Below are 57,671 nucleotides of genomic sequence, written 5' to 3' on the forward strand. Positions count from 1 at the left end.
CTCTGATAAACGTGTATTTCATGTATTACTGACGGAAAAAGGAAAGCAATTGTTTGACGACATTTTTCCTAAACACACAGATGTCATTTCACAAAACCTATCCTTTATTGAAAAAGAAGAAAAAGAACAGCTCATTGAATTATTAAAAAAAGTCGGTTTAGGTGCAAAACAACTTCACGAAAAGGGGAAACAAGATGACTCTCAGCTTTGATACATTGGTACGTGAAAGACGATCCGCATCAAATTTTTTGCCAAATATCTCGATATCGAGAGAAGAGCTTAACAGCATTTTTGAAGAGGTCAAAATGGCACCATCTGCTTTTAACTTACAGCACACACAATATGTCGTCGTCCAAACAGAAGGTCTCAAAGAACAAGTAAGAGAAGCCGCATTTGGACAATATAAAGTGCATTCCGCCTCAGCAGCGATCATTGTACTGGGAGACCCAAAGGCTTATCAGCAAGCGGCGAACATTTATGAAGGTCTGAAAATGCTTGGCATTTTAAACACGCAGCAATACGAAGAAATGGTCAGAGAGACGATGAGCTTTTATGAACAGAGAGGAGCGGATTTTCAGAAAGAAGAGGCAATCCGCAATGCTTCATTATCTGCGATGCTATTTATGCTCGCCGCCAAAAACAAGGGCTGGGACACGTGCCCAATGATCGGCTTTGACCCTGAAGCAATGAAAAAGGTGCTCAACATCGATTCGGATTTGGTTCCTGTGTTAATGATCACACTAGGAAAAGAAAAAGTAGAGAGCAGACAACCGAGAGGCTACCGAAAGCCTGTCTCTGAATTTGTGACATATTTATAAGATAGGGGGTTCCACTCATGGAACTAGGAATTAGTACATTTGTAGAAACAACACCTGATTTTCAAACAGGAAAAACAGTCAGTCACGCACAGCGTATTCGAGAAGTAGTCGAAGAAATTATTTTAGCAGATCAAGTCGGTCTCGATGTATTTGGCGTAGGTGAGCATCATCGACAAGATTTCGCTGCATCGAATCCCGCTGTTGTCTTAGCGGCTGCAGCAACACAGACAAAGAATATCCGCCTGACAAGTGCAGTGACAGTCCTTTCATCAGCAGATCCTGTTCGTGTCTTTCAGGATTTTGCAACGCTAGATGGACTATCAAACGGGCGTGCAGAAATTATGGCAGGCCGTGGTTCATTTATTGAATCATTCCCGCTCTTTGGCTATGACCTTGATGACTATGAAGAATTATTTGAAGAAAAGCTTGATTTGTTGCTCAAATTACAGCAGTCTGAGCGTGTCACATGGAGCGGAAAGCATCGCCCAGCTATTCAGGATGTTGGGGTGTACCCAAGACCTGTTCAAGATCCGCTTCCAATCTGGATCGGCAGTGGAGGAAACCGTGAATCTGTCGTACGTGCTGGATTATTGGGACTGCCTTTAGTACTTGCCATCATTGGCGGAAGTCCTAGACAGTTCGCACCGCTCGTTCAGCTGTACAAGCAAGCGGCAGTGCACGCTGGACATGACCCTGAGAAATTAACCGTGGCTTCACATTCGCATGGATTTGTTGCTGAAGAAACAGAACTGGCAGCAGACCAATTCTTCCCTTCCACACAGCATGTGATGAATACGTTAGCAAGAGAGCGAGGCTGGGGACCTTATACTCGTTCTACATTTGATGCAGCGAGAACGTTAGAAGGCGCGCTGTATGTAGGAGATTCAGATGCAGTGGCAGAGAAAGTGATTCACCTAAGAAAAAATGTAGGAATCACACGTTTTATGCTTCATGTACCAGTTGGTTCAATGCCGCATGATCAAGTATTAAAAGCCATTGAGCTATTTGGAAAAGAAGTCGCTCCTAAAGTAAGAGAAGAGGTTGCCCGCTGGGAAGCAGAGCAAGCATAACGAAAAAGGTCGATCAAGTGAATAGGCTTGATCGACCTTTTTGATGCTTAAGGATCAATGACACAAGGTTTCACTGTAGGGCATGAAGCAGCAGAAGCAAGTGGTGTGGTCGTCAAGGTGAAGAGAAAAACAAGTTGAAAACAGATGAGCCATTTTTTCATGAAATCACCTCCGTTCACAATTGTTTGACGGAATGAGATGAGGATAAAAGCACAGAAGTATAAAACACTCTCTATCCAACATAAGACAATCATATCATAATTTTCAAAAAAATGAAAAAATATCTTATATAAGTACTGAATTATGGTATGGTTATTATGTTCTACAAAAAAAGGGAGGGATTTTTTTATGAAAAAGGTCATGTCTTCTGTTTTAGTTGGAGCAATTGTCTTAACGGGTGCTGGGGTCACAACTGCTCCAGTGGAAGCAAAGGAGCAAACAAACAGTGAAATAACGGCTCAGGCCAGTCGAACTGTTTCAGTAACAAGAACATATACGACATCAAATATCCCAGAAAGTATTGTATATGCAGAGGATGGCTGGGTCGGTATTTTAAAACAAACCTCTATTAAAGAATTGGGATTAGGAAAATATAGTGTCACATTTACTGGAACAGTGGTACGCGATCCAGGATTTAATTAAATAAAATGCAAAGCTGACAGGTGGACAAGCCTGTCAGCTTTTTTCATGAGGATAATAAAGAATCATTTGCAGCCGGACCATTTGTTCTCCGGTTTGTTTATATGCATGCGTACGGTCCGCTTTAAAACGAATGGAGTCGCCGGCGTTTAAGCTGTATTGCTCATCTCCAATGGATATATCAAGCGCTCCCTCAAAAACGGTAATCAATTCCTCTGTCCCACCAATGTGTTCATTTGCATGCAGCGACCCGCCAGGATCAATTTCTACTCGGTACACTTCAAATTTCCCCCGGTTATCAAAAGGAAAAGTCGTATATACGCGATATCGCCCATCATCTTCCGTTAAAATCTGTGCATCTTCATTGCGTACTACTTTGATTTCAGGCTGTGGTGCGTGAATGAGCTCACTAAAAGATACCTTTAATCCGTTGGCGATTTTCCATAAAGTCGTGATGGTAGGGGTTGATTCTCCTCTTTCAATTTGTCCAATCATGGTTTTGCTGACACCTGTTAATTCTGCCATCTTTTCGAGGCTTAATTTCTTTTGGTCTCTAAGAAGCCTCACATTTTTAGAAATAATCGATTGTACATCTTCCATGAAAAAAACTCCTTTCTCTATTTACTTTATAAAGACCGAACGTTACAATAAAACGTAACATACGCAATAAAGTAATTAAAGTCTTAATAACGTACAAGGGAGGCGGCAACTATGATTCTTTCTATGTTGATCTATGCTTTTGTGAGCAGCTTTACCCCAGGGCCAAACAACATCATGGCCATGGTCTTTACGAATAAATATGGGGTCAAGCAAACATTTCGATTTTGTTTAGGTGTGGGTATCGGATTTCTCGTTATTTTGTGTTTGAGTTGCTTCTTTAATATCATTCTTTATCAAGTGATGCCGAAAATAGGCTGGGTCATGGCGTTCATCGGAGCTGCATACATGATTTATTTAGCGGTCAAAATCATGAAAAGTAAAGGCGGGGATGACGAAACACTTGATCGTTACAATCATTTTGTCCCTGGTATGATGCTGCAATTTATCAACCCAAAAGCGATCTTGTATGGATTGACTGTGATTTCAACATTTGTTTTGCCATATGGACAATCGAATATGCAGTATGTCATATGGACGCTGATTCTCGCACTTATTGGATTTCTCGGTACATTTAGCTGGAGCCTATTTGGCTCTTTGTATAAGCGCTTTTTGACTGCTTATGAAAGACCGTTCCAGTATGTCATGGGGCTGCTTCTAATATACAGTGCGATTTCAATGGTATGGGGTTATGTGATGTAAGTAGTCAGAAGCTTGGCCGCTGCCTGCCCATCACAACAGTATTGTAATAAAGTCCATCTGCCAGACGTTTATCATTTTTTAATACCCCTTCAATCAGAAAGCCATGGTGCTCATATAACCGAATGGCTTTTTGGTTCGTTTCTAGCACTTGAAGTGACATCTTCTGGATGCCTTGCTGATCAGCCCAGCCAATAGAAGCGGCTAAAAGCTCTTTGCCAATGTGATAGCCCCAAGCATCCTTTTGAATGGCAACGCCAAAAGTCACTTTGTGAGCAAAGCGCTTGAGTGAATGTCCCTCACATCTTGAGAAACCAACAATGTCTCCTTCAATATCAGCGACCAAAAATAAATGCCTGCTTTGTTTGGTATCCTCTTGAATCAACACCTCAAAATCTTTTTCATGAAGAAAGGCTTCGCCTGGTTCACGGTCTAAATATTCTGTTTCACCATCAATTTTCAGCCTGAGCGCTGATAACTGCTTGGCATCGCCAATTGCAGCAGACCGAATCCGATAGGTCAAGTCACGAACGGTGAATATGTTTTCAGAGATCATCATAGAACACCAACCTTTCTTTCTATTATGTCTATCATACCTGAAACGTGTACATAGCAGGTGAAAGCTTTTAAGTCTGTTTTATAGATCATTATTTTTTAATCCAGCTGACGCTGGCTGGATTTTCATGATTTAGACTGAGAACTTAAATAGGCTTCTCTCACAACTGTTAAAAAGTGGTCAGCGACGGTTGATGTTTCATCTTGTCTCCATGAAACATATAAATTTACTTTTGGTGTAGTTTCTTGGATTTTTCTATAAACAACCCCTGAGCGTTTTACGCTTTCTACTGAGGATGGAACCACAGAGATTCCCATTCCTGCAGCAACTAAATTCACAATCGTATGCATTTGAATAGCTTCCTGAACTACGTTTAAACTTATGCTATTTTCCCAAAAGTAGCTGATAATTAAATCATAAAATGCTGCACCTAGATGACGTGGAAACATGATAAATGGTTCATTGGCTAATAAATGAATTGGAACTTTGGGAAATGAAGCTAAAGGATGATTTTCTGGCAAAACCAAGCTTAATGATTCCTCACAACAAATTTCTGAGGTAAGTATCTTATTATTTTGGTTAGAACGAATAAATCCTATTTGAATTTCTTTCTTATATAGTGCTTTTAACTGCTGTTCTGTAGCCATTTCACATAAGACAAGATGGATGTTAGGGAAACTTTCTCGAAACCTTTTAATAATATCAATCACAATATCAGTAGAATCAACGAAACCGATCGTTAAATGACCTATTCTTCCGTCATCTGCAAGCTGTGTTGCTTTAATCGTTCTATCTACTTGAAGAAGCGTACGGCGGGCTTCTTCTAAAAATACTCTCCCCGAATCTGAAAGTTCAACCTGTCTTCTCGTTCTATGAAAAAGCGTAACACCTAACTCTTCTTCTAATTTGCGAATTTCCTGACTTAATGGAGGCTGTGCCATTTTAAGACGTTCAGCTGCCCGGCTAAAATTTAGTTCTTCAGCAACCATGATAAAATAACGTATTTGTCTCAGATCCATTTTTTATGCCCCCCTATACATTTCAACATTGCTTATTGTGTTTTTTAATGGAAATATTTTTAGTTATATAAAATATATATATATTTATCTGAATATATATATTATACATATTAACGGCCTCTTTTTATAATGAAAGTATTCTTTCAAAAGGAGGGCATTATTATGGAGTATAGTAAACTTGGAAATAGTGGATTAACAATTAGTAAACTTGCATACGGAAACTGGATTAATCATGGTGGTAAGATAAATGAAGAAACTGCCCATGATTGTGTGAAAGCTGCTCTTGATGTTGGTATTACGACGTTTGATACTGCTGATGTTTATTCAGACACCAAGGCTGAAGAGATACTAGGCAGGTCTTTAAAAGGGATCCGGCGAGAGAGCATTGAACTATGTACAAAAGTATGTCATCCAACCGGTACCGGGAAAAACGATAGAGGATTATCACGCAAGCATATTTTGGAAAACTGTCATGCCTCTTTGCGACGTTTACAAACGGATTATATTGATATTTACTATGCACATAGGTTTGATCCAACTACACCTCTGGAAGAAACGATGTTAGCTTTCGCAGATCTAGTAAGACAGGGTAAAGTGAACTATATTGGTGTAAGTGAGTGGACAGCAGAACAAATTACTCGAGGGGCAGCGCTTGCACGAGAGCTAAATGTCCCCCTTATCGCCAGCCAACCTCAATACTCCTTGTTATGGAGAATCATTGAAAGTGATGTAATACCGACTTGCCAGCGTGAAGGACTTGGCCAGGTAGTATGGTCGCCTTTGGCCCGGGGATCCTTACTGGAAAGTATCTTCCAGGAAAAACACTTCCGACTAATTCGCGTGCTAACTCATCTGCTGGAAAACCTTTTTTTAAAAACCTTGCTCAACGCTGGATGAATAATAACACCTTAGAGGCGATCCAAAAGCTTAAGCCCATCGCACAAGAGGTTGATCTTACTCTTGCTCAGCTTGCGATAGCATGGGTACTGCAAAACCAGAACGTTTCTGCAGCAATTATCGGTGCTTCTAGTCCAGAACAGGTGAGGGAGAATGCTTTAGCATCTGAGGTGAAAATTGAAACTGAGATGATGAATCAGATTGACGAAATTCTAGGTGATCTGGTTGAGTACGATCAGAGTAAAACAGGTTAAAGCTTTTAAGTCTATCTTATAGATCATTATTTTTTAATCCAGCCGACCTTGGCTGGATTTTCTTGTTGCTGTAGTTTCTTGGATCGCACACTCAGATGTTTTGTATCTGTGAAAAAGGCTAAATGAATAGTATCAAACGTGGAGGTGGAACAAATGAGTGAAGAAAAAGGACATATGGATAAAGCGAAAGGAAAAACAAATCAAGCCAAAGGTCAATTGAAAGAGAAACTTGGCGAAGCAACAGATCATCAAAACCTGAAAGCAGAAGGGAAAAAGGATCAAGCCAAAGGAAAGCTTCAAGATAAAAAAGGGGATTTGAAAAATCACCTGAACCAGTAAATCCGAAAACATGGCACTGCTTCATGTCTCCATCATGACATGTCTTTCATCAATAAAATGAATAGATGTGTGAAAAGAATTGATTATACGCGCTCGCTATCATCATGTAGACTTGAGACAGAAGACATGATCAAGGGAGATGGTTGAGATGAAGCAAGTGTGGGAGAAAGTTGACGAGTATATCACAGACAAGTTGATTCCTAAAGATGATGTTTTGGAGCAAGCTCTTACTCATAATAAGCAAGCAGGCCTGCCAGAAATTGATGTGTCACCAGCTCAAGGGAAAATGCTTTATTTATTAGCAAAAACCAAGAATGCAAAGCGCATTTTAGAGATCGGGACACTTGGTGGATACAGTACCATTTGGTTGGCGCGTGCTCTTGAAGAGGATGGAGAACTCATCACATTAGAGGCTGTCAGCCACCATGTACAGATTGCTCAGCAAAACATTAGTAGAGCGGGCTTATCGGAACGGGTGAGCATTTTGCAAGGAAAGGCATTGGATACGCTAGCCCAGTTAAAAGAGAGGGATGTGCTTCCGTTCGATTTGATTTTCATTGATGCAGATAAACCGAACAACCCGAAATATCTAAAGTGGGCGTTACACTTCTCAAAAAAGGGAACAGTCATTATTGCAGACAATGTCGTGAGAAATGGAGCAGTCCTTCATGACTCTAATGGGGATGAGCGAGTTCAAGGAACTCGTGAATTTTTCAATTTACTCAAACAAGAGTCAAGAATAGAGGCTACAGCCATTCAAACTGTTGGTGAAAAGGGTTACGATGGATTTGTATACGGAATCGTAAAATGAAACAAAGCTTAACCGCATGCGGTTAAGCTTTTTCTTTTAAAAAAACCATCTGGCAGTCCCCATCAGCATGACGCCTACAAGAACAGTAAGTGATAAGCTCTTTGTCCAAACAGCGATCACGACGGTCGGAACCAAGACAGCAAGGTACATCCAGTGAATGGTGACACCTGTTGTGGTATGAATGAACAAATGCTCTGCAATTAAAGCCGTAAAGATACAAATGGGAATAAACGATAACCACTTGAGCACCACTTCAGGCAGCTCGATACTTCGTACAAATATAAAGGGAACGACCCTTGGAATCACAGTGACAATCATACAGCCGAGAATGAGCCACATCATAAAACTGCTGATCATTTATCTGTCACCACCCCAATGGTTGCGACAATTATGGTGGCTAATAGAACAGCCACGTGTGATGGAACAAAATGAAGCAGGACAAACATCGCAACGACCATATACAAAACAAGTGACAGGCGATGGGTTAATTTACTTTTAGGCACAGTTTGCAAAGAAAGAACCAGCAGTGCAGCAAACATAGCGGAAAGAGCAAAATCAAGACCAAGTGCTTCAGGATTTGAGATCCAGTGTCCAAAAATGCCGCCAAGTATACAGGCAGCAATCCAGCACAAATAAGCCGTTATGTTCAGCCCGTGCATCCACCGGTTATTCAGCTTTCCATGCTGAGCTAATTTATTCATGGCTACGCCAAAGGATTCATCAGTCAGCAATAGACCGAATCCAATATTTTGTTTTAAAGAGTAGCGTGTAAAATGAGGAGCCAGCGTCAGGCTTAGTAATAAATGACGCAGATTCACAATAAATGTAGTGAGAATAATAGCGGAAAGGGGGCTTCCCGTGACAAGCAGTGCACAGATAATAAACTGTGAAGCACCTGCGTAAATAAAGATTGCTAGAAGCGCAATGTCCCATAGGCTCAACTGTGCGCTAATTCCAACAATTCCAAAGGCAAACCCGATACTCATATAACCAAGCAGGGTTGGCACACAATCTTTTATTCCCTCGAGAAATGGTTCATGTTCCGTGCTGGGAATATGTTTTCTAGCCTCAATATCCAACGACCTCTACTCCTTTTCTGCGTGACGACCTATAGTTTTACTTACTATATGAAAACGAATTTAGCATGTCAATATCCCCTTATCTTCTATTATATAAAGAAAAAAGGTGCAAAAAGGATTGAAGTCATCCAGAATATGTTATAAAGTATCAGAAAATAAAAAAATTGGAGTGACGACAATGCTGTGCAAACCTTTGTTTGAACATGATGTTCCAAATGCCCTCCGTCCATAACGGAGAGTGATCTCCGTTTGTGGATATGGTATTCAAAATATCCAATAACGGAGGGAAAATGATGAATGAAAAATATATAGGCGCCCTTTACCTAGCAATCGCAGCAAGTATTTGGGGCGGCATGTACGTTGTTGTCAAAGTAACAGTAGCGGTTGTTCCGCCACTTGAGCTCGTCTGGATGAGATATGCTGTAGCAGGAGTCGTGTTGGTGATCACCATTTGGCGCTTAGGCTATTCCTTTAGATTAGATAAAAAAGATATCCCCCTTATGGTGTTGATTGGGCTGATCGGAAATTTCCTTTCAATCGTGACCCAAGAAATTGGGACGATGTATACCTCTGCACAAATGGGGGCTGTTATTACATCTGCAACTCCTGCGTTTATGGTGCTGTTTGCCTTCTTTCTATTAAAAGAAGCCATGACTGTTCGAAAGTGCGCATCCATCCTGCTTGCTACAGCAGGTGTATGGCTCATGATTGGACCAGTTGCAGTACAGACAGATGAATTTGTCGGTGGTCTTTCATTGGTCTTCGCTGCTTTAACATGGGCGCTGATGTCTGTTTTGCTCAAACGTGTTCCAGGAAAGTATCCTCAGGTGGTGACAACCACATATGCGATCATCATTGCATTCATTGTTTTAACACCGCCTGTATTATTTCGTTTACCTCACCTAGATGTGGAACAGATGGCAAGGCCGGAGATTTGGGGCGGTATTCTTTATCTAGGCATCATCTCAACAGCTCTAGCATTCTTTTTATGGAATAGAGGGCTTCAATTAATGGATGCCTCAAGCGGCGGTTTGTTCTTTTTCTTTCAACCGATCGTAGGTGCCGTTCTTGGCTGGCTGCTTTTGGGAGAAGAAATGGGATTACGCTCATTCATTGGCATTCTATGTATCTTTGCAGGTGTCTATACTGTGCTGCGTCAAAAGGAATAAAAGAAGATGTCCCTTGTAATAGGGGCATCTTCTTTATAAATGAGAGATTGAGAGAGGATGGAGGGAAATAGGATGATACAATTTCCACAATTACAAAAAGGACAAACAATTGGCGTCACAGCACCTTCCTCAGGTGTACAGCCGTCTTTGCATGACATGTTTCAGCTCTCATGCGAGCGAATGAAAAAAAGAGGCTATGATGTCATATGTGGAGATACGGTATGGCACCAGGAAAAGGCAAAATCAGCTCCTGCCGTAGAACGAGCAAAGGAGCTTCAGTACATGATGACCTGTGATGAGATTGATCACATCATCCCGCCATGGGGAGGGCAGCTTCTGATGGAGGTGTTAGAGCACCTTGATTTCTCATCGATGCAAAAAAAGTGGATTCTTGGTTACTCGGATACGAGTGCGCTTCTGCTGGCGTTAACTTTAAAAACAGGCATTTCCACTGCGCATGGACCGAACCTAGTAGATCTTCAGGGAGAAGAGCTTGATCAAACGACTGTCATGTGGGAAGAAGTACTTTCAACAAAAGGGGAAATGGACATCAGCCAATATTCTTCATCAATGTATCAAAAGGAATGGCAGTATGACAATCCGATTGAACATGTTTTTCATTTAACAGAACCGACCGCATGGCATACGGTTGATCGACAAGAAAAGATGGTAAAGGGGAGGCTAATGGGCGGCTGTATTGATGTCATACGCCACTTAGCTGGGACGCCTTTTGGAGATGTCAAAGCTTTTCAAAAAACATTCTTAAAAGATGAACCAATTCTCTGGTACTTTGAAAACTGTGAATTAAACGCTGCAAGTATGAAGAGATCGCTTGTTCAATTGAAACTAGCAGGATGGTTTGACCATTGTTCAGGTATTATGTTTGGGCGAAGTGCAGTAGATGTGCCTGTGGAAGGGTATCAGTATCATGATGTATATGAAGAATTACAAAAGGAATTACAAATCCCCATTTTTTACGATATAGATTGTGGGCATGTCCCACCGCAAATGACGCTGATTAATGGCGCATATGCAGAAGTGCAGCTGCAACCTCAAGGCAAAGCGGTCCTAAAGCAAGCATTTTTATCATAAGAAAAGGAAAGGGGAAGCCCTTTCCTTTTGTTTTCTTTTCAGCGTGATAGAAAACCTTTGAAGTCTAGGAAGGACGAGTACCGGAGCGGAGCGAATTTGACATTCGTGAGCACCGGAGCGCAGGACTGACAACGAATGCGAGGGTTTGTCTACACGCTGAAGGAAAGGGGAAGCCCTTTCCTTCATATAACACTACATTCCTTTTGTTTCTTCACCTGCTTTTGGAACTTCCCAAGCAGACTCGCGGAATACTTTCTCCCATTTCGATACGACAATACATGCAACGGCATGACCTGGAACATTCACACCTGTTCGTGCCATATCCATAATTCGATCGACACCGGCGATAATGGCGACGCCTTCTGCTGGAAGACCTACTGCATGGGCGGTTGCCAAAAGTACGACGAGTGAACCGGATGGCACCGCTGCAATCCCTTTACTCGTTAACACAAGAACAAGCATCATCAAAAGCTGCTGTGACAAACTCATGTCGACACCAAACGCTTGTGCAAGAAACACACAGGAAACCGATAAATATAAACTGGACCCATCACAATTGAGAGAAAGACCAGATGGGATGACAAAGGAGACAATTCTTTTCGGACAGCCGTATTTCTCCATTCGTGACATAAGCTGAGGAAGGACGGTTTCTGTACTTGTAGTAGAGAAGGCAACCAAGAACAAATCCCAAATCATTTTTAAAACTTCGAAGTAGTTAAAACGGAAGATCAGTGCGACCAGAGGGAACAAAGCAAAGAGAATAATGAATAAACCTAAAAATACAGTCCCAACAAGCTTCATCATTGGAATTAATAACACAATGCCATATTGACCAACGGAAGCAGCCATTAATGCAAGCACTCCAATAGGTGCTGTCACCATGACCATCTGCGTTAGCTTAAACATAATTTGTGCCACTGATTCAAAGAAGTTGAGAACAGGAGCGGATGCCTTACCGATACCGCTTGCCGCTACACCAAATAATATGGCGAAGAAAATGACAGCTAGTAAATCATTTTGAGCCATGACATCGACGATATTCGTTGGAATGATATCGAGTACCATTTGTTTAAAGTCGACGACTTTCTGTGTATAGCCGTCTAATTCACCAATATCTTTCTTAGCTAATTTAGAGAAATCAAGGCCAACGCCAGGCTTTAGAACATTAGCCAGCAATAGACCAATTCCTAGAACGATGGTTGTGATGACCTCAAACCAAATGATCGTCTTTAATCCTAGGCTTCCCATTTTCTTCATACCACCACTGCCGGCTGCACCAATAACAATGGTAGAGAAAACGATAGGAACAACGATCATTTTAATCAATCTGATGAATCCATCTCCAATTGGCCTGAGAGCCATCCCGAAGTCAGGAAAGAAATGGCCGATAAGAGCTCCTATCACCAAAGCGATCATGATTTGAAAAGCGACGAACTTTTTCATCATCTCCTACCCCCTTTAAATGCTTGGAAAATTTTAAGAATTTTCCAATAAATAAAAATTCTATGTGACCATGTTTTGTCCTCCTTTGGATTTAGAAAGATTTTATTTAAGAATCATTGGAATTATGAAGAAAGGGAAGAAAATAGGGCTATTGCATTTCTATTTATCTAAGAAAAAACCACTTCTTAAAAAACATGAAACTTTTTTAGAAAAATGTATTGACCCTTTTATGTGATCCATGGTATATTTTTATTCGTCGCTGATGACGTATTTGAAACAAAGACATTCAAACACATGCGACAAACAAATCTTAAAAAGATGTTGACTTGATAAAAACGATATGTTAAGATAATTAAGTCGCCTGATTAAGCGCCCGTAGCTCAATTGGATAGAGCGTTTGACTACGGATCAAAAGGTTAGGGGTTCGACTCCTCTCGGGCGCGCCAATACAAACCACGCGGGTGTAGTTTAGTGGTAAAACCTCAGCCTTCCAAGCTGATGTCGTGAGTTCGATTCTCATCACCCGCTCCATTTTTTGAAATATGATCTTTGAAAACTAAACAAGACAAAACGTACCTGTTAATTCGAGTTTTTATAAAAAAATCCTATGTTATATCATAGGTAGTCAGTCAAACACTGACGAAAAACAAAACTTCGGTTTTGTACTTTTTCGGAGAGTTTGATCCTGGCTCAGGACGAACGCTGGCGGCGTGCCTAATACATGCAAGTCGAGCGGACAGAAGGGAGCTTGCTCCCGGATGTTAGCGGCGGACGGGTGAGTAACACGTGGGTAACCTGCCTGTAAGACTGGGATAACTCCGGGAAACCGGAGCTAATACCGGATAGTTCCTTGAACCGCATGGTTCAAGGATGAAAGACGGTTTCGGCTGTCACTTACAGATGGACCCGCGGCGCATTAGCTAGTTGGTGGGGTAATGGCTCACCAAGGCGACGATGCGTAGCCGACCTGAGAGGGTGATCGGCCACACTGGGACTGAGACACGGCCCAGACTCCTACGGGAGGCAGCAGTAGGGAATCTTCCGCAATGGACGAAAGTCTGACGGAGCAACGCCGCGTGAGTGATGAAGGTTTTCGGATCGTAAAGCTCTGTTGTTAGGGAAGAACAAGTGCGAGAGTAACTGCTCGCACCTTGACGGTACCTAACCAGAAAGCCACGGCTAACTACGTGCCAGCAGCCGCGGTAATACGTAGGTGGCAAGCGTTGTCCGGAATTATTGGGCGTAAAGGGCTCGCAGGCGGTTTCTTAAGTCTGATGTGAAAGCCCCCGGCTCAACCGGGGAGGGTCATTGGAAACTGGGAAACTTGAGTGCAGAAGAGGAGAGTGGAATTCCACGTGTAGCGGTGAAATGCGTAGAGATGTGGAGGAACACCAGTGGCGAAGGCGACTCTCTGGTCTGTAACTGACGCTGAGGAGCGAAAGCGTGGGGAGCGAACAGGATTAGATACCCTGGTAGTCCACGCCGTAAACGATGAGTGCTAAGTGTTAGGGGGTTTCCGCCCCTTAGTGCTGCAGCTAACGCATTAAGCACTCCGCCTGGGGAGTACGGTCGCAAGACTGAAACTCAAAGGAATTGACGGGGGCCCGCACAAGCGGTGGAGCATGTGGTTTAATTCGAAGCAACGCGAAGAACCTTACCAGGTCTTGACATCCTCTGACAACCCTAGAGATAGGGCTTTCCCTTCGGGGACAGAGTGACAGGTGGTGCATGGTTGTCGTCAGCTCGTGTCGTGAGATGTTGGGTTAAGTCCCGCAACGAGCGCAACCCTTGATCTTAGTTGCCAGCATTTAGTTGGGCACTCTAAGGTGACTGCCGGTGACAAACCGGAGGAAGGTGGGGATGACGTCAAATCATCATGCCCCTTATGACCTGGGCTACACACGTGCTACAATGGACAGAACAAAGGGCTGCGAGACCGCAAGGTTTAGCCAATCCCATAAATCTGTTCTCAGTTCGGATCGCAGTCTGCAACTCGACTGCGTGAAGCTGGAATCGCTAGTAATCGCGGATCAGCATGCCGCGGTGAATACGTTCCCGGGCCTTGTACACACCGCCCGTCACACCACGAGAGTTTGCAACACCCGAAGTCGGTGAGGTAACCTTTATGGAGCCAGCCGCCGAAGGTGGGGCAGATGATTGGGGTGAAGTCGTAACAAGGTAGCCGTATCGGAAGGTGCGGCTGGATCACCTCCTTTCTAAGGATATATGGAGCAGCGTGCGTTTTCGTCTTGTTTAGTTTTGAAGGATCATTCCTTCAAGACATGTCTCTAGCGAGACAGGATTGTTCTTTGAAAACTAGATAACAATAAGTAATACATTCACATTGAATGCAATGCAAAGTTCATCACACATAGTGATTCTTTCTAAAGTAAGAAATGGTTAAGTTAGAAAGGGCGCACGGTGGATGCCTTGGCACTAGGAGCCGATGAAGGACGGGACGAACACCGATATGCTTCGGGGAGCTGTAAGCAAGCTTTGATCCGGAGATTTCCGAATGGGGAAACCCACTGCTCGTAATGGAGTAGTATCCATACTTGAATACATAGAGTATGAGAAGGCATACCCGGGGAACTGAAACATCTAAGTACCCGGAGGAAGAGAAAGCAAATGCGATTCCCTGAGTAGCGGCGAGCGAAACGGGAACAGCCCAAACCAAGAGGCTTGCCTCTTGGGGTTGTAGGACACTCTATACGGAGTTACAAAGGAACGATATAAGCGAAGAGGTCTGGAAAGGCCCGCCAAAGAAGGTAACAGCCCTGTAACTGAAATGTTGTTCTCTCCAGAGTGGATCCTGAGTACGGCGGAACACGTGAAATTCCGTCGGAATCCGGGAGGACCATCTCCCAAGGCTAAATACTCCCTAGTGACCGATAGTGAACCAGTACCGTGAGGGAAAGGTGAAAAGCACCCCGGAAGGGGAGTGAAATAGATCCTGAAACCGTGTGCCTACAAGTAGTCAGAGCCCGTTAAAGGGTGATGGCGTGCCTTTTGTAGAATGAACCGGCGAGTTACGATCCCGTGCAAGGTTAAGCAGAAGATGCGGAGCCGCAGCGAAAGCGAGTCTGAATAGGGCGCATGAGTACGTGGTCGTAGACCCGAAACCAGGTGATCTACCCATGTCCAGGGTGAAGTTCAGGTAACACTGAATGGAGGCCCGAACCCACGCACGTTGAAAAGTGCGGGGATGAGGTGTGGGTAGGGGTGAAATGCCAATCGAACCTGGAGATAGCTGGTTCTCTCCGAAATAGCTTTAGGGCTAGCCTCAAGGTAAGAGTCTCGGAGGTAGAGCACTGATTGGACTAGGGGCCCCTACCGGGTTACCGAATTCAGTCAAACTCCGAATGCCGATGACTTATCCTTGGGAGTCAGACTGCGAGTGATAAGATCCGTAGTCGAAAGGGAAACAGCCCAGACCGCCAGCTAAGGTCCCAAAGTATACGTTAAGTGGAAAAGGATGTGGAGTTGCTTAGACAACCAGGATGTTGGCTTAGAAGCAGCCACCATTTAAAGAGTGCGTAATAGCTCACTGGTCGAGTGACTCTGCGCCGAAAATGTACCGGGGCTAAACGTATCACCGAAGCTGCGGACTGTTCTTACGAACAGTGGTAGGAGAGCGTTCTAAGTGCTGTGAAGTCAGACCGGAAGGACTGGTGGAGCGCTTAGAAGTGAGAATGCCGGTATGAGTAGCGAAAGACGGGTGAGAATCCCGTCCACCGAATGCCTAAGGTTTCCTGAGGAAGGCTCGTCCGCTCAGGGTTAGTCGGGACCTAAGCCGAGGCCGAAAGGCGTAGGCGATGGACAACAGGTTGATATTCCTGTACCACCTCCTCACCATTTGAGCAATGGGGGGACGCAGGAGGATAGGGTAAGCGCGGTATTGGATATCCGCGTCCAAGCAGTTAGGCTGGGAAATAGGCAAATCCGTTTCCCGTGAAGGCTGAGCTGTGATGGCGAGCGAAATTTAGTAGCGAAGTTCCTGATTCCACACTGCCAAGAAAAGCCTCTAGCGAGGTGAGAGGTGCCCGTACCGCAAACCGACACAGGTAGGCGAGGAGAGAATCCTAAGGTGATCGAGAGAACTCTCGTTAAGGAACTCGGCAAAATGACCCCGTAACTTCGGGAGAAGGGGTGCTTCTTAGGGTGTTAAAGCCCCGAGAAGCCGCAGTGAATAGGCCCAGGCGACTGTTTAGCAAAAACACAGGTCTCTGCGAAGCCGTAAGGCGAAGTATAGGGGCTGACGCCTGCCCGGTGCTGGAAGGTTAAGAGGAGCGCTTAGCGTAAGCGAAGGTGCGAATTGAAGCCCCAGTAAACGGCGGCCGTAACTATAACGGTCCTAAGGTAGCGAAATTCCTTGTCGGGTAAGTTCCGACCCGCACGAAAGGCGCAACGATCTGGGCACTGTCTCAACGAGAGACTCGGTGAAATTATAGTACCTGTGAAGATGCAGGTTACCCGCGACAGGACGGAAAGACCCCGTGGAGCTTTACTGCAGCCTGATATTGAATGTTGGTACAGCTTGTACAGGATAGGTAGGAGCCTTGGAAACCGGAGCGCTAGCTTCGGTGGAGGCATCGGTGGGATACTACCCTGGCTGTATTGACCTTCTAACCCGCTGCCCTTATCGGGCAGGGAGACAGTGTCAGGTGGGCAGTTTGACTGGGGCGGTCGCCTCCTAAAATGTAACGGAGGCGCCCAAAGGTTCCCTCAGAATGGTTGGAAATCATTCGCAGAGTGTAAAGGCACAAGGGAGCTTGACTGCGAGACCTACAAGTCGAGCAGGGACGAAAGTCGGGCTTAGTGATCCGGTGGTTCCGCATGGAAGGGCCATCGCTCAACGGATAAAAGCTACCCCGGGGATAACAGGCTTATCTCCCCCAAGAGTCCACATCGACGGGGAGGTTTGGCACCTCGATGTCGGCTCATCGCATCCTGGGGCTGTAGTCGGTCCCAAGGGTTGGGCTGTTCGCCCATTAAAGCGGTACGCGAGCTGGGTTCAGAACGTCGTGAGACAGTTCGGTCCCTATCCGTCGCGGGCGCAGGAAATTTGAGAGGAGCTGTCCTTAGTACGAGAGGACCGGGATGGACGCACCGCTGGTGTACCAGTTGTTCTGCCAAGGGCATCGCTGGGTAGCTATGTGCGGACGGGATAAGTGCTGAAAGCATCTAAGCATGAAGCCCCCCTCAAGATGAGATTTCCCATTCCGCAAGGAAGTAAGATCCCTGAAAGATGATCAGGTTGATAGGTCTGAGGTGGAAGCGTGGTGACACGTGGAGCTGACAGATACTAATAGATCGAGGACTTAACCTATATTCTAATGTGAAGCTTGAACATTGTTATCTAGTTTTGAGAGAACATTCTCTCCATCAGGTTTGGTGGCGATAGCGAAGAGGTCACACCCGTTCCCATACCGAACACGGAAGTTAAGCTCTTCAGCGCCGATGGTAGTTGGGGGTCTCCCCCTGTGAGAGTAGGACGCCGCCAAGCTTGTTATATTTATATCGTCGCGGGGTGGAGCAGTTCGGTAGCTCGTCGGGCTCATAACCCGAAGGTCGCAGGTTCAAATCCTGCCCCCGCAACCAAATTATTTTATATACCAATGGGTAGTGCTCAGTGAGTGCAACCAAAATGGTCCGGTAGTTCAGTTGGTTAGAATGCCTGCCTGTCACGCAGGAGGTCGCGGGTTCGAGTCCCGTCCGGACCGCCATTTTTATGACTTGTAAACGAAAACGTATAGTTTCGTTTTTTTTTATGTCTTTTTCTTTTTATATGTATCCAAGATATATTGAATTGTTTGTGTTTGGCTACATGTTATGTAAAAAGAAAAGATAGATCACTTCAACCCAGCCTGGTTTTTTCATACCAGGCTTTCTTTATATCATTTTTAATTGAAACTGAAACTCATATTGGCTTACACTAATACTAATTATGTCTGACATCGTGTCTACTCAATCAATTGATTGCATGAAGGGGCTGTCTTTTTATGGATGAATTTGATCTTATTCGCCGAATTACACCAAAAGAAACACATCAGCGTTCTTTGGTTATGGGCATCGGTGATGATGCAAGTGTTTATCAACCTCATTCACATTGTGAAGAGGTCGTTTGTGTTGATACAATGGTGGAGCATGTTCATTTTCGCTTTGATTTTTCCACACCTTTTGAGATTGGCTTTAAAGCACTAGCGGTCAATGTCAGTGATATCGCCGCAATGGGAGGAATCCCAAAGTATTATCTTGTATCAATTGCGATCCCGCCTCATGGTGATGAGACGATCGTTTCAGCTCTTTACGAGGGAATGAGAGCATTGGCTGATACTTATCATATGGATTTGATTGGTGGAGATACGGTTGCCACTCGCAGTGACTTTGTCATTACAGTGACGGTCATTGGCGAGGTACCAAAGGGGAAAGCTTGTTATCGTCACAGTGCTCAGACAGGAGACGTCGTCTTTGTCACAGGTGAGCTTGGTTCATCAGCTGCTGGCTTATCACTTTTAATGAACGAAGTAGCCCCTCCCAAGGCAGTCGACACAGCCTTTTTTCTTGAGCGTCATAAAAAGCCTCAGCCTCACATTGCTGCTGGCCTCATTTGCTCAAGTTTCCCTCGGGTCACTTTGAATGATGTGAGTGATGGAATAGCGAGTGAGCTGAATGAGATAGCCGAAGCGAGTCGTGTGACGATAGAGATAGAAGCAAACAAGCTCCCTGTACATCCAAATTTACCAGTGCTGCGTAAAGACTGGCTGGAATGGGTGTTATTTGGCGGGGAAGACTTTGTATTAACTGGTACAATTTCAGAGGCTGATTGGGATAGCTTTGAAATGCAATGTAGAAAAAAAGACATTCAAGTCAAACGCATTGGACAAGTCAAAGGTGATCAAGCAGCAAGCGTTCTATTAAAAGACAATGAACAGCAAACAATGTTAATGAAAAAAGGATATAATCATTTTAAGAAATGAGGTGACATCCACTGTGAAATTAACGTGGACGACAAAAGGTGCGGATGAGACGAAACGAATTGCCGCTGCATTGGCCAAACTTGTGATGCCAGGCGATGTTTTGACATTAGAAGGAGATTTAGGCGCAGGCAAAACGACTTTTTCAAAAGGTTTTGCAGGAGGCTTAGGGATTACCCGTATCGTCAACAGCCCTACCTTTACGATTATTAAAGAATATACCGATGGCAGACTGCCACTTTATCATATGGATGTGTACCGCATGGAAGATGCGGAAGAAGATATCGGGCTCGAAGAATATTTTGAGGGCGAAGGTGTATGCTTGGTTGAGTGGGCACATCTCATTGGACCTCAATTGCCTTCCTCCTACTTGAAAATAGAAATGCTAAGAACAGAACGTGAAGAAGAACGTCATCTCACGTTTAGTGCAAAAGGGGAACGCTATGAGACCCTTTGTAAGGAGATGAAAGAATTTGACCATACTGGCAATTGATACGTCAAACCATACACTAGGAATTGCCCTTGTCAAAGATTCCACAGTGATTGGCGAGAGCATTACGTATTTAAAAAAGAACCATTCCGTCCGAGCGATGCCGACTGTTGAGGCATTGATGATAGAATGTGGTGTAGCCCCAAGTGAACTAAGTAAAATTGTTGTAGCAAAAGGACCTGGTTCCTACACTGGCGTCCGAATCGGTGTGACCATTGCAAAAACACTCGCATGGACGCTATCTATCCCGATATCGGCTGTTTCGAGTTTAGAAACACTTGCGGCAAATGGTCAATACTTTGATGGATGGATCTCGCCACTATTCGATGCGAGAAGAGGACAAGTTTATACTGGGCTATATACGTTTAAAGAAGGAAAAATCAAAGAGATCAAACCAGACCAAAATATCTTGCTCACGGATTGGCTTCATGAGCTGAAGCAGACAGAAAAGCCTGTCCTATTCCTTGGACAGGATGTGCATCTTCATGAAGAAAGCATTCGCTCCATTTTAGGAGAAACGGCAGTGATAGCGGAGGGAGCTTTTCATAACCCAAGACCTTCAATGCTTGCGTTTTTAGGGACAGATCGTCCTGCTGAAGATGTCCATCAGCTTGTTCCTAACTATATTCGTTTGGCAGAAGCGGAAGTGAAATGGCTTGAAGGACAAAAATAATCTCAACATAACCGAGATTCGAAAAATGACGGTAGCGGACATTCCAGAGGTGTATACGATTGAAGTGCATTCGTTTACTGCACCTTGGAAAAAAGAATCATTTGTCTATGAGATTCTCCATAACCAGTATAGCCATTATTTCCTCATTGAAGAAGATGAGCAGCCTGTTGGCTATTGCGGGGTCTGGATCGTCATGGACGATGCACAAATTACGAACATTGCGATTCTCCCTGAGCATAGAGGAAAGGGTTACGGGGAAGCATTGCTGCGATATGTCATGGAATTTTGTAAAGAAAAAAAGACAGATCATCTTTCTTTAGAGGTGCGGGTTTCGAATACACCTGCACAATCCCTTTATGAAAAGCTTGGTTTCAGACCAGCTTCTATTCGAAAGAATTATTATACGGATAATGGGGAAGATGCATTGGTCATGTGGGTGAATATAAATGAGTGAACAAACAGATCGATTTATATTAGGTATAGAGACAAGCTGTGATGAAACAGCGGCATCTATTGTGAAAAATGGGAAAGAAATTGTAGCGAATATTGTCGCATCGCAAATAGAAAGCCATAAACGATTTGGCGGAGTTGTCCCAGAAATTGCTTCAAGGCATCACGTGGAGCAAGTCACCATCGTGTTAGAAGAAGTGATGGCACAGGCCAATATGAGCTTTCAGGATTTAGATGCCATTGCTGTCACAGAAGGACCGGGCTTAGTTGGTGCTCTTCTGATCGGTGTCAATGCAGCCAAGGCACTGAGCTTTGCTCATCAAATTCCTCTTGTTGGTGTACATCATATTGCGGGGCATATTTATGCAAATCAACTTGTAGATGAATTGCAGTTTCCATGTTTGGCTCTTGTTGTCTCTGGTGGACATACTGAGCTTGTACTAATGAAAGAGCACGGGTCTTTTGAGGTTATCGGAGAAACATTAGATGATGCGGCTGGAGAAGCTTACGATAAAGTGGCCCGGACGATGGGTCTCCCGTATCCAGGCGGACCTCATATTGATCGGTTAGCACATGAAGGAGAGCCAACGATTAAGCTTCCACGTGCATGGCTTGAAGAAGGTTCCTATCACTTTAGCTTTAGTGGATTAAAATCAGCTGTTATTAACACACTACACAATGCATCTCAAAAAGGAGAAACAATTGCTCCAGAGAATTTGGCAGCAAGTTTTCAAGCAAGTGTCATTGAGGTGCTTGTTGGGAAAACATTAAAAGCGGCTGAGGCCTATGGCGTCAAGCAGGTTGCCCTAGCTGGTGGAGTCGCTGCCAATAAAGGACTGAGAGAAGCCTTAACGATAGCATTCACGAAGCTTCCTGACGTGAAGGTTATTATTCCACCATTATCTCTTTGTACAGACAATGCAGCCATGATCGCTGCTGCTGGAACCATTGCGTTTGAAAAAGGTATAAGAGGCGATATGGCGATGAATGGGCAGCCAGGCTTACCGCTTGTCTCATATGAATGAAAACTCCTGTGGATACACAGGTTTTTTTCATTTTTAATGAAAGCGATTTATTCACAAGTAAACGTGATATATCCACAATTGTTAGAAAATTTCGTTTTAAAATGAAGTGGATCTGCACAAATACGTTCTTTTATGTGGATATGTGATTAAATCTCTGTGGATAAAGTGGATAAGTCCGATTTTCAAAAGAATAATAAAGAAGTTATTGTGGATATTAATGTGGATAAGAAATCTTCACTAAAAAGAAAAAAGAGCACCCATTAGGGCACTCTTTACGATTCGGATAGCTCTTCCCACTCTGAGAAAAGGGATTCCAGCTCTTGATGAAGTGTATCGTTTTCTGTTTGAATGTTTTGGACCTTCTCGTGATCTTGAAAAATAGCAGGATCACATAGAAGCTCTTCATTTTCACCAAGCCTCGCTTCAATGACAGCAATCCGTTCTTCAATTTCCTCGATTCTGCGCTGCTTTTGTCTTTCTTTCTTTTTCAGTTCTTTTTCTTCCGCATAAGAAAGCTTTGCCGTTTCAACTGGCTTGGCTGCTTGTTTTTTCAGCGCCTCATTTTCTTGAATCGCTTCAAGCTCTAATTGTTCATTTTTCTTTTCAAGGTAGTAGTCATAATCACCGAGATACTCTTTTGTTTCTGTAGGCGACAGTTCGAATACTTTCGTTGCCAGACGGTTGATAAAATAACGGTCATGAGACACAAATAAGATGGTTCCTGGGTAATCAATCAGTGCATTTTCTAAAATTTCCTTACTATCTAAGTCTAAATGGTTCGTAGGCTCATCAAGTATCAAGAAATTGGCTTTTTGGAGCATCAGCTTTGCCAGGGCAAGGCGCGCTTTTTCTCCACCGCTTAATGCATGAACGGGCTTTAAGACGTCGTCACCGGAAAAGAGGAAGTTCCCTAAACATGTCCGAATTTCTTTTTCATTCATATGAGGATAGTCATCCCAAAGCTCATTCAGCACTTTTTTGGAGGATGTCAGTTTGGCTTGTTCTTGGTCATAGTAGCCGATTGTTACATGAGATCCAAGTGTGATGTCGCCTTTTACAGGCTTTATTGTGTTCGTTAACGTTTTTAAAAGGGTTGATTTCCCGATCCCATTAGGACCAATGAGTGCCACGCTATCCTCTCGTTTGATCTGAAAAGAAAGAGAGGATAGGAGCGGTGTTTTTTCATCATAACGAATGTCGAGATCATGTACCTTCAGCACATCATTGCCGCTTTGTCTCGTAATATCAAAATGAAAGTTTGCAGATTTTTCATCACCTAATGGCTTATCTATACGATCCATCCGTTCCAGCTGCTTGCGTCTGCTCTGAGCGCGCTTTGTGGTTGAGGCTCTTGCTAGGTTGCGATCTACGAAATCCTGAAGCTTTGAGATTTCTTCTTGCTGCTTTTCGTAAAGCTTCATATCGCGCTCTAGCTGCTCAGCTTTCAGATCAAGATACTTACTATAGTTGCCTGCAAACTTTTTCATGGCAGTTCTTGAGACTTCATAAACATGGTTCACCACTTTGTCTAAGAAGTAGCGGTCATGGGACACGATCAGAATGGCGCCTGTATAATTTTGCAAATACTGCTCCAGCCATGATAAGGTATCAATATCTAAATGGTTGGTCGGCTCGTCCAGAATTAAGAGTTCTGGTTTCATTAATAAGAGCTTTCCAAGCGCTAGACGGGTTTTCTGGCCGCCGCTTAAGGATTGAACGGTTGTCCCATCTTCAAAGTGACTAAAGCCGAGCCCATGAAGAATGGAGCGGACGTCTGCTTCGTATTGATAGCCGCCTTGGTCTTTAAATTCCTGCTGTAGCCTGTCATAGGTTTTCATGAGGGAATCTAGCTCAGAACCTGTAGAGGAAGCCATTTTCTCCTCGATGGTTCTCATCTCTTGTTCCATCTTTTTCAAATGATCAAAAACCGATAATAATTCGTCTTTTAACGTACGTGTAGACGTCACATCGGTATGCTGTGCTAAATAGCCGATCGATAGGTCTTTCGGTTTGATGATCTCACCTTGCTCGTAAGACAATTGACCGGCAATGATTTTCAAAAGGGTGGATTTGCCTGCGCCGTTACGACCTACAATGGCAATCCGATCCCTTGCTTTGACTTCCAATTTTATATTCGTTAAAACGGTATCAGCACCAAACGATTTGGACAGCTGATTCACTTGTAGAATCATCATGTAACTTCACCTCTGCTATAATATGTTAAGTGTAGCTTATCAGCAGTAAACCAGCAAATGTTACATACAATCGCCATATTCAAATGAAAGACAGATAGGAAAAAATAGTGTATCATTTGAGTGAGGGAGCGTTGAAAAGATGAGTCAATTTAGCCACTTTAACGAACAGGGAAGAGCAAAGATGGTCGACATTAGTGACAAATCGTCTACCGTGAGAACCGCCGTTGCTGCTTCAAGTGTTCGTATGATAAAAGAAGTGTTTCATAAAATAGAGCAGCGTGAAATTGGAAAAGGGGATGTGCTGTCTGTTGCACAGGTTGCTGGCATTATGGCAGCAAAGCAAACATCTACCATCATTCCAATGTGTCATCCGCTTGCACTAAAAGGTGTGGATATCTCCTTTGATTGGGAGGAAGACGGAAATGCGCACATTCTGAACATACAAGTACAGGTGAAAACAAAAGGAAGTACGGGTGTGGAGATGGAAGCGCTCACTTCTGCTTCAGTATGTGCACTGACTGTTTACGACATGTGCAAAGCGATTGATAAAGGCATGATCATCGGTCCTACCTATTTAATTGAAAAGACAGGCGGGAAAAACGGTGATTTTCACAGAGCATCTGATATTTAAGTTGGAGGACCTTATATGAATATAGATCAGTCAAAAATTCCACAAGCGACAGCCAAACGTTTGCCGCTATATTACCGTTTTTTAAAAAATCTGCATGCATCAGGAAAACAAAGGGTGTCATCAGCAGAGCTTAGTGATGCAGTCAAAGTGGATTCTGCTACCATTCGCCGAGATTTTTCGTACTTTGGTGCACTTGGGAAGAAGGGCTATGGCTATAATGTCGATTACCTTTTGACCTTCTTCAGAAAGACACTTGACCAAGATGAAATGACCAATGTCATGCTCATCGGTGTCGGGAATTTAGGGACTGCTTTTTTACACTATAATTTCATCAAAAACAATAATACAAAAATTTCAATGGCTTTTGACGTCAATGAGAGTAAAATAGGAAGTGAGATAGGCGGCGTGCCTGTCTATGATTTGGATAAGCTTGAAGAGCATGTTCAAGAGGTAGGAGATATTCCTGTTGCCATTTTGACAGTACCTGCCGTAGCAGCTCAACCCATTACAGATCGTTTGATTGCCCTTGGCATCAAAGGAATCCTTGATTTTACGCCGGCTCGATTGAATGTGCCGGAACACATTCGAATTCATCATATAGATTTGGCGGTTGAACTTCAGTCACTTGTGTATTTCTTAAAGCATTACTCTGTTACACAGGAGGATTGACGAAAAGGGGTAAAGGGGGTGGAGCAAATGGGTCCGATCGGTCCTGGAAGTTTGGTTCTGATTGCGATTGTTGCGCTCATTATTTTTGGGCCGAAAAAGCTTCCTGAATTAGGAAGAGCAGCAGGAGATACATTACGTGAATTCAAAAATGCCACAAAAGGTTTAGCTGATGATCAGGAAGAAAAAAAGAAAAAAGAAGATCAGTAGAATAGGATGAGCTTCATGAATGTCAAAGATATGCCGCTTATGGAGCATATTGTGGAACTGCGAAAACGTTTAGTGATCATTGCGATGTTTTTTGTCGCCTTTATGGTGGCTGGTTTTTTTCTTGCTAAGCCGGTCATTGTGTATTTACAAAATACCGATGAAGCGGCCACACTGACACTGAATGCATTTAAGCTCACAGATCCGCTGTACGTGTTTATGCAGTTCGCATTTGTCATTGCTTTGGTTTTGACGTGTCCCGTGATTTTATATCAGCTTTGGGCGTTTGTGAGCCCCGGCTTATATGAAAAAGAAAGAAAGGTGACACTTGCTTATATTCCGATTGCACTGCTTTTATTTTTGAGCGGTGTGGCTTTCTCTTATTTTATTTTGTTTCCGTTTGTCGTTGATTTTATGATGCGAATGTCGAATGATTTAAATGTAGAGCAAGTCATTGGGATTCATGAGTATTTTACATTTCTGATGCAGTTAACACTTCCATTTGGCTTTTTGTTTCAGATGCCCGTTGTGTTGATGTTTCTCACAAGACTTGGCATCATCACACCGATGTTTTTATCAAAAATACGGAAGTATGCCTATTTTGTCCTCCTTGTCATTGCCGCACTCATTACACCACCAGAGCTTGTTTCTCACCTCATGGTCACCTTGCCGATGCTCGTTTTATACGAAGTGAGTATCGTCATTTCGAGAGTGACCTATCGCAAAATGCAGCAAACAGAGGAGAAAGAAAGTTATGATGTCACATAAAAAAGCATCGTGATCCGAATAAGGGTCACGATGCTTTTTCTATTGTGAAAGGAATTGATTGATCGCTTGAAATAGATGCTGATAATAGGAAGGCTCATGCGGGACAAAATCTTGTATACAGACTACTCTGCTTTTCTCACGTCGTTCTCCGAATTCATCAACTCCAAAGCCATCAAGCTGCATGTTTTCATATTTTCTTGTGAAAAGCTGCTGTGCATCCATTAGCTTTGCTCTGTAAACTCCAGCGACTTCTTCCTTTTGTAATTGAATGTTCATCTGCTCTTCTTGATGGACGTAAAGATAGACATGGCAACATTCACGATCAGTAAAACTGGGTAGATGGATTTCATCCTGTATAACACCTGCAAAGGCTAGATCTTCAAAAGGGACAGTAAGACCAAGCTCTTCTTCTACCTCTCTCACACCGTCAGAAGGCTGTTCATTTGCAAGAAGATGACCTGCTGCGGTGATATCAAAAAGAGAAGGGAAATTCTTTTTTGCGGGACTTCTTAGCTGAAAATAGAGATAGATGGTGTCATGTTCCTTTTTGAGAAGCCAAAAATGAAAGGTTTCATGCCAAAGGCCTTGGGCGTGGATATCTGATCGGGCAGCGACTCCAATCGTTTCATGCTGCTCATTTAAGATGTTCAGTTTTTCTTGTTCCATGAAAACTTGTCCTCCATAAAAAAACCATTTTCCAAGTGCGGAAAATGGTTTTTGATTTATTTTTGCTGCTGTTTTTTGAGTTTGACTGAGAAGGCAAACATTTTAAGCGCGATATTAATATTATAGGCTGCAAACACCATCAGCAAAATGCTGTAAAATGACCACATGTCACCTGGATTTTGAATGGCCATATAGGTGAAAGCCACACCTACGGCAAAATAAATGATGCCCCATACAACAGGGTTTCTCATGAGAAAAAGCCTCCAATAATCATTTGCATTGTTTGAGATTGTTCTTCAATCATTTTTCTTACTGGCTCAATCTGCACAAGAATAACGAGTGAGTTCATCAGCATATGAGCAACGATTGGAACAATGATTCGTTTTGTTTTCGCATATAAAAAGGCAAAGGTAAAGCCCATTGCGGTATAAAGAAAGAAGTGGTCAAAATCAGAATGTGCAGCAGCGAAAAATACTGAACTAACAAGTGCCGCAATAAAAAAATTCGACCTTTCATAAATTACACCAAAAACGATTTTTCGGAAAATAATCTCCTCAAGTATCGGTCCAATTAGTGCAATAATAACAACCAGAAAAGGAAAAGCATCCATAATAGATAAGATATTTTGCGTGTTTTCTGACTCACGTCCAATGCCGAATGCATATTGTTCAATCATTCCTGCAATCGATTGAGTTAGAAGTGATAGAAAGAAACCGACAATGATCCAAGCGATTGCCGCGCCGACTGAAGCCGGTTCTTCATTTCGAAGTGAAGCTCTTGGCACAGTCCGAAGGATGAGCAGAATAATGATTAATCCGACACAGAAGCTGATGATTGTCCATGTACCTGACAATTTAGAGAGCTCTGCTTGTGTCATCGGTGTCTGAATGTAACCTAACCACTTCATAATGAACACATACGGAAACGCAGAAACCTGCACCAATATATACGTTAAGATGATGTACCAATATTGTTTTTTCAAGTAACGAAAACCCCTTTACTAAAAGAACTAGATTTATTGTAACACAAGTCTTCTTTTTCGATGAAAAGGAAAGAATCTGAGTTGAAAAAAGATCATGAAAGCGTAAAAATTTTTAAAGGTTTTTACTTGAAATTACAGAAGACATTCTTTATTATAATAAATGTGTTAGCACTCACTGGTGATGAGTGCTAAAAAAGACTACATATAAAAATTGAGGAGGTTGTTTCTTATGTTAAAGCCATTAGGCGATCGCGTAATCATTGAACTCGTTGAATCTGAGGAAAAAACCGCTAGCGGTATTGTGTTACCGGATTCTGCAAAAGAAAAACCGCAAGAAGGTAAAATTGTTGCAGCAGGTTCAGGTCGTGTACTTGAAAGTGGTGAGCGCGTTGCGTTAGAAGTAAACACAGGCGACCGCATTATCTTCTCAAAATATGCAGGCACTGAAGTGAAATATGAAGGCAAAGAATATTTAATCCTTCGTGAGAGCGACATTTTAGCTGTTATTGGTTAATCACATAAAAAACATTGAGATACATTTTTAAAAAGACTGAGGAGGTTTCGTTATTATGGCAAAAGATATTAAGTTCAGTGAAGAAGCACGTCGCGCGATGTTACGTGGTGTAGATGCACTTGCAGATGCTGTAAAAGTAACTTTAGGACCTAAAGGACGTAACGTGGTTCTTGAGAAAAAATTCGGTTCTCCACTTATCACAAATGATGGTGTAACGATCGCAAAAGAAATCGAATTAGAAGATGCATTTGAAAATATGGGTGCAAAACTTGTGGCTGAAGTTGCAAGCAAAACAAACGACGTAGCTGGTGACGGTACAACGACTGCAACAGTTCTAGCTCAAGCGATGATCCGTGAAGGTCTTAAAAACGTAACAGCTGGTGCAAACCCTGTTGGCGTTCGTAAAGGGATCGAAGAAGCAGTGAAAGTAGCACTTGAAGGCTTGCACGAGATTTCTAAACCAATCGAAGGCAAAGAATCAATTGCTCAAGTTGCGTCTATTTCTGCAGCAGATGAAGAAGTTGGAAGCCTGATCGCTGAAGCAATGGAGCGTGTAGGTAACGACGGCGTGATCACAATCGAAGAATCTAAAGGGTTCACAACTGAGCTTGAAGTGGTTGAAGGAATGCAGTTTGACCGCGGATATGCTTCACCATACATGGTGACGGATTCTGATAAGATGGAAGCGGTTCTTGAAAATCCTTACATCTTAATCACTGATAAAAAAATCACAAACATTCAAGAAATCCTTCCTGTACTTGAGCAAGTTGTACAACAAGGAAAACCATTATTGCTCATTGCTGAAGATGTAGAAGGCGAAGCACTTGCAACACTTGTTGTGAACAAACTTCGTGGAACATTCAACGCAGTGGCAGTAAAAGCACCTGGATTCGGTGATCGTCGTAAAGCAATGCTTGAAGATATCTCTGTTCTAACTGGCGGAGAGTTAATCACAGAAGATCTAGGACTTGACCTAAAATCAACTGAAATCGGTCAGCTTGGCCGCGCTTCTAAAGTCGTTGTGACAAAAGAAAACACAACCATCGTAGAAGGTTCAGGAGATTCTGCTCAAATCTCAGCACGTGTGAACCAAATCCGTGCACAAGTAGAAGAAACAACTTCTGAATTCGATAAAGAAAAATTACAAGAACGTCTTGCAAAACTAGCTGGTGGCGTCGCTGTCATCAAAGTTGGTGCTGCAACTGAAACAGAACTAAAAGAGCGTAAACTACGCATCGAGGATGCACTTAACTCAACTCGTGCAGCAGTTGAAGAAGGTATCGTATCCGGTGGTGGTACAGCACTTGTGAATGTATACAAAAAAGTCGCTTCAATCGAAGCTGATGGTGACGTTCAAACAGGTGTAAACATCGTTCTACGTTCTCTTGAAGAGCCAATCCGCCAAATCGCTCACAACGCAGGTCTTGAAGGATCAGTCATCGTTGAGCGCTTGAAAAACGAAGAAATTGGCGTAGGCTTCAACGCAGCAACAAACGAATGGGTAAACATGATCGAAAAAGGAATCGTTGACCCAACAAAAGTAACTCGCTCTGCACTTCAAAACGCAGCTTCTGTTGCAGCAATGCTTCTAACAACTGAAGCAGTCGTTGCTGACAAACCAGAAGAAGGCGGCTCAGGCGGCGGAATGCCGGATATGGGCGGCATGGGTGGTATGGGTGGAATGATGTAATTAAGGTAAAACCTTGATATATCAACGCCTGAAACGATAATATGCTTTTCTTGTCCACGGATTTACCGGAAACTTGTGGAAAAAGAGCTAACTAAAAGAGAAGGTCTTTCATCAGTTTGCTAACTGTTGGGAGGCCTTTTCTTTCATATTAACAAGTCATTTCAGCATAGATTAGATATTCATCGTAGTAGTCCACCATGTGCTGCAATTGCAAGGACTATAATAGAGAAAGGTTATTTTCGAGGTTTTAAAACACATGTAAGCTGCTATCAATGTTTAAAACAACCTACAGTAAAAGGAGCTTTTAAATCTGAGGAAAATATTTTAGGGAAATTATAGGAATTGATCTTGTAGGGCTAGATGATGTAGGCTCAGAGACAATTGATGGGAATGGCAAAATGTAGAGGTTATAGAGAGATTGAAGGAGAAATTTTCATTTTGTAGAAAGTTCAAGGCTTAGCAAGAAAAGAGTAAACCCTAAAATCGGCTTACTCTTTAATGTTTAATCATCTTATGATTAGCAATCTTCTGCTTTGCTATGATGAAGAGGTGGTGGAATTAACCATCCTTTTTCTTTATTAAGTCTAAGGACTTTTGCTCCAAATGCTGCCTTTTGAGTATGAAACTGTCCAAACATCATAGCAATGTCTTCTCGAATGGATTGCCCCATAATTGTGCTACACGATACTAATCCTGACGCAATGTTCGCCGAAAGACCAGCGGCTATTTCTGGATCTTGAAAACGTGCCCCTACTGGAATATCGTCTATACAAGCTTTAGGTCGTTCAGGAGGTGTTGGAGGTAAGCCAATTCCATTTTCTTTTAGTAAAGTTTCAATTTCTTTGATTTCTTGTTGCGCACCTTGAATAGCTTCTTCAATTAATTTTTGTAAGTCTTCGTCACCTGCATGGTTTAAGTGGGTTTGATAACCAGCAACTAAACTTTTAGCTACCATCAAGTAAGACCATGTACCAAACACTTCGCCATAGTGCATAGGTTCATCCGTTGGATTTCCACTTAAAATTCCCATTGTCATCCTCCCTAGTTGTAAAATATTCATTGAGCGACCTTCCTTTCTTTACGATTGGTCACCTTTTTATAGTTCCTAAATTAAACCATGATATTCATCATTTTAAATGATGGTGATCAAAGGTATAAATTCTAATTTCAACCTATGTGGACTTCTAACGAATAGTGGCTAATAAAACTGGAGATTATGTTATGAAAGAGGAAGGGAACTGCAGGTTTAGCAAATTATACATGATAAGAAAATTTGGAAACTCTGCGTATAGAATTTAAAGACCAACATGCTCAAAGACTTTCGGTTACCTAAACCACCTTTGTTCACGATGATTAGAGATTTTTATTTTTTGGATGGATACCACTAAGAAGGTACTCGCCTTCCTTATGGGGACGAGAACAAATGAAAGGCATTGTAGGCTTTAAGATCATCATTAATAAAGTTCAGACTGCTTTCAAATTAAGTCAAAATCGCCACGAAAGGGATTATGCCTGCATCATTGAAAAGCTGGAAGCAGAGGGTGAAGTGGAAATGGCTGAGGCGATGAAAAAGAGTTCCATGTAAGAAGCTTCTCGAAAGATCAGTTATTCTTATGAAGCGTTAAAAATGAATGAGAACGTTACTTATAAACAAAAACACTTTCTACTAGGAAAGTGTTTTTTAGTGGTGATAAATAAAAAAGCCCTCATCATTCAAGGGCTTTAATGAAACATTTGGTTTACTTTAACTGTGAATGTCACATCTTTACTATTCATGTAATCGTCAGTTGTGACATCTCCAAATTTCAGTTTTAATTCTTTGATGTTTTTAATGTTGATTTCTTTGCCTTCAGGAGCTAAGAATTGAATGACGCCATCTTGTTTAACGCCACCTTCAACTTCTCCACCAATATCACCGTCAGTCATAAACATATTCGTATCTAATTGCATGCTTCCAGCTACAGCTTTACCTTGATCTAGATGGAAGTTTAGAACTTTATCTGTCGTATTTTCTACGTTCTTTTATTTGTTTATAAAATAGGAAGAAAGATGAAACAATACATTTATCATAATGGCAAGACTCCGTTCGCTTTTATTAAATAATAGTGAAATGAAACATTCTACCTTATTATATGTTTCATGGTCAGAATGAGGTCAAAAAAGATTAATCCTTTTATTATTAATATATTATAAAAAACTAAGTTAATAAATTTGTGGTAAGTTTGATAATTAAAATTTATTAAGTAACTTAGTTCAAGCGTACTCCATATATTGTTATGGGGAATATGAGCGGATTTATCAGTGAAATATCTGTATTATGAGGGAATTCTATTTGTTCCGTTCAAATATTTCAGCCCATACAAAATGAATGAGGAGGTTTTTTTGTTGAATAGTTTCCAATGGGATCTCCAGGGATTAGGTGTCGGTGATTTAAATGTCAGCAGTGCTGTACCCTGGTATACTCAGTACCCATACGTAGTTGATCAAGCTCGTCAGTGCAGTGATCATCATCATTGCAGTCATCATTGTCATTACCATTGCAATCATCATTGCAGCCATCATTGCAGCCATCATTGCAGCCATCATTGTCATTACCACTGCAATCATCATTGTAGTCATCATTGCAGTGGCGGTGGTCATTGCAGCGGCGGTGGCGGCGGTCATTGCAGCGGCGGTCAATCTTAAAAGGCATCCCTATCTAATTATAAATTGATTGCCCTGCATTTATCATTGCAGGGCTTTTATATTATGTACAAACATAAAGGACAAAAGTGATCCATAATATTAAACGATGAAAGAAAGTTTAATGAAACTGGTGAAAAGGAGGAGTATCATGAAAAAAATAAATCCTTCAATGCGCTTAAAAGTAAATAGAGATACTTTTTTTCTCCCCGATTCAAATAAAGGTGTGTATTTCCGTAATAACTTAACGTCATTCCGAATGGAAGGCGAAACAATTCACCAATGGATTGAAAAATTAATTCCTGTTTTTGATGGAACCAATACACTTGAATATTTAACTAACAGTTTACCGGATGCTTACAAGAATCGAGTGTATGAAATAGCACAAGTTTTGTATAAAAATGGTTTTGTGCGTGATGTAAGCCACGACCTCACCCATCAGCTTTCTGACACAATTCTTAATAAATACGCTTCTGAAATAGAATTTTTAGACAATATCAGTGATTCAGGAGGTTATCGGTTCCAAACTTACCGTCAGGCGAAAGTATTAGTGATTGGTTCAGGTCCGCTTCTCCTCTCTCTCGTTATATCATTGATTAGATCGGGGCTTACTAACTTCAGCATAATCATTACTAACTTCCCTCAGACTGATCTGCGTCGGATTGAGGAAACTATATCAGAGGCCCGCAAATCAGAGCCAGATACTGAGATTAACTTCTTAAAGCCTGACAATAATTCATGGAGGTTAAGTTTGAAGCCATTTAATTCGATTTTATATGGATCACTGGATGATGATTTAGCCCAGCTTCGTTTGATTCAAGCTATTTGCAAGGAGGAAAAGAAGGATTTTCTTCCGATTACTATTTCACAAGGAGTAGCCTTTGCTGGCCCACTTGTTCATCCGGAATCAGAAGGATGCTGGGAGTCTGTGTATCGTAGGTTACACCAACGACCGTGTGAAGAGAATAATCTATCTAATTCCTTCTCACCAACAGCAGGGGCTCTATTAGCAAATGTAATGGTTTTTGAACTTTTCAAAAAAATCACTGGGGTAATGAACAAAAAAGAAAAACAATTTTACCTCCTTAATTTAGAAACTCTTGAGGGAAACTGGCACACATTCCTCCCCCACCCCCTTGTGACTGGTAGTGCTTATACTGAACATATTAAAGATCCCCTTCCATTAATAGAGAAAAATCAAATCAAACAACGGGACTTACATTCCTTGTTTAACGAGCTGACCTCAAAAGAATCTGGTGTTTTTCATCTTTGGGAGGAAGCAGACTTAATACAGCTCCCGTTATCACAATGCAAAGTTCAAGCAGTTGATCCTCTTTCGGAAGGTCCTGCCCAACTATCCCCCCAGTTTGTCTGTTCAGGGCTCACACATGAAGAAGCTCGTCGCGAGGCAGGACTGTATGGAATTGAATCTTATATTAGAGGTTTTGTGAACGACGATTCTATCTTGAATAAACATTTAAGACATTTTGAATCATGTGGTATAGGAACAGGTGAAACTGCTGCGGAGAGTTTATGCAGAGCTCTGCAAAATTGGTTGAGTGAGGAGTTTGTAAAACAGGTAGATATCCAAATGGTCCCTGCATTCATATTAGAATTGGGCTCAATAGAAGATAAACGTTGCCGATTTCTTCTGCGGACGCTGACAACATTGAGGGCTGACCCAGAAATTCATTTGGGCAATGACGTGTTTGGTTTCCCTGTAGTTTGGGTTGGTTCAAATGGTTATTGGTATGGAAGCTGTGGATTGGATTTGACAATGGCCATAAGCAGAGCATTACAAATTGCTATTATGGATGCACAAAATAAAGAAAACTTCCGTACCCCTTATGGCATTGTGGTTTCCGCCGTTAATTTGCGGAAAAATTCATCGATGAGTTTTCCGGTTCCTTCTTTAGAAGAGCGACCACAAAAGGAAATATTTCTTTCATCTTTACAACTATTAAGGCAGAACAAAAAGCGAGTACACATCTTTGATCTCAATCTAGAGCCAATTTTTAAAGAGAGAACGGCTGGGATTTATGGGATTTCGGTAAGAGAGGAGAAACTTAAATGAGCTCTTCCATTACTATTATTGGAAAAGGAATTTTAGCTGATCTTGTAAGCGAACAATTGACTGTAAATTATCAAATCACACGTTGGTCACACTTAGAAGAAGTCGTTCCCAATCAAGAAGACTTGGCATTAGTACTACATGATTCCTGGCTTCCATATGAACATATTAAAGCGGATGAGATGTACCGATCCTGCGAAACCCCTTGGCTTCGAGGGTTTGCTTCATTTGGTGAGGCAGTCATTGGACCGCTTGTTCTTCCTAACAAACAGGCCTGTTCTCAATGTGCGGATATGCGCCGTTTTATGACCGGTCCTGATCGAAAAGAAATGTTCCAAATAAAAAAATATAAGATGAGTCAAACTGATTTCTCCAGAGACCCCTGGGCAACGACTCTTGGACTATTACAAACTTCTTATTTAATCCAGGAAGAAGTTCATAGGTTTCTAAAGGGTGAAGGGGCCAAAACATATGAAAAAATACTTCTTCTCAATTTGAATACATTAATGATGTCCAGTCATTTATTTTTGCCTGACCCGTCTTGCCCTGTTTGTGGTAATTTACCCAATGATACTGCTACTAACGCACGAATCACGCTTAAATCATGCCCGAAGAAAAATATTGAAAGTTATCGTTGTCGTCCAATAGAGGATCTTGAGAAGGTTCTAGCGAAAGATTATTTAGATTTCAGGACTGGTTTTTTGAATTGCAAAAGGTATGACCTCATTTCCCCTTTTGCTGACACCATTGTAAACCTTCCTTTACTGTCAGGTAATGAGTTAACCGCTGGACGTACCCATTCCTATGTAGCAAGTGAGACGGCAGCCATTTTAGAAGGATTGGAGAGATACTGTGGCTTCGCACCACGAGGAAAAAGAACCATTGTTCATGAGCCATATTATAAGTTAAAAAAACAGGCTCTTAACCCTTATACCATCGGACTCCATTCACAGAAACAATATGCTACACCTGGGTTTCCTTTTAGACCATTTGATCCCAACCTTCCAATTAATTGGGTTTGGGGCTATTCTTTAACACAAAATCGACCGATTTTAGTTCCAGAGACCCTTGCCTATTACGGCTTGGGAGGTAGCGAAGACTTTGTTTATGAAAATTCTAATGGCTGTGCGCTAGGCGGAAGTTTAGAAGAGGCGATTCTTTATGGCATTTTTGAAATCGTAGAGCGAGATTCGTTTCTTATGACCTGGTACGGCAAGCTTCCCATTCCCCGTCTTGATCCTTATTCTACAAATAGCCGAGAGTTAAAGTTGATGATACAGCGTATACAAACAGTAGCTGGATTTGACGTTCATTTATTTAACTCTACTACTGAGAATCGCATTCCAAGTATTTGGGCTATTGCCAAAAATACGAAACATAAGGGCTTGAATCTTTTATGTGCAGCTGGAGCCCACATTGACTCTCTAAAAGCTGCGAAAGGAGCAGTTCATGAGCTGTCAGGCATGCTTCTAACAATGGACGATAAAATTGAAAAGAATAGGGAGAAATATTTGCAGATGTATAATAATCCATATCTCGTTTTTCATATGGAGGACCATTCCATGCTGTACGGTTTAACCGAAGCCGAGGAACGCTTATCATTCCTACTCGATAATCAGCGTCCTTTGCAAAGCTTTGAACAGGAGTTTAGTCCAATTTGTAAACATGCTGATTTATTGGATGATTTAAAAGATATACTAGACGTTTTTAAGCAATTGAAGCTTGATGTAATTGTTGTTGATCAAACTACTCCTGAACTAAAACGAAATTCTTTATATTGTGTAAAAGTACTGATACCTGGGATGCTACCCATGACATTTGGGTACCACCTTACCCGTCTTACAGGGCTAGATAGGCTAATGAACGTACCAGTGGAACTTGGATATTCGAAAAAGCCGTTAAAGTTCAGTCAGCTAAACCAATATCCACACCCGTTTCCATAAGCGATTTCAAGGGGGAAAAGAAATGAATCTAGACGATTTTTTGCACAATCTTCATTATGAAAATGATAAAATAATGCCGCAGGACTGGGTGGTGAATTGGGAAGATGCCCCGCTTCCATATAAACTTTATCGGGGTTTACCAACGTTTCAATTACCTTCCGATATTCCACTTAATCTTAAACAAAAGAAGAGTTCTTCAAAACCAACTCTTCAAGAAATTGGACATTTTCTTTGGTATACTTTTGGGTTGACACAATTTAGCCAAACCCTACATTTTACTGAACAAACGGAAGTACCGCCAACGTTTCGACGCTTTATTCCTTCCGGCGGTGCCTTGTATCCGAATGAACTATATATTTATTTAAAAATAGAGGATATACCTCAAGGAATATATCACTATGACGTAGCACACCATCGTTTAGTATTCCTGAGGGAAGGAAATTTCGATACCTACTTATGGCGGGCTCTAGGCAATCGTTGTGATATTTCCTCTTCTTTTGGTACTGTTTTCATTTCAACGATTTTTTGGAAAAATTTTTTCAAATATCATAACTTTTCTTATCGGTTGCAAGGGCTTGACACCGGATTTGTTATCGGTCAGCTTCTAGAAGTAGGAAAACGATTCGGTTTCGAAACAGGAGTTTATTACCAATTCATTGATCGAGCCATCAATCACCTTTTAGGAATCTCGGAGCTGAATGAAAGTGTTTATGCTGTTATTCCTCTTTCAATCGATCCATTGATGAACTGGTTTAATAATAATGATGTAGAAGAGCCCTCCTCTGCTACTCAATTATGCACCGAACTAATATCACTTGAACAACGTCATTGCATACGTTCTCAGAAAAATAAAGAATATCCTTTGCTTATTAAGATGAACGAAGCTTGCATGATTGACTCATTTCCATCTCTTCAGCAAATTGAAAAAGAAACGAATGAAGGGTCAAGTAGCTCGCTTATTTTTCTACCCCGTGTAAATAAGTTGTCCTATGATTTCTCTTCCGCCTGTCGAAATAGATATTCACCCGGAATGGATTTTATGCTGGAGCAAATAAACCAGAATAAATTGTCAATTCTTTTCTCGGAAATAGTCACAACATTTTCTTATCGAAATGATTTAGATGAATCATTTCAGAAACCTCCTTTCCGCATTTCACTATATAGTTGCTTTTATAACGTTGAAGGTATAACTAATGGGGCTTTTTGCTATGACAGTTCTATTCATGCTCTAAAAACAATTCAATACGGAGATTTCCGCAGTCGCTTACAATATGGACTGTTTACTGAATTGGTGAATATGTCTCAAATTCCACTTTCCTTCAATGTGGTTGGTCGTAAGGATCATTACCAAAGTGCATATGGATGTAGGGGATACCGAATTCAACAGATGGAAGCAGGAATCCTATCCCAACACTTGCTTTTGGCAGCTTCGGCATTAAATATGGGTGGGCATCCACTTCTAGGATTTGATGTAACTTCATATGATGACCTATATAAAATGAATGAAAAAGGTAAAACAAGCTTGCTCCAAATTCCTATCGGTTGCTTCCGGCCTCATCCTAGATTACAGGGGAGCTTGCATAATTAAGAACAAATCTTCCTTCATTCGCATAACTGAATTAGGGGTTTTCCTTACTACTTGAGGGATACTTTTGTAACTGACTGTATTAAAAAATATTATCAAGATTTTAATATCTTTTTATAAGGATAATTAAAATAGAATGCTAAACAAAAATATATAGTTTATAGTCAAAAAATTATAGCTATATCCTTATCTTCGCATTTTTAAAACTTAAGTAGATACTCAAAAAAAGAAAACAGAATTAATTCTCTGCAGGCTGTCGAGAAAATCTCGACAGCTTTATTTTTTTCCTTAAAGTTTCCATCTCTTCATTTTATAATAGAGAAAAGCCCACTAAAGGAAGGTGTTTTTTCTCATGTTCCACACTAGAAATTCTTCTCAGCACGAAGCCGAATTTGTATTACTAGATCAACTGGTCGAAGAGGATCACCTGCTTCGTAAAATTGATCAATACATTGATTTTTCATTTATCATAGACAAAGTCAAACCATATTATAGTGAGAATAAAGGTCGTCCTTCTCTTGATCCACTTATTTTGTTCAAAATGATGTTTATTGGATACCTGTACGGTATCCGTTCTGAAAGACAACTTGAAAAAGAAATTTACTATAACATGGCGTATAGATGGTTTCTAGGTTTGAACATCAATGATCCCGTTCCTCATCACTCCACCATTAGTTGGAATCGTCGTACTCGGTTTAAAGATACAACGATTTTTCAAGATATTTTCGATGAAATTGTGCTCCAAGCCATCAATCATGACATGGTAGGAGGCCGCGTTCTTTTTACTGATTCAACTCATCTTAAAGCCAATGCCAATAAACATAAATATACGAGAAAAACGATTGAACAAGATACCCAGAACTATATAAATGAATTAGAAGAAGCGGTCCAAGAAGATCGGGTGGCACACGGAAAAAAGCCCTTATAGGTAAAAGAGGAGGTGAAAACGAAAAAAGACATTCGCCAAAGTACGACTGATCCTGAAAGTGGCTATCTTTATCGTGAAAACAAACCGGAAGGCTTTTTCTAGACCACCGTACAACGGATATGAAGTACAATATCATCACGGATGCACATGTCACACCCGGCAATGTCCATGATTCCGTTCCGTACCTTGATCGATTGGATCACCAAATCGCCCGATTTGGTTTTCAAGTAGAAGCGGTTGCCCTTGATTCTGGTTATTTGACAACGCCAATCTGTAAAGCTTTATCCGATCGCCGTATTTTTGGTGTCATCGCACATAGACGCTTTCATCCAACAAGAGGATTATTTGAGAAGTGGAAATTCCAGTATGATTCTGAATATGATCATTACATATGTCCAAATGGTGAGAAGCTATTATATACGACAACTGATCGAAAAGGTTATAGGTACTACAAATCAGACCCTAAAAAATGCATCTCGTGTCCTTTCCTTGAAAGCTGTACAAGATCGAAAAATCATCAAAAAGTGATCTCAAGACATGTATGGGAGGAACACAAAGAAAAGATTAGACAAAATCGTCTGTCTGTCTCTGGAAAAAAGCTATATAAAAAGAGAAAAGAAAAAATAGAGCGAAGCTTTGCAGATTCAAAACAACTGCACGGGCTTCGCTATTGCCGGTTGAGAGGAAAACAGAATGTGAGTGAGCAAGTTCTTCTCACAGCTGCGTGCCAGAACATGAAGAAGATTGCCCTACACCTAGCGAAGCTAGGCTAGGTGTGTGGGAGGCCTTTTTCATTCAATTCCATCCATCATCATTACGTTGAAAATAAAAAAGATTGTAGAAAAACATGAGTTTCTCTACAATCTGAACAGAATTAATTCTCTGTTTTCTTTTTTGACTCTTTACTGATTACCTATTCTTATATCCAAATCTTCCCTGACTAGTTAACACTGTATTTTCATCAGTGTCATTTTTTATTAATCTTACAACAAATGAAACCTCCGATAAATCAACAAAAAATGATAATAATAGAAAATAATTGTTTTGAGAGCTGAATAGTCTCTTTTTTTTATGAACCAGTTAGCTTAAAATTACATAAAATCCACTTCTGATGACTTAAAACAAGATTGAATTTCCTTATAATAGAATTACTATAAGAGATTGGGAGTGATTGGGATGGATGGTTCATCAATCAAGACGGTAAATAGAGAAGATCAACATGAATTCTTGTTTCTGAATATATCTTCAAATACAATTGGTGCTCTTTCGAAGGAATCTGCTGAGAAGATTTTAAAGATAAAGGACACCAATGAAATTCATCAACTGATGTATGTACCTATTGAAAATCTTGGTGACCTCAAGTGGCTTATTCAATCTTTGCATAAAGCCATCATGGAAGAAAAAGATGTTCGTGTCGTTCTTGAATTGGTTGACCTACTTTATTTTTTTGTTGTTCCATTTTATAAAGAAAAGTTGATGAGCCATGAGGGTCTGTTACAGCTGATGAACGATATGTTATTTATCCTAGATCTTTGGGTAGATCAAGAGATAATAGAGCTAGTTGATGCCATTCAATTTGAATTAAAAAGAGTAGAGAAAAAAGGCTTGTAGAGCGATCTCTACAAGCTTCCCTCGTTATTCTGATGCAGCTGTGTTATTGACCACAGGGTCTTTTCTAAACACGCCCATACAGCCTGCGATAATGATTAATACAGCTGGAAGGATAAAGAACATAGAAATAGAAATGATTCCACCAACAGCAGATACTAATAATAAAATTCCACCAAGCTTTGCTTTTTTCTTTACGATGACAGATGCGACAATGGCAAGAATAGAGAAAAGCATTGCTGCCCAGCCTAATCCTGTAATTTCACTGGTGTCTGAATCGCTAAATGCCGCATCGATTCCCCCGAAAGCAAGAGCGAACATTGCGCTGAAAAATCCAAAAATACAAATTCCGTCGTTCTTTTCATAATACTTTCCTTCGATATGTAAATAATAATTATCGGTACTAAAGAACTAGCACAATCTTACTAATCGGCATTTCTTTCATAATGTTAATAGTTTTGTTAAAAAACAAGAAAATCCATAAAGGATTTTCTCGTCCAGTTATTGGGCTCTTTCCCATGTGATTTTTGTTTCATTTGTCTTTTTCTTTCCCTTTGCCAGCACTTTGCCGTTTTCTTGTTTTACGGTGATGTTTAGGTCGTAAAAGGAATAAAGGGCGCCGAGGCTGTCATTTTCCGGTTTGTGCAAGTTGTTTTCTTTTTCAGTTGATGCTCCAATGGCCAGCGTCTTGGCAAAGTTTAAACCGATGACTTCAGCGTAATCACTATTGGTATCAGAAGAAGCTGTTACGTTTAAAGAAATGATTTTTTTCTTTTGATCAACGGTGATGTCCGTGTCTTTTATAAGTTTAGACTGCTCCATGACTTCTTTCGTTTCTTTTTGAATGCGTTCATTGATCGTTGGAAGTGCCTTCGTTTCTGTTTTTTGTTCGTTTGTTGTATTTGAGCAAGCTGCTAGCATGAAGAGACTTGCAACTAGGCTCATGAAAACAAGTAGACTTTTTTTCACGTTCGTTCTCCTTTTTTCTTCGAAGTATGTATGTTTATGTTACCACGAATCCTTGTTTTGATTAAAAGAGAAGTGTTGATAAGCTGTGAACAATAAAAAGCACCCAAAAAGGGCGCTTTTTTTTTTCTTATTGTGCTGAAAGGCTTGTACTTAATGGAACAGAAGAAATGACAGTGAATTTAGGAGCCGGAGCACCAGACTCTAAATTCTTACGTAAAAGCGATGATTTGATGGAACCATCCCAATTTTTATAGACACTACCTGAAGTATTCGCACGAAGCTGTACATTTGAGAAGCTTGCTTGTGAGTAGCTGTTTGTTCCATTATCTTGTACGCCATGTACCATTTTGACGACATCGAGGTTTTTCAAACGGCTAGGCTTGTAAATAGGCTGTTTATAGCGCAATGTCCCATTGACGTATAGTGACACTGTGCCATCACCATTGTTGATGAGCTTTAAGTTGACACGTGCACCATCCTTAATGCTCTTATCATATTCACTGTTCCAATATTGACTGCCACCTTGTGAGCCGCTGCCTAGAAAGACCTTATAGCCAGAAGACGTTTTTGAAATACCGCTCTCTATAACGGCAGAGCCGAGACCGAGGTACCAGTCCGCATAGCCATTTTTAATGGTAGCTGTTTTCGGCAGCACAATATCAGCCGAGATACCTGACCATTTTGCCTCATCCGTTTGTGTCACAATCGCGCCGTGACGTGGACCAGCTGCAGATGCGGGGATACTTGATAGCATCAAAACGAAGGTCAAACTTACACTCAAAACAATAAACCATTTTTTCATGAAAATTCCTCCTTATATTGGATTCCCTTTTATTATATAAAATGAAAGAGAGGGGCTACTTACATTGTTCTGACTGATTTTGGTATTTTTTGTGAACAAAATCAGTCATAAAAAAGTGGTCAACTTGTATTCGAATTGTAATGTGACTGTAAAATAACTGGGGGCATCTTCATGTATAATAAGTGCAGAAACCAAATACGGAGGATTTTTTAATGAATAAAAAGCTTATCGCGACAATCGTAACAGTAGCTAGTTTATTTTTGGCGTTTAGTTTCTCACATGGAGCAAGTGCAAAAAAAGTAAGCGGCAATATTACTTGGTATAATGGTGTCGGTAAAAAAGGCGCAGATGGAAAAAAACTCGGTCATTGGGATGCAGCAACTAAAATGGGATTTGACGTACCAAAAAAAGGTACAAAACTAAGAGTGACAACAAAAGCGAAACCACATAAAGTGATTACAGTATATAAATATGATGTAGGTAGAATGCCAAACGCTGTATTAGACGTCAGTCCTAAAGCATTCAAAGCACTAGGGTATAAAACAAGTAAAGGTGTCGTAAAAGGACATTACACTTATTAATACATAGGCATGCAAAGAAGCGGGAAAAGTTCATTTTCTGGCTTCTTTTCTTGTAGAGAGGGTCTGAAAAGGCAATGAAAAAATCAACATGGTGGATCATCACGGTCATCGGAGTCGCAGTGATTGCGGCCATCATTTTCTTTATGATGAAGCCGGGGCAAGAGCCGAAGCATGCGGTAAAAGTGAAAACAAATCAGGATGCAAAAGACGAATTACTCGTTTCATTTACAGATCAACAGTTAAACAATACGTATTACTTGCATGACCGGGCGCTTCATACGGAGAAACTGACAGCCTATCCTTCGATTGCTTATGATTCTACGAAACAGCTTTTATATTACACGTATACGGATGAAGACACGCAAAAAGTGAGTATTCGAGAACTGAATGTAAAAACGGATGAAGAAAAAACGCTATTTACGAGTGAAGATTCCATCGACAGTATGAGGCTGTCTGGAGACGGGAAACAGTTATTTCTTAGATATAATAAGGATTCCGGGGAACAATTTTATGTTGCTATGTTTGATGTGAACACACACAAAGTGAGGGTATTGTATCCAGAAAAAAGCAAGGATGACACGGTAAGTTCTTTTGCTTATGATCCGGCGTCAAACCTTCTCGCAATCCAGCATTATTCCTTAAAAGAAGATTACAAGAAAACCGATGAAGCGAATGAAAAGGGAAGAGACCCTGAACCAACGACCATGAAGATCACCCTTCAAACGGGCACGAAGGGGAAGCGAATTGCACGTATCTCGCAAACGATTAATGATATTTCATTTTCACCAGATCATAAGACATTGATTTATACAGAAGTGAAGGTGCGAAACGAAAAAGAAGTAGCCTCTATTAAAATGCTTGATGTAGAAACAGGAAAACAGGTGACACTCGTTAAGAACAGTAAGGATGTGCATATTTTAAGTGCCGCACAGCCGCAATTTTCTACTGATGGGTCTTCTGTTTATTTCTTAGGTGTTGCTAAAAACGCAAAGGAATTAAAGGATGACACCGGTCGAAAAGCAAAGGTAAGAACGATATTTGAATACAATATCAAGAAGAAAACAGTAGAAGCCGTTTGGGAGAAGGATGGCGGGATTGTTAACAATTTCACTGTTAATCGATAAAGGGTACGTTCAGTTATTTTTATATAACTGAACGTTTTTTTATTTTGCGGTTTAACATGTTGCAGAAATTAAGGAATTTATGTAAGGAAAATCAGTTCTTAAGGTAGGAAACGTGTGGTATTTTCATATTTTGCTTATGTGACAGAGGAAAAGAAAGAGAGTAATATGAGTGGACATAAAAAAACGAGAGGACAGATGGCTTCTCGTTTTCACTGATTTATTTGGTGTTATTGTCTAATAAGTTTTGAAAGATAAACAGGGCATTAATGGAGTGAGGGAATCCAGCAACTTTTGTACAGTGCTTAATAATCTCCATGATCTCTATGACAGAAAGTCCGATATGTAATGCTTGTTCAAAATGAGTCTTTAATTCTTCATCACAATCGCCTTTTGTAATAAGGGCAGATAATGTACTGATGGCCTTTTGTTTTTCATCTAAAATGAAGTGGTTGAATTCTTTTTGTTCACCGAGTTCAATTGTTAGCTGTTCAATATTTGACCGAATGCTCTCGTTTTTCTGAATTGAAAGCTTCTCTATGTTACCTGCCGTTGTTTCTTGTGTGATCTGGCAAGTCTCTTTTTCTTCATTCAAATTGAACTCCTCCGTTTTTTATCGCAATTTTCCATTTGTTCGTTCATTGTGGCAAATGTGCCTTTTGATAGATGCAATGGGTATATAGTAGTATTATCGGTTTGCTGCGTCAATTTTTTAAGTGTTGAATGTACAAATAAATGCCATTTCAAGTCATGCATTGTTTTATTTTAGAATGATTCAATGAAAAGGAAGGAAAGGGCTAATATATCGCTGTCTGTTAGCCCTTCCCAATGATGTTACTCAATACATGTGTTTACGCATGTGACGGGAGGGTGATTTCATTTTACTGGATGATATCCATCGGCCGCATCATGTCATAATCCTCGTGCTCTAATATATGACAATGCCACACATACCTGCCGCTGTATGGAACAAAGCGAGCGATGATCCGAATGACTTCACCGGCATGCGCTTGAATGGTGTCCTTGTAGCCTTGTTCATGTAAGGGAGGTGCTTCGTTTGGTCCTGTATACACAATGTCCCCTGTCGATTGATAGACCTCAGTATCAAATGGTCTTCTGTCTATCACTCTGAATTGAACAAGGTGTAAATGAATAGGATGTGTGCCCCTTGTTGGATTGACGATAGACCAAACCTCCACACTGCCAAGACGAGGATTTTCCGTGACAGGGTCATTCCAAAATTGGTTATCTAGCAATAAAATAGGACGGCCGTATTTATCCTGTGTACCGGTAAGAGTGAGCGTACGCTCTTTATCAGCTCGACAAGGCCGAAGTGGTGGAAGCGGTTTGAAAATAGGCCGTAATGTTTTAGGTGCTCTCCCTTTTAGCGGTCGAGTGACTTTAAATTGCATGATGTTTGCATCTGTTTCAGGATTTACTTCCTGTCCGCAGCCGGCTTTATTTTTAAGGGTGATCGTTTTGTTTTCGTAAGCTGAAAAATCGATGATGACATCAAATCGTTCAGCAGGAGCAATGCTAAAGGATTGATGGTGAACAGGTCTTGGTAAAAAGCCGCCATCAGATCCAATTTGCAAAATCGTCGCATCGTTGTCTAGATGCAGCTCGTAAGTTCTTGTATTGGAAGCATTTAAAATACGAAAACGATATTTTCGCGGCTCTACTTCTAAATACGGCCATACTTTTCCATTGACCAAAATGGTTTCTCCGCAAAAGAAAGGCACGATAGACGGATCTGGTATGTCACTGTCTTCTGGTGTGTTGTTTGGCCTGCTTGGATAAAACAGTGCGCCATCCTCCTGAAACGTACGGTCCATGATCATTAGCGGAATATCATACTCACCCTTCGGTAATTCTAGCGACTTTTCAAACGCATCTGAGATCAAATAAAATCCAGCTAAGCCGGCATACACATTTAATCGTGTCAATGCCATCGCATGATCGTGATACCACAATGTGCAGGCTTGCTGATGATTTGGGTATTCGTACACCTCCCGTTCAAAGAAGGGGCCGGTTGCTTCAAAGTCTCGTGAAAACCAAGCCTCTGGATAGCCATCACTGCTTGCTGGTGTGACGCCACCATGTAAATGAACGACGGTTTTAACTTCTGGTTCATCATGATGGCCTTCGTGAATGGTGTGATCGACCGGTAGAAAATGCTTAAGTGGCAATTTGTTCATCCATTTCACTTTGACTTTTTCATTTCGATTCGCATGAATGGTTGGACCAGGCAAACTGCCATTATAGGTCCATAGCTTGGTTGGGGGCAGATCTCTATGAACTTTTAGAAATACCTCCTCCATAGCGATTTCATAATACGTTTGTTTTGGGTTCTTTTTGACGGGCTTCGCAACTTCTGGAATTGGCAGCTCGTCAACAAATTTTTCTAGGTTCATGTTATCTAATCCTCACTTAAAATCCAATTTGATACAGTATAAGTGCGGACATCAAAATAGGTGAATAAAATAAAAAACCCGCTTTTCAGCGGGAGCATTACGGATGTTTATTTTCAAGCGCTGCATTTGCAGGTACTTTTTTATTCGGTTTAAAGATGAAATAAGCGGCAAGCACACCGAAGGTAATGATACTCGTCAAAATGAGCTGCGGTCTCATTGATTCGATGAACAGCATTGATGCCAAGATGGCGCAAATGACCAAAATGGTAAAATACGTGAGGTATGGGAATAGCCACATTTTGATTTTGAGCTGTTCTGGATTGTCTTTTTCGATTTTACGGCGCATTCTTAATTGTGAAACAGCAATGACCAAGTACACAAGAAGGGCAATCGCGCCGGATGCATTGACTAAGAACAAAAAGATGGTTTCAGGATAAAAGTAGTTCATCATGACGGCGATATAGGAAAAGAAGGTGCCTGCAACTGTAGCCGCTACAGGAACGCCACGTTTGCTGATTTTCATAAAGCGTTTCGGTGCTTCGCCTCTTTCTGCCAATGAATAAAGCATTCTGGACGTTGTGTACAATCCGGAGTTTAAACACGATAGAACGGCTGTTAAAACAATGACGTTCATGACTTGAGCTGCTGATGGGACGCCGATGTATTCTAATACCGCAACGAACGGGCTTGTTAAAATACTCGCTGAATTCCACGGAAGCAAGGTCACAACGACAGCGATGGAACCGACATAAAACACGATGATACGCCATACAACAGAGCGGGTAGCTGTTGTCACAGACTTGACCGGGTCTGCTGATTCTCCGGCCGCTATTGCCACAATCTCGGTTCCCATGAAGGAAAAGATGACGACGACAATTCCGAGTAAAACAGAGCTGAATCCATTTGGAAGGAAACCGCCGTTCCCCGTTAAATTGGCAAGACCTACAGTATGATGACCACCAAAACCAAAGATAAATGCAAAACCGATGAGTAGAAAGAGAATAATGCTGACGACTTTTATTAATGAGAACCAATATTCAAATTCGCCAAAAGATTTAACAGAAAAGATATTTGTTAATGTTAAGAGGATAGTGAGGATAAGACTTGTGAGCCAAACAGGTGCATCTCCATACCAATACTGAATAATGGCAGCACCGGCAATGGCTTCGATCGCGATGACAATCACCCAGAAGAACCAATAAAGCCAGCCAATTGTAAAGCCGGCCCATGGACCGATGGCATCGCTCGCATATTGTGAGAAGGATCCGCTTGTCGGATAGGCGCATGCCATTTCTCCAAGCATTCTCATAATAAAGATTACGAGAAGTCCTGCAAAAGAATAGGAAAGAATGGATCCAGGCCCTGCAGAATGAATGACAGCGCCGCTACCAACAAATAGCCCTGCGCCAATAACCCCAGCAATGGAGATCATTGAAATATGTCTTGTTTTCAGATTTTTTTGAAGACCGTTTGTCATGTTGGACATGTCTTTACCTCCAAACATTTCTCCTTATAGAGAATTTGTTTTTAGAATATTTTAAATTTTATCATACTGAATTGTCATTCAGCATTGGACAGGTTATCAAACTGACATTTCAAACCTCTTAACATGATGTTAAAAAGTATAAAGGATTTGAGAGATTATGTTCCCTCTTTTTCCTCTGTTCATTCTTAAAAATAGCATAAGATCGGATGGGGAGAAGTTGTGTCTCAAAATAAAATTATTCTGATAATTTCTCAGAAAGAGTGATATTGCCAATATGATCATCACAGAGTGAATTGGAAAAAGGTTGATGGGAGTAGGTCTTGAGATCAATTGACCTTATAAAAATAAGTTTACTTAGGTCAACACATTTCTATGTATCCTATTTTGCTGACACAAGCGAATCATGTTGCTGTAGACCCACACGGGCTTTGCTTTGTAAGATAAATAATAGAAAAGTGATGTGTGAGGAGGCGCGGTTCGACATGGAGCGCTATAACGAATTAAGACAAGGTGAAACAGGTGCTTGGGTCAGTATCATTGCCTATGTGATCTTATCTGCGGTGAAACTTCTGATTGGGTATACGTTTCATTCAGAGGCTCTTTCGGCAGATGGATTGAATAATACGACGGATATTATTGCATCCCTTGCAGTGTTGATTGGATTGCGTATTTCTCAAAAGCCGCCTGATGAAGATCATCCATACGGTCATTTTAGAGCAGAGAATATTGCGTCTCTTGTGGCGTCCTTTATTATGATGCTTGTTGGACTTCAGGTTCTGCTGAGTGCAGGCCAGTCACTCTTCTCATCTAAGCATCAAACGCCCGATATGATCGCAGCTTGGACGGCAGCAGGAAGTGCTGTGGTGATGTATGGTGTGTATATTTACAACCGCAATCTGTCCAAACGGATCAATAGCCAAGCTCTTCATGCAGCAGCAGCTGATAATAAATCAGATGCGTATGTGAGTATCGGAACATTTGTAGGGATTATCGCCTCTCAGTTTCAACTGGCATGGATTGATACGCTTGCAGCGTTTGTGATTGGGCTCATTATTTGTAAAACGGCGTGGGAGATTTTTAGAGATGCTTCTCATTCGTTAACGGACGGTTTTCATATAAAAGATATGTCCAAATATAAAGAGACCATTGAAGCAACACCTGGGGTGGGCGATTTGAAAGATATTAAGGCACGGTATCTCGGAAGTACGGTCCATGTGGATGTAGTAGTGGAGGTCGAGCCACACTTGAACATTGCAGAAAGCCATGATATTGCAGATGAGATCGAACGTAGAATGAAGAAGGAACATGATATTTTACACTCTCATGTTCATATGGAGCCAGCAGGTGAGCCAAAAGAAGAGAAGAAGTCTTATCCATCGTGAGAAGGCTTCTTTTTTTCTACGTGTTGATGTTTTATGCTATTGCGCGTTGTATGGTAAAGTTAGACTATATGAAATTTAACGGAAACGTGATAGGAGGATCAGGATGGCATTTGATGAACCGATGCATTCAGATTTACAAAAAATCGTAGATAACATCAATAAAGTCATGGTTGGGAAGAAAGATATTGCGATATTAAGCCTTGTTGCGATTTTGGCGAAGGGGCATGTGCTACTAGAGGATGTGCCTGGCGTTGGGAAGACGATGATGGTTCGTGCTTTGGCAAAATCCATTGGCTGTGAGTTTAAGCGAATCCAATTCACTCCTGACCTTTTGCCTTCAGATGTGACAGGTGTGTCGATTTATAATAAAAAGACAAATGAATTTGAATTTAGGCAAGGACCCATTATGGGGCAGATTATTTTGGCTGATGAGATCAACCGGACCTCTCCCAAAACACAGTCTGCATTGCTCGAAGCGATGGAGGAAGGCAGTGTTACAGTGGACGGAGAAACAATGCTGCTTGCTGATCCTTTTTTCGTCATGGCTACGCAGAATCCTGTGGAATATGAAGGGACTTATCCGCTGCCAGAAGCACAAATGGACCGGTTTTTATTCAAGCTGCAAATGGGGTATCCGACCATGCTGGAGGAGCTGGAGGTGCTCAACTTGCAGGAAAAGCAGTCCCCGATTGATACGCTCCAAGCAGTCATGACCAAGGATCACATCCATGCGTTGCAGCAAGCGGTTCAGACCATTCATGTGGATGCATCCATTAAAGAATATATTGTGGAAATTGCACAAGCGACGCGGCAGCATCCATCTGTTTATCTAGGTGTGAGTCCAAGGGGATCGATCGCCCTCATGAAAGCGGCTCAGGCGTATGCACTGTTGAATCGGCGCGATTATGTGATTCCTGATGATGTACAGTATTTGGCGTCTTATACATTGCCGCATCGAATGATTTTGACTTCAGAAGCGACGTATGAAGGGAAGAAGGCGGAGACACTGCTGAGACAAATGCTTGAGCAAATTGGCGTGCCAGTTCAAAAGTCGATGACTCAATGAAATTAGGTCATCGTTTCGCTTTTTCATTATGGTTACGGGTGATGATGCTCATCATCCTCACTGCGACAGTCTTTTGTTATGCCATGTTTCAGGGAGGGTTTGTGAGCTGGTTCCTTTTTTATGCATTTTTACCATATACTTTGTATGCTTTGCTGTTTGCGCTCGTTCCGCTGCGCGCTACAGTCAAAAGGACATTACAACAAACCCGCTTGAAGGCGGGAGACGTACTGTCCGTTGACCTTGAAATCAAGCGGACAAATCCATTTCCATACGTTTACGTCTTGATTGAGGATGATCCACCAGACACCTTTCATTTAAAGGAACAAATTGAGATGAAGCAAATGCTGTTTCCTTGGTTTCGGAAAACGTGGCGTTTTTCCTATCAATTGAATGATGTCATGCGCGGGGAACATCATTTGTCAGCAGTTCGAATCAAAACGGGTGATATGTTTGGTTTTGTGGAGAAAGAAGTCATCATTCCGTTAGAAAAAAAGCTGCTTGTTTATCCGAAAATGCTCGATCTTCAGGTGGAGTCTGCTGAGTCATTGAATGAAAATGGAGGCAAAGCGGTTCACTCGTGGTTAAATGAACCGACCCATGTGACAACAGGCGTAAGGGAATATCAGCAAGGCGACCGTTTTGCTTGGGTGGACTGGAAGACGACGGCTAGAAGGGGTCAGCTGATGACGAAGGAATTTGAACAGAATCAAACAAAGGATCTTGTCGTGTTTGCTGATTTTACCGACGAAGCGGTTTTTGAGTCCGTCGTGTCTATTGCAGCGTCTGTTCTACAATCGGCAGTGAAAAAAGGGTTGCCTTCAGGTCTTGTACCTCTAGGAGATCAGCATGCCTTTCGAGTGGATCAAGGAGAACTTCATTTGCAGGACATGCTTTATTATTTAACAAGAGTGCAGCATCAACCTTCTCGCGTACAAGAGTATAAGGCGTTAGCAGCAAGTGAGTATCAGCATTCTGGAAAATATGTCGTCACGGGTCAGCTGCAGGAAGAGCTTGCTGCGAATCTCTTTGGAAATCGAAACAGAAAGAACATCACTGTTCTTTTAGTGAAGAGAGCCTTGGATCGATTCACGACAAAAGAAAAACAGCTTGTAGACCGGCTCAAGGCATCTGGAATACGCACGACCGTTTTATTTGAAGACCGGCTACACGAAAGAACTGTGAGGTGACAAACATTTATGCTGCATACGCATCAGCGGCAAAGCCGTTTTGAGTTGTTCATCTATTATGCTGTAGCATTTCTGCTGCTTTGGGAGTGGCTTCGACCGCTTCAAGATTTTACAGAGACGAGTCATACGTCTTATTTCATCATTTTTATAGGGCTTACATGTTTGTTTACATTTTTTCGTTTGAAGTGGTATGTGACGTTTCCTATTTGTACTGGCTTGATTTTGCTAGCCTTATATTTGATCTTTTATCAAACAGAGCCAAGCTATCCGGCTGCATTATTAGGTGATATTAAAGATAATATCACCTTCATGAGCACAGGCATGTGGAGTGACATGTACCCCTCCTTCCGCACATTATTGTTTTATATTTTGCTATGGCTGCTTGTCTACTTGCTTCATTATTGGGTGGTCTATCAGCAGCGTATCTTTTTCTTTTTACTCATGACGATTGTGTATGTCACGATTCTGGATACGTTTACGCCATATGATGCAACCTTTGCGATCGTTCGTATTATGGTATTTGGTTTTTGTCTGCTTGGGTTGCTGTATTTCGATCGACTGCGTTCGGCTGAAGGCATTCGGGTGACGCAGAAGGCGCGCCTAAAGTGGTTTTTGCCCATGCTGGCGCTCGTTCTTCTGTCAGCGACACTTGGCGCTTCTTTACCAAAGTCTGATCCGAAATGGCCTGATCCTGTCCCATTTTTTAAGGCGGTGACGAATCAAGATGGCTCTGCCGGACAGAATAAGGTGGGATATAGTACAGATGATTCGACGCTTGGCGGACCGTTTAGTGAGGACCGCACACCGGTCTTTAAATGGAGCGGAAAGGAGCCTTCCTACTTTCGTGTCGAAACAAAAAGTATCTACACCGGAAAGGGCTGGGAGGATGCCTCAAATGATACGAAGCCTACGCGGCTAAAAGAGAACAGTGTGCGGAATCGTTGGTTTACCGAGCGTGTAAAAACAGAGGTGCACGAAACGAGAGTCGATATGGAATCAAACTATCGATTTAATCATGCCGTCTATCCGATTGGGACGATCATGCTGATGCCAATGGAAAACATTCCACTGCAAATGATGGGTAAAACGGAGAAAATTGTCCCATCCATTCAAAATCCGCCGAAAAATTTAGGGAACTACCAAGTCACCTTCTTGTCTCCTACATTTATCCTTGAGGATTTGCAGAGCATCAAAGTACCGACGAAGCAGAAGGTCAATCAGGAGGTTGGCCGTGAATACTTGCAGCTTCCTTCCTCATTGCCAGAGCGAGTGAAAACATTGGCAAACAGCTTAACGGAAACGAAGGATAATATGTACGATAAGGCTAAAGCGATTGAGGACTACTTAGGGTCAGCGAAGTTTTCATATGAAACGCAAAATGTCGCTGTGCCTAGTCGTAATGAAGATTATGTGGATCAATTTTTGTTTGATACGATGATCGGCTACTGTGATAATTTTTCATCCTCTATGATTGTGATGCTCCGTTCGATCGGGATTCCGGCGAGATGGGTGAAAGGGTACACGTCAGGTCAATTATATGAAACACAGATGGATGGAAACAATGTGTATGAAGTAACCAATAACAATGCGCATTCATGGGTAGAGGTGTATTTTCCAAACAGAGGCTGGGTGACCTTCGAACCGACAAAAGGATTTACGAACCCAGAGACATTTACGAATGAAGCTGTTTCTAGCGATCAGACAGATGATGATCAAAAGGAAGAAGATCAGTCTAGCTCTGATGCAAGCGAAGATCAGCAGGCAGAACAGCCACAGCAGGAGACAGAGCAGCCGGCAGAACCAAAGAAACAAACAGCGCAAGCGAAGCCAAATATGGTGCATGTTGGTTCAATCTTGGGTTTCGCGATAGGAGCTATGGTCCTTCTAGGATTGATAAGCTGGCTTCTTTATCGATTCAGAGCAAGATGGCTACCATTCTTTATTGTGAGAAAGGTGAAACGTCTGCCAGAGGAGGAAGCATTCTTCTATGCGTATGCTGCTCTATTAAAGCAGCTGAAGCGCAGGGGAATTGAGAAAAAACCTGGCATGACGCTAAGAGAATTTGCTTCTTTGATCGATGACAACGAAGGAGATCATCGCATGTCAGATCTGACGCAGCTCTATGAGCGGGCACTCTATCGACGAGAGGATGCGACGATGCTTTGGCGGCAATCCGCAAAGTTATGGGAAAATTTAATAAACAGGAGATAGTCTTGACCGCGTACCTTCCTGTTGTTAGAATAGGTGAATATTAAAACCTTCTAAAATACATGAAATTGAAGCGTTCGGATGTGAGTCTGGGCGCTTCAAAAGCGTGATTCACACTGAGAGCAGGTTTTCTCCTCTCATTTTTTCTGTGCGTTTATAAAAAACTATATTGGACATAGAGGTGACACCATGACAAATTTAGTAAATGAAATGATTTTGGTTCTAGATTTCGGCAGTCAGTACAATCAGCTGATCACACGCCGTATTCGTGAATTTGGTGTGTACAGTGAGCTTCATCCGCACACTTTAACTGCTGAAGAAATTAAAGAAATGGCGCCTAAAGGAATCATCCTTTCTGGCGGACCAAACAGTGTTTATGATGCAGGATCTTTCCGCTGTGATGAAAAGATTTTTGATCTAGATATTCCGGTTCTAGGCATTTGCTATGGCATGCAGCTTATGACTCATTATTTAGGCGGGAAAGTAGAAGCGGCAAGCCAGCGTGAATACGGAAAAGCAGATATCCACATTAATGGAACGCCTGCTTTATTTAAAGACCTTCCGACTGATCAAGTCGTATGGATGAGCCATGGTGACCTTGTTGTTGAAGTACCAGAAGGCTTTACAGTTGATGCAACAAGTGCACATTGTCCAAACTCAGCGATGAGCTTAGCTGAGAAGAATTTCTATGGTGTTCAGTTCCACCCAGAGGTTCGTCACTCTGAGTACGGAAATGACCTATTGAAAAACTTTGTCTTCGGCGTGTGTGACTGCGATGGCAAATGGTCAATGGAGAACTTCATTGAAATCGAAATGCAGAAAATCCGTCAAACAGTAGGCGACAAACAAGTATTGTGCGCACTAAGCGGCGGTGTAGATTCATCTGTTGTGGCGGTATTGATCCACAAAGCAATCGGCGATCAGCTGACATGTATTTTCGTTGACCACGGTCTTCTTCGCAAAGGCGAAGCAGAAGGGGTTATGAAGACATTTAGCGAAGGTTTCAACATGAACGTGATTAAAGTAGATGCAAAAGATCGTTTCTTAAACAAGCTAAAAGGTGTGTCTGATCCTGAGCAAAAACGTAAAATCATCGGTAACGAATTCATTTATGTATTCGATGATGAATCGGACAAGCTAAAAGGAATCGACTACTTAGCACAAGGAACACTTTACACAGATATCATTGAGAGCGGAACAGCAACGGCACAAACAATCAAATCTCACCACAACGTAGGCGGTCTTCCAGAAGACATGCAGTTCGAATTGATTGAGCCACTCAATACGCTATTCAAGGATGAAGTCCGTGCCCTAGGTTCAGAGCTAGGCATTCCTGACGACATCGTCTGGAGACAGCCATTCCCAGGTCCAGGACTAGGTATCCGTGTACTAGGTGAAATTTCTGAAGAAAAACTAGAAATCGTCCGCGAATCGGATGCAATTCTACGCGAAGAAATTGCCAACTTCGGCCTTGAGCGCGACATCTGGCAATACTTCACGGTTCTCCCAGACATCCGCAGCGTAGGTGTTATGGGCGACGCAAGAACATATGACTACACAATCGGCATCCGTGCTGTTACTTCGATTGATGGGATGACGAGTGACTGGGCAAGAATCCCTTGGGATGTGCTTGAGAAGATCTCAACTCGTATCGTGAATGAAGTGAAGCATGTGAACCGCGTGGTGTATGATATTACGAGTAAGCCGCCTGCTACGATTGAGTGGGAATAGTTATAATAGAGCTAGAAACCTTTGTGTATCAAGGGTTTCTAGCTCTATTTTATTTTTAATTGCACTTTTTCCTTCCGTTTTAATGTGTTAATGAATCATTCCATCCCTTACACACATCAATCCATTGTGAATAACCGGAGTATTTTTCTAATTGTTTGATTGTTAGTTCAATAGCACTGTTACTGCTCCCGCAGGCTGGATAGACTGTCTCAAAACGTTTTAGTGAAATATCTAAATAAACAGAAACGCCATTCTTTATAGCAAAAGGACATACTCCGCCAATTTCATGACCGACCAAGTCAACGACCTCATGAGGAGAAAGCATTTTAGCTTTTGTTTTAAAATATTCCTTGAATTTTTTGTTATCAACTTTTGCATCGCCAGAGGTCACAACTAAAATAGCTTGCCCATTCACTAGAAAGGAGAGTGTTTTTGCGATTCTTTCAGGTTCGCAGCCCAATGCAGAAGCAGCCAAGTCTACGGTTGCACTAGATACTGAAAATTCCTGAATCCGATGATCCATATCATATTGTTTAAAATAATCTTTTACTTTCTCGATCGACATGATGATTTCTCCTTTTTATTAGTATTGATTTGAAGTTTGCTCGACTTTATTATTTAAACGATATTGATGTGGTGTTAAGTGATACTTTTTCTTAAATAAACGAATGAAATGCTCTACATTTTGATAACCAACGGTTGTCGCAATATGATCTACTTGCAAATTGCTACCAGTGAGCATTTTGCAGGCTTTTTCCAATCTTATTTCTTGTCGAATCTCACTAAATGATTTGCCAAGTTTACGAGCTATATATTTAGACAGATAAGATTGTGAAAGGTTAAATTCCTCTGCCATCTCCTGGATTGTTATATGCTCATAACATTGCTGAATATATTGGAGCATTTGAATCATACGTTTATCACTATATTGTTTGACCTGATTTACGTTCAGATGACTTGGTTTGAATCTTAATAAGAGACATAATAATATCTCAAACAAATTATTCATAATCAACTTGTATCCAGGAAACCGATTATAATTTTCTATAAATAGTTGAAGAGAGCAGTCTAGCAAATTTTTATCCAAGCGACTATGGAAAATAAGAATATTTTTATTTTCTTTTATATACAATGCATTCAAAAAGAACTCTGAAATGACATGATTGCCTTTTAACATTTTAAAAAACACTTTTTGAAAAGTACTTTTACGGATCATGATTTGGATTGCGATTGTATTCTCCATGACAATTGGCTTGTGTATTGTATCAGGTGGAATAAAGGCAATATCTCCTGATTTTAAAGTCATTTTTTTGTCTTCCACTTCTACATACATCTCATTTTCCAGAACATAGATCATTTCAAAGAAATCATGGATAGCCGACAATTGAGGCATAAAACGGTTATACTTTCTCACTTCGATATCTTTCTCCTGACCTAACCACATGGTATCCTCTTTTTCAAATTCGTTCTGCCCTTTTTGCAAAAATTCTT

General features: G+C 41.5%; 52 protein-coding genes, 4 tRNA genes, 3 rRNA genes and 3 pseudogenes (2 of these 62 running past the window's edge). 42 read left to right on the forward strand and 20 right to left on the reverse strand.

The genetic code is table 11. The features are described from left to right. The 4 genes from CKW02_RS02865 to CKW02_RS02880 form a co-directional block, all read left to right on the forward strand. A protein-coding gene (locus CKW02_RS02865) for a MarR family winged helix-turn-helix transcriptional regulator (protein ID WP_003213943.1) crosses the window boundary here: on the forward strand, window positions 1-211 show its 3' end. Its footprint begins 263 nt before the window's first position; 211 of the gene's 474 nt are visible here — the last part of the coding sequence; its start codon lies beyond the left edge, outside the window; its stop codon occupies window positions 209-211. Beyond that, on the forward strand, window positions 195-818 hold the full coding sequence (locus CKW02_RS02870; RefSeq protein WP_003214133.1) for a nitroreductase family protein: 624 nt from the start codon (window positions 195-197) through the stop codon (window positions 816-818). Before CKW02_RS02865 ends, CKW02_RS02870 begins: the two co-directional genes overlap by 17 nt. 17 nt (window positions 819-835) lie before the next feature. Beyond that, window positions 836-1,888, forward strand: a complete 1,053-nt coding sequence (locus CKW02_RS02875; RefSeq protein ID WP_003214049.1) for an LLM class flavin-dependent oxidoreductase — start codon at window positions 836-838, stop codon at window positions 1,886-1,888. Between the two features lie 348 nt (window positions 1,889-2,236). Continuing rightward, window positions 2,237-2,530, forward strand: coding sequence for a hypothetical protein (locus CKW02_RS02880; protein WP_003214005.1), 294 nt, complete (start codon window positions 2,237-2,239; stop codon window positions 2,528-2,530). Window positions 2,531-2,563: 33 nt separating this feature from the next. Here CKW02_RS02880 and CKW02_RS02885 read toward each other — a convergent pair whose 3' ends face one another. Next, window positions 2,564-3,127: a helix-turn-helix domain-containing protein gene (locus CKW02_RS02885; RefSeq protein WP_003214401.1), complete on the reverse strand. Its 564-nt coding sequence runs from the start codon at window positions 3,125-3,127 to the stop codon at window positions 2,564-2,566. A gap of 111 nt (window positions 3,128-3,238) precedes the next feature. Between CKW02_RS02885 and CKW02_RS02890 the strand changes: the two genes are divergently transcribed. Further along, window positions 3,239-3,826 (forward strand): LysE family transporter, encoded by a 588-nt coding sequence (locus CKW02_RS02890; RefSeq protein ID WP_003214091.1) that lies wholly within the window; start codon window positions 3,239-3,241, stop codon window positions 3,824-3,826. 4 nt (window positions 3,827-3,830) lie between these two features. Here the strand turns inward: CKW02_RS02890 and CKW02_RS02895 are convergent, their stop codons facing one another. Together CKW02_RS02895 and CKW02_RS02900 are read right to left on the reverse strand one after the other, a co-directional pair. Next, entirely contained in the window at window positions 3,831-4,382 is a 552-nt protein-coding gene (locus CKW02_RS02895; protein WP_095117749.1) for a GNAT family N-acetyltransferase, read from the reverse strand. Between the two features lie 122 nt (window positions 4,383-4,504). After that, entirely contained in the window at window positions 4,505-5,398 is an 894-nt protein-coding gene (locus CKW02_RS02900; protein ID WP_034620209.1) for a LysR substrate-binding domain-containing protein, read from the reverse strand. 162 nt (window positions 5,399-5,560) lie between these two features. Between CKW02_RS02900 and CKW02_RS02905 the strand changes: the two are divergent. The 3 genes and pseudogenes from CKW02_RS02905 to CKW02_RS02915 all read left to right on the forward strand — a co-directional run bounded on the left by CKW02_RS02905 (window position 5,561) and on the right by CKW02_RS02915 (window position 7,699). Beyond that, window positions 5,561-6,549, forward strand: a pseudogene (locus CKW02_RS02905) (aldo/keto reductase family protein). A gap of 153 nt (window positions 6,550-6,702) precedes the next feature. Beyond that, window positions 6,703-6,888, forward strand: a complete 186-nt coding sequence (locus tag CKW02_RS02910) for a CsbD family protein (RefSeq protein WP_003213978.1) — start codon at window positions 6,703-6,705, stop codon at window positions 6,886-6,888. Window positions 6,889-7,036: 148 nt separating this feature from the next. After that, the gene (locus CKW02_RS02915; protein ID WP_003214446.1) at window positions 7,037-7,699 is read left to right on the forward strand and encodes an O-methyltransferase; all 663 of its coding nucleotides are present in this window, start codon (window positions 7,037-7,039) and stop codon (window positions 7,697-7,699) included. 36 nt (window positions 7,700-7,735) lie between these two features. On the opposite strand, the gene CKW02_RS02920 is transcribed toward CKW02_RS02915, so the two are convergent. After that, the gene (locus CKW02_RS02920) at window positions 7,736-8,056 is read right to left on the reverse strand and encodes an AzlD domain-containing protein (RefSeq protein WP_003214160.1); all 321 of its coding nucleotides are present in this window, start codon (window positions 8,054-8,056) and stop codon (window positions 7,736-7,738) included. Continuing rightward, window positions 8,053-8,778 (reverse strand): AzlC family ABC transporter permease, encoded by a 726-nt coding sequence (locus CKW02_RS02925; protein ID WP_003214127.1) that lies wholly within the window; start codon window positions 8,776-8,778, stop codon window positions 8,053-8,055. Before CKW02_RS02925 ends, CKW02_RS02920 begins: the two co-directional genes overlap by 4 nt. Window positions 8,779-9,071: 293 nt before the next feature. Here CKW02_RS02925 and CKW02_RS02930 point away from each other — a divergent pair, with 293 nt between their 5' ends. Further along, window positions 9,072-9,947: a DMT family transporter gene (locus CKW02_RS02930; RefSeq protein WP_034620208.1), complete on the forward strand. Its 876-nt coding sequence runs from the start codon at window positions 9,072-9,074 to the stop codon at window positions 9,945-9,947. Window positions 9,948-10,019: 72 nt separating this feature from the next. Continuing rightward, window positions 10,020-11,039: a S66 family peptidase gene (locus CKW02_RS02935; protein WP_095117751.1), complete on the forward strand. Its 1,020-nt coding sequence runs from the start codon at window positions 10,020-10,022 to the stop codon at window positions 11,037-11,039. A gap of 192 nt (window positions 11,040-11,231) precedes the next feature. On the opposite strand, the gene gltP is transcribed toward CKW02_RS02935, so the two are convergent. Then, complete coding sequence (gltP, locus tag CKW02_RS02945; protein WP_034620243.1) at window positions 11,232-12,482, reverse strand: glutamate-aspartate/proton symporter GltP; 1,251 nt, start codon at window positions 12,480-12,482, stop codon at window positions 11,232-11,234. A 369-nt stretch (window positions 12,483-12,851) separates the two neighbouring features. Between gltP and CKW02_RS02950 the strand changes: the two genes are divergently transcribed. The 12 genes from CKW02_RS02950 (at window position 12,852) to tsaD (ending at window position 22,097) form a co-directional block, all read left to right on the forward strand. Continuing rightward, window positions 12,852-12,928: transfer RNA gene (locus tag CKW02_RS02950), tRNA-Arg, on the forward strand. Between the two features lie 11 nt (window positions 12,929-12,939). Next, window positions 12,940-13,013 (forward strand) — tRNA-Gly (locus tag CKW02_RS02955). 136 nt (window positions 13,014-13,149) lie between these two features. Continuing rightward, window positions 13,150-14,698 (forward strand): 16S ribosomal RNA (locus CKW02_RS02960). A gap of 182 nt (window positions 14,699-14,880) precedes the next feature. Continuing rightward, a 23S ribosomal RNA gene (locus tag CKW02_RS02965) occupies window positions 14,881-17,811 on the forward strand. 61 nt (window positions 17,812-17,872) lie between these two features. Then, window positions 17,873-17,988 (forward strand): 5S ribosomal RNA (gene rrf / locus CKW02_RS02970). The 16S, 23S and 5S rRNA genes sit together here with 4 tRNA genes alongside, the layout of an rRNA operon. A gap of 18 nt (window positions 17,989-18,006) precedes the next feature. Further along, a tRNA-Met gene (locus CKW02_RS02975) sits at window positions 18,007-18,083 on the forward strand. 48 nt (window positions 18,084-18,131) lie between these two features. Beyond that, window positions 18,132-18,208: transfer RNA gene (locus CKW02_RS02980), tRNA-Asp, on the forward strand. A 276-nt stretch (window positions 18,209-18,484) separates the two neighbouring features. Next, window positions 18,485-19,462, forward strand: coding sequence for a thiamine-phosphate kinase (gene thiL, locus CKW02_RS02985; protein WP_003214054.1), 978 nt, complete (start codon window positions 18,485-18,487; stop codon window positions 19,460-19,462). Between the two features lie 13 nt (window positions 19,463-19,475). After that, window positions 19,476-19,952, forward strand: a complete 477-nt coding sequence (gene tsaE / locus CKW02_RS02990; RefSeq protein WP_003214433.1) for a tRNA (adenosine(37)-N6)-threonylcarbamoyltransferase complex ATPase subunit type 1 TsaE — start codon at window positions 19,476-19,478, stop codon at window positions 19,950-19,952. Next, window positions 19,933-20,622, forward strand: a complete 690-nt coding sequence (gene tsaB / locus CKW02_RS02995) for a tRNA (adenosine(37)-N6)-threonylcarbamoyltransferase complex dimerization subunit type 1 TsaB (protein ID WP_003214032.1) — start codon at window positions 19,933-19,935, stop codon at window positions 20,620-20,622. Before tsaE ends, tsaB begins: the two co-directional genes overlap by 20 nt. Before the next feature lie 25 nt (window positions 20,623-20,647). Next, entirely contained in the window at window positions 20,648-21,076 is a 429-nt protein-coding gene (rimI, locus tag CKW02_RS03000; protein WP_003214231.1) for a ribosomal protein S18-alanine N-acetyltransferase, read from the forward strand. Continuing rightward, entirely contained in the window at window positions 21,069-22,097 is a 1,029-nt protein-coding gene (gene tsaD / locus CKW02_RS03005; protein ID WP_003214279.1) for a tRNA (adenosine(37)-N6)-threonylcarbamoyltransferase complex transferase subunit TsaD, read from the forward strand. Before rimI ends, tsaD begins: the two co-directional genes overlap by 8 nt. 272 nt (window positions 22,098-22,369) lie before the next feature. Here the strand turns inward: tsaD and CKW02_RS03010 are convergent, their stop codons facing one another. Further along, window positions 22,370-24,292: an ABC-F family ATP-binding cassette domain-containing protein gene (locus CKW02_RS03010; protein ID WP_003213928.1), complete on the reverse strand. Its 1,923-nt coding sequence runs from the start codon at window positions 24,290-24,292 to the stop codon at window positions 22,370-22,372. Between the two features lie 139 nt (window positions 24,293-24,431). Here CKW02_RS03010 and moaC point away from each other — a divergent pair, with 139 nt between their 5' ends. From moaC to tatC, 4 genes are read left to right on the forward strand one after another with little or no spacing between them, the layout of a single operon-like run. Beyond that, window positions 24,432-24,923 (forward strand): cyclic pyranopterin monophosphate synthase MoaC, encoded by a 492-nt coding sequence (gene moaC / locus CKW02_RS03015; RefSeq protein ID WP_003214058.1) that lies wholly within the window; start codon window positions 24,432-24,434, stop codon window positions 24,921-24,923. 15 nt (window positions 24,924-24,938) lie between these two features. Continuing rightward, the gene (locus CKW02_RS03020; RefSeq protein WP_095117752.1) at window positions 24,939-25,592 is read left to right on the forward strand and encodes a redox-sensing transcriptional repressor Rex; all 654 of its coding nucleotides are present in this window, start codon (window positions 24,939-24,941) and stop codon (window positions 25,590-25,592) included. A gap of 27 nt (window positions 25,593-25,619) precedes the next feature. Continuing rightward, on the forward strand, window positions 25,620-25,799 hold the full coding sequence (locus CKW02_RS03025) for a twin-arginine translocase TatA/TatE family subunit (RefSeq protein WP_003214302.1): 180 nt from the start codon (window positions 25,620-25,622) through the stop codon (window positions 25,797-25,799). Window positions 25,800-25,814: 15 nt separating this feature from the next. Further along, window positions 25,815-26,564 (forward strand): twin-arginine translocase subunit TatC, encoded by a 750-nt coding sequence (gene tatC / locus CKW02_RS03030; protein WP_003214196.1) that lies wholly within the window; start codon window positions 25,815-25,817, stop codon window positions 26,562-26,564. Between the two features lie 39 nt (window positions 26,565-26,603). Here the strand turns inward: tatC and CKW02_RS03035 are convergent, their stop codons facing one another. Genes CKW02_RS03035 through CKW02_RS03045 form a run of 3 tightly spaced genes read right to left on the reverse strand, consistent with a single transcriptional unit; the run spans window position 26,604 to window position 28,212 of the window. Continuing rightward, window positions 26,604-27,230 carry an NUDIX hydrolase gene (locus CKW02_RS03035; RefSeq protein WP_003214079.1) on the reverse strand — a complete coding sequence of 209 codons (627 nt, stop codon included), beginning with the start codon at window positions 27,228-27,230 and terminating at the stop codon, window positions 26,604-26,606. Window positions 27,231-27,286: 56 nt separating this feature from the next. Continuing rightward, window positions 27,287-27,481: a YdiK family protein gene (locus tag CKW02_RS03040; protein WP_003213897.1), complete on the reverse strand. Its 195-nt coding sequence runs from the start codon at window positions 27,479-27,481 to the stop codon at window positions 27,287-27,289. Then, entirely contained in the window at window positions 27,478-28,212 is a 735-nt protein-coding gene (locus CKW02_RS03045) for a CPBP family intramembrane glutamic endopeptidase (RefSeq protein WP_003214447.1), read from the reverse strand. The genes CKW02_RS03040 and CKW02_RS03045 overlap by 4 nt, the downstream gene beginning before the upstream one ends. A gap of 229 nt (window positions 28,213-28,441) precedes the next feature. Here CKW02_RS03045 and groES point away from each other — a divergent pair, with 229 nt between their 5' ends. Continuing rightward, the gene (gene groES, locus CKW02_RS03050; RefSeq protein WP_003214120.1) at window positions 28,442-28,726 is read left to right on the forward strand and encodes a co-chaperone GroES; all 285 of its coding nucleotides are present in this window, start codon (window positions 28,442-28,444) and stop codon (window positions 28,724-28,726) included. Between the two features lie 55 nt (window positions 28,727-28,781). After that, window positions 28,782-30,416 (forward strand): chaperonin GroEL, encoded by a 1,635-nt coding sequence (gene groL, locus CKW02_RS03055; RefSeq protein WP_003213977.1) that lies wholly within the window; start codon window positions 28,782-28,784, stop codon window positions 30,414-30,416. Between the two features lie 517 nt (window positions 30,417-30,933). On the opposite strand, the gene CKW02_RS03060 is transcribed toward groL, so the two are convergent. Next, window positions 30,934-31,446: a DUF3231 family protein gene (locus CKW02_RS03060; protein WP_003214445.1), complete on the reverse strand. Its 513-nt coding sequence runs from the start codon at window positions 31,444-31,446 to the stop codon at window positions 30,934-30,936. 393 nt (window positions 31,447-31,839) lie between these two features. Between CKW02_RS03060 and CKW02_RS03065 the strand changes: the two genes are divergently transcribed. Continuing rightward, complete coding sequence (locus tag CKW02_RS03065) at window positions 31,840-32,001, forward strand: hypothetical protein (RefSeq protein WP_003214288.1); 162 nt, start codon at window positions 31,840-31,842, stop codon at window positions 31,999-32,001. 137 nt (window positions 32,002-32,138) lie between these two features. On the opposite strand, the gene CKW02_RS03070 is transcribed toward CKW02_RS03065, so the two are convergent. Continuing rightward, window positions 32,139-32,366, reverse strand: coding sequence for a hypothetical protein (locus CKW02_RS03070; protein ID WP_003214202.1), 228 nt, complete (start codon window positions 32,364-32,366; stop codon window positions 32,139-32,141). A 529-nt stretch (window positions 32,367-32,895) separates the two neighbouring features. Here CKW02_RS03070 and CKW02_RS03075 point away from each other — a divergent pair. The 6 genes and pseudogenes from CKW02_RS03075 (at window position 32,896) to CKW02_RS03100 (ending at window position 41,236) form a co-directional block, all read left to right on the forward strand. Beyond that, the gene (locus CKW02_RS03075) at window positions 32,896-33,129 is read left to right on the forward strand and encodes a hypothetical protein (protein WP_003214331.1); all 234 of its coding nucleotides are present in this window, start codon (window positions 32,896-32,898) and stop codon (window positions 33,127-33,129) included. A gap of 120 nt (window positions 33,130-33,249) precedes the next feature. Beyond that, complete coding sequence (locus CKW02_RS03080) at window positions 33,250-35,172, forward strand: putative thiazole-containing bacteriocin maturation protein (RefSeq protein WP_003214404.1); 1,923 nt, start codon at window positions 33,250-33,252, stop codon at window positions 35,170-35,172. Further along, window positions 35,169-37,112: a TOMM precursor leader peptide-binding protein gene (locus tag CKW02_RS03085; protein ID WP_095117755.1), complete on the forward strand. Its 1,944-nt coding sequence runs from the start codon at window positions 35,169-35,171 to the stop codon at window positions 37,110-37,112. Before CKW02_RS03080 ends, CKW02_RS03085 begins: the two co-directional genes overlap by 4 nt. 22 nt (window positions 37,113-37,134) lie before the next feature. Further along, complete coding sequence (locus CKW02_RS03090; protein ID WP_003214318.1) at window positions 37,135-38,700, forward strand: SagB family peptide dehydrogenase; 1,566 nt, start codon at window positions 37,135-37,137, stop codon at window positions 38,698-38,700. Between the two features lie 349 nt (window positions 38,701-39,049). Continuing rightward, window positions 39,050-40,398 (forward strand): annotated as a pseudogene (locus tag CKW02_RS03095) (IS1182 family transposase). Window positions 40,399-40,801: 403 nt separating this feature from the next. Continuing rightward, on the forward strand, window positions 40,802-41,236 hold the full coding sequence (locus CKW02_RS03100; RefSeq protein WP_003214418.1) for a hypothetical protein: 435 nt from the start codon (window positions 40,802-40,804) through the stop codon (window positions 41,234-41,236). 24 nt (window positions 41,237-41,260) lie between these two features. On the opposite strand, the pseudogene CKW02_RS03105 reads toward CKW02_RS03100, so the two are convergent. The 3 genes and pseudogenes from CKW02_RS03105 to CKW02_RS03115 all read right to left on the reverse strand — a co-directional run bounded on the left by CKW02_RS03105 (window position 41,261) and on the right by CKW02_RS03115 (window position 43,004). Then, window positions 41,261-41,598 (reverse strand): annotated as a pseudogene (locus tag CKW02_RS03105) (DUF4064 domain-containing protein). A gap of 136 nt (window positions 41,599-41,734) precedes the next feature. Further along, the gene (locus CKW02_RS03110) at window positions 41,735-42,202 is read right to left on the reverse strand and encodes a hypothetical protein (RefSeq protein ID WP_003214158.1); all 468 of its coding nucleotides are present in this window, start codon (window positions 42,200-42,202) and stop codon (window positions 41,735-41,737) included. Between the two features lie 127 nt (window positions 42,203-42,329). Then, window positions 42,330-43,004, reverse strand: coding sequence for a hypothetical protein (locus CKW02_RS03115; protein ID WP_003214361.1), 675 nt, complete (start codon window positions 43,002-43,004; stop codon window positions 42,330-42,332). A gap of 212 nt (window positions 43,005-43,216) precedes the next feature. Here CKW02_RS03115 and CKW02_RS03120 point away from each other — a divergent pair, with 212 nt between their 5' ends. Together CKW02_RS03120 and CKW02_RS03125 are read left to right on the forward strand one after the other, a co-directional pair. Beyond that, window positions 43,217-43,585, forward strand: coding sequence for a cell wall metabolism protein WalM (locus CKW02_RS03120; protein WP_003213878.1), 369 nt, complete (start codon window positions 43,217-43,219; stop codon window positions 43,583-43,585). Window positions 43,586-43,659: 74 nt separating this feature from the next. Further along, on the forward strand, window positions 43,660-44,709 hold the full coding sequence (locus CKW02_RS03125; RefSeq protein WP_003214431.1) for a WD40 repeat domain-containing protein: 1,050 nt from the start codon (window positions 43,660-43,662) through the stop codon (window positions 44,707-44,709). Window positions 44,710-44,926: 217 nt separating this feature from the next. Here CKW02_RS03125 and CKW02_RS03130 read toward each other — a convergent pair whose 3' ends face one another. The 3 genes from CKW02_RS03130 to gabP form a co-directional block, all read right to left on the reverse strand. Then, window positions 44,927-45,301, reverse strand: a complete 375-nt coding sequence (locus tag CKW02_RS03130) for a carboxymuconolactone decarboxylase family protein (protein WP_003214068.1) — start codon at window positions 45,299-45,301, stop codon at window positions 44,927-44,929. A gap of 286 nt (window positions 45,302-45,587) precedes the next feature. Further along, window positions 45,588-47,120, reverse strand: coding sequence for a multicopper oxidase family protein (locus tag CKW02_RS03135; RefSeq protein ID WP_003213818.1), 1,533 nt, complete (start codon window positions 47,118-47,120; stop codon window positions 45,588-45,590). Between the two features lie 97 nt (window positions 47,121-47,217). Next, window positions 47,218-48,606, reverse strand: a complete 1,389-nt coding sequence (gabP, locus tag CKW02_RS03140; RefSeq protein ID WP_003214237.1) for a GABA permease — start codon at window positions 48,604-48,606, stop codon at window positions 47,218-47,220. A gap of 482 nt (window positions 48,607-49,088) precedes the next feature. Between gabP and CKW02_RS03145 the strand changes: the two genes are divergently transcribed. From CKW02_RS03145 to guaA, 5 genes are all read left to right on the forward strand, one after another. Next, entirely contained in the window at window positions 49,089-49,988 is a 900-nt protein-coding gene (locus tag CKW02_RS03145) for a cation diffusion facilitator family transporter (RefSeq protein ID WP_003214299.1), read from the forward strand. 103 nt (window positions 49,989-50,091) lie between these two features. Then, a complete protein-coding gene (locus CKW02_RS03150) occupies window positions 50,092-51,054 on the forward strand; it encodes an AAA family ATPase (RefSeq protein ID WP_003214081.1) in 963 nt (320 codons plus the stop codon). Then, window positions 51,051-52,241, forward strand: a complete 1,191-nt coding sequence (locus tag CKW02_RS03155) for a DUF58 domain-containing protein (protein WP_003213890.1) — start codon at window positions 51,051-51,053, stop codon at window positions 52,239-52,241. Before CKW02_RS03150 ends, CKW02_RS03155 begins: the two co-directional genes overlap by 4 nt. Before the next feature lie 9 nt (window positions 52,242-52,250). Then, window positions 52,251-54,452, forward strand: a complete 2,202-nt coding sequence (locus tag CKW02_RS03160; RefSeq protein WP_003213857.1) for a transglutaminase TgpA family protein — start codon at window positions 52,251-52,253, stop codon at window positions 54,450-54,452. A 186-nt stretch (window positions 54,453-54,638) separates the two neighbouring features. Continuing rightward, entirely contained in the window at window positions 54,639-56,180 is a 1,542-nt protein-coding gene (gene guaA, locus CKW02_RS03165; protein ID WP_003214293.1) for a glutamine-hydrolyzing GMP synthase, read from the forward strand. Window positions 56,181-56,259: 79 nt separating this feature from the next. On the opposite strand, the gene CKW02_RS03170 is transcribed toward guaA, so the two are convergent. Together CKW02_RS03170 and CKW02_RS03175 are read right to left on the reverse strand one after the other, a co-directional pair. Beyond that, window positions 56,260-56,745 (reverse strand): YbaK/EbsC family protein, encoded by a 486-nt coding sequence (locus CKW02_RS03170; protein WP_003214016.1) that lies wholly within the window; start codon window positions 56,743-56,745, stop codon window positions 56,260-56,262. A gap of 18 nt (window positions 56,746-56,763) precedes the next feature. After that, on the reverse strand, window positions 56,764-57,671 hold the 3' portion of the coding sequence (locus tag CKW02_RS03175) for a helix-turn-helix domain-containing protein (protein WP_003214192.1). The gene runs 172 nt beyond the window's last position; only the last 908 of its 1,080 coding nucleotides appear in the window; its start codon lies beyond the right edge, outside the window — the gene reads right to left on this strand; its stop codon occupies window positions 56,764-56,766.

It is taken from the genome of Bacillus pumilus (assembly GCF_900186955.1).
GTDB classification, from domain to species: Bacteria; Bacillota; Bacilli; order Bacillales; family Bacillaceae; genus Bacillus; species Bacillus pumilus.

Bases quoted from the DNA above. Each gene is read 5' to 3' on its own strand.
- guaA (WP_003214293.1), top strand. From the start codon at position 54,639: ATGACAAATTTAGTAAATGAAATGATTTTGGTTCTAGATTTCGGCAGT.
- CKW02_RS02885 (WP_003214401.1), bottom strand. From the start codon at position 3,127: ATGGAAGATGTACAATCGATTATTTCTAAAAATGTGAGGCTTCTTAGA.
- CKW02_RS03035 (WP_003214079.1), bottom strand. From the start codon at position 27,230: ATGGAACAAGAAAAACTGAACATCTTAAATGAGCAGCATGAAACGATT.
- CKW02_RS03160 (WP_003213857.1), top strand. From the start codon at position 52,251: ATGCTGCATACGCATCAGCGGCAAAGCCGTTTTGAGTTGTTCATCTAT.
- CKW02_RS03080 (WP_003214404.1), top strand. From the start codon at position 33,250: ATGAAAAAAATAAATCCTTCAATGCGCTTAAAAGTAAATAGAGATACT.
- CKW02_RS03145 (WP_003214299.1), top strand. From the start codon at position 49,089: ATGGAGCGCTATAACGAATTAAGACAAGGTGAAACAGGTGCTTGGGTC.
- CKW02_RS03135 (WP_003213818.1), bottom strand. From the start codon at position 47,120: ATGAACCTAGAAAAATTTGTTGACGAGCTGCCAATTCCAGAAGTTGCG.
- gltP (WP_034620243.1), bottom strand. From the start codon at position 12,482: ATGAAAAAGTTCGTCGCTTTTCAAATCATGATCGCTTTGGTGATAGGA.
- CKW02_RS03060 (WP_003214445.1), bottom strand. From the start codon at position 31,446: ATGGGAATTTTAAGTGGAAATCCAACGGATGAACCTATGCACTATGGC.
- CKW02_RS03070 (WP_003214202.1), bottom strand. From the start codon at position 32,366: ATGCAATTAGATACGAATATGTTTATGACTGACGGTGATATTGGTGGA.
- CKW02_RS02880 (WP_003214005.1), top strand. From the start codon at position 2,237: ATGAAAAAGGTCATGTCTTCTGTTTTAGTTGGAGCAATTGTCTTAACG.
- CKW02_RS02890 (WP_003214091.1), top strand. From the start codon at position 3,239: ATGATTCTTTCTATGTTGATCTATGCTTTTGTGAGCAGCTTTACCCCA.
- CKW02_RS03040 (WP_003213897.1), bottom strand. From the start codon at position 27,481: ATGAGAAACCCTGTTGTATGGGGCATCATTTATTTTGCCGTAGGTGTG.
- CKW02_RS03010 (WP_003213928.1), bottom strand. From the start codon at position 24,292: ATGATGATTCTACAAGTGAATCAGCTGTCCAAATCGTTTGGTGCTGAT.
- tatC (WP_003214196.1), top strand. From the start codon at position 25,815: ATGAATGTCAAAGATATGCCGCTTATGGAGCATATTGTGGAACTGCGA.
- groES (WP_003214120.1), top strand. From the start codon at position 28,442: ATGTTAAAGCCATTAGGCGATCGCGTAATCATTGAACTCGTTGAATCT.
- CKW02_RS02895 (WP_095117749.1), bottom strand. From the start codon at position 4,382: ATGATGATCTCTGAAAACATATTCACCGTTCGTGACTTGACCTATCGG.
- CKW02_RS02935 (WP_095117751.1), top strand. From the start codon at position 10,020: ATGATACAATTTCCACAATTACAAAAAGGACAAACAATTGGCGTCACA.
- moaC (WP_003214058.1), top strand. From the start codon at position 24,432: ATGAGTCAATTTAGCCACTTTAACGAACAGGGAAGAGCAAAGATGGTC.
- CKW02_RS03065 (WP_003214288.1), top strand. From the start codon at position 31,840: ATGAAAGGCATTGTAGGCTTTAAGATCATCATTAATAAAGTTCAGACT.
- CKW02_RS03120 (WP_003213878.1), top strand. From the start codon at position 43,217: ATGAATAAAAAGCTTATCGCGACAATCGTAACAGTAGCTAGTTTATTT.
- CKW02_RS03020 (WP_095117752.1), top strand. From the start codon at position 24,939: ATGAATATAGATCAGTCAAAAATTCCACAAGCGACAGCCAAACGTTTG.
- CKW02_RS02910 (WP_003213978.1), top strand. From the start codon at position 6,703: ATGAGTGAAGAAAAAGGACATATGGATAAAGCGAAAGGAAAAACAAAT.
- CKW02_RS03155 (WP_003213890.1), top strand. From the start codon at position 51,051: ATGAAATTAGGTCATCGTTTCGCTTTTTCATTATGGTTACGGGTGATG.
- CKW02_RS03115 (WP_003214361.1), bottom strand. From the start codon at position 43,004: ATGAAAAAATGGTTTATTGTTTTGAGTGTAAGTTTGACCTTCGTTTTG.
- thiL (WP_003214054.1), top strand. From the start codon at position 18,485: ATGGATGAATTTGATCTTATTCGCCGAATTACACCAAAAGAAACACAT.
- CKW02_RS03025 (WP_003214302.1), top strand. From the start codon at position 25,620: ATGGGTCCGATCGGTCCTGGAAGTTTGGTTCTGATTGCGATTGTTGCG.
- gabP (WP_003214237.1), bottom strand. From the start codon at position 48,606: ATGTCCAACATGACAAACGGTCTTCAAAAAAATCTGAAAACAAGACAT.
- CKW02_RS03170 (WP_003214016.1), bottom strand. From the start codon at position 56,745: ATGTCGATCGAGAAAGTAAAAGATTATTTTAAACAATATGATATGGAT.
- tsaD (WP_003214279.1), top strand. From the start codon at position 21,069: ATGAGTGAACAAACAGATCGATTTATATTAGGTATAGAGACAAGCTGT.
- CKW02_RS02930 (WP_034620208.1), top strand. From the start codon at position 9,072: ATGAATGAAAAATATATAGGCGCCCTTTACCTAGCAATCGCAGCAAGT.
- CKW02_RS02915 (WP_003214446.1), top strand. From the start codon at position 7,037: ATGAAGCAAGTGTGGGAGAAAGTTGACGAGTATATCACAGACAAGTTG.
- CKW02_RS03125 (WP_003214431.1), top strand. From the start codon at position 43,660: ATGAAAAAATCAACATGGTGGATCATCACGGTCATCGGAGTCGCAGTG.
- rimI (WP_003214231.1), top strand. From the start codon at position 20,648: ATGACGGTAGCGGACATTCCAGAGGTGTATACGATTGAAGTGCATTCG.
- CKW02_RS02870 (WP_003214133.1), top strand. From the start codon at position 195: ATGACTCTCAGCTTTGATACATTGGTACGTGAAAGACGATCCGCATCA.
- groL (WP_003213977.1), top strand. From the start codon at position 28,782: ATGGCAAAAGATATTAAGTTCAGTGAAGAAGCACGTCGCGCGATGTTA.
- CKW02_RS03090 (WP_003214318.1), top strand. From the start codon at position 37,135: ATGAATCTAGACGATTTTTTGCACAATCTTCATTATGAAAATGATAAA.
- CKW02_RS02920 (WP_003214160.1), bottom strand. From the start codon at position 8,056: ATGATCAGCAGTTTTATGATGTGGCTCATTCTCGGCTGTATGATTGTC.
- CKW02_RS03100 (WP_003214418.1), top strand. From the start codon at position 40,802: ATGGATGGTTCATCAATCAAGACGGTAAATAGAGAAGATCAACATGAA.
- CKW02_RS03085 (WP_095117755.1), top strand. From the start codon at position 35,169: ATGAGCTCTTCCATTACTATTATTGGAAAAGGAATTTTAGCTGATCTT.
- CKW02_RS02900 (WP_034620209.1), bottom strand. From the start codon at position 5,398: ATGGATCTGAGACAAATACGTTATTTTATCATGGTTGCTGAAGAACTA.
- CKW02_RS03150 (WP_003214081.1), top strand. From the start codon at position 50,092: ATGGCATTTGATGAACCGATGCATTCAGATTTACAAAAAATCGTAGAT.
- CKW02_RS02875 (WP_003214049.1), top strand. From the start codon at position 836: ATGGAACTAGGAATTAGTACATTTGTAGAAACAACACCTGATTTTCAA.